Raw genomic sequence first — 55,726 nt, 5'->3', positions numbered from 1 at the left:
ACGGCTGGATCCAACCGTCAACGGGATCCGGCCACAGACCGTACACGATGGTGAGGAAGCTCAGGATGGCCGGCGCCGCCAGGAACGATGGCTGGATGGCTTTGAACGGAGTCCGGTCCACGCCCGGTTTGGTGGCGAACGCACCCCACATGAAGCGGGCGCTGTAAGCGAACGTGAGGATGGACCCCAGCACCAAGCCGACTAGCAGGACCAGCCCCCACGGTTGCGAATCAGGGCCAGTACCGGAGTGATCAGTGCCGTAGTGGACGAACGTTTCCAACACGGATTCCTTGGCCACGAAACCCGCCAGCGGAGGTATGCCGGCCATGGACGCGGCGGCGATGCCCGCCACAATGGCGAGCGCCCGCGAGGACTTGTACACACCCGAGAGTTTGCGGATATCGCGCGTGCCGGATTGGTGGTCGATGATGCCCACTACCAGGAACAACGCGGCCTTGAAGAGTCCGTGCGCCAGCAACAGCGCGAGGCCGGCCAGTGCGGCGTCGGGCCGGCCGAGGCCCACCACCATCGTGAGGAAGCCGAGCTGACTGACGGTTCCATAGGCGAGGATGAGTTTGATGTCGGTCTGCCGGAGCGCCCGATAGCCGCCCACCAGCATCGTCGCAAGGCCGAGCCCGAGCACCAGCGGCAACCAGTAGGGGCTCTCGCTGAATCCCGGAGCCAGGCGGGCCACGATGTAGATACCGGCCTTCACCATTGCCGCTGCGTGCAGGTAGGCGCTCACAGGGGTGGGTGCGGCCATGGCGCCCGGGAGCCAGAAGTGGAAGGGGACAAGCGCCGATTTGGTAATCGCGCCCACCAGGATGAGTACGACGGCGGCAGCAACAGCCCCCTGGGCCGGTCCCGTGACGAGGGTGGCCGCTTGAGTCATGATCGCCGAAATCCGGTATGTTCCGGCTGCCTGGCCCAGAATGATGAGGCCGACGAGCATGGCCAGGCCGCCAGCGGTGGTGACCATGAGGGCTTGCAAGGCCGAGCGTCGGGCGGCGAGGCGGGTGCGGGCGTAGCCGATCAGGAGGTAGGACAGGACAGTGGTGAGTTCCCAGAAGATGAACATCATCAGGAGGTCGTCCGCCGTCACCAGGCCGAACATTGCACCCGCGAAGGCAAGTAGTTGGGCTCCGAACCCGCCAAGGCCCGCATCCTTGTTCTTGAAGTACCGGGCGCAATAGACCAGGACCAACGCGCCGACACCCAGCACCAGCAATGACATTACCCACGCCAAAACGTCCATGCGGAAGGCGAATTCAAGCTTGAGGTTGGGAATCCACGGGAGGATTTCTTCGATGAAGCCGCCGCTGGGGTCCCCGCCTTTTCCGGGATAGACCCGGTCATACTGCAGGATCAGCCAGATGAAAGCGATGGTGGGAACCGCCGCGAGGACATAGAAGGCATTCCGCTGAAGTTTCCGGAAGATCCAGGGCGCCACAGTTGCCGCTGCAAAGGTCACGGCAAGAACTGTGATCACTGGAATCTCCGCAAAGTCAGGAATGAATTGTCAAAAGTTGGAGCAGGCGGTCAAACGTTGGGTTCGGTGCAGGTAGTTTATCAACCATGAACATGGCAACTGCGCCTGAGGCCCCGCACCCGGCATCCGAGCTTGCTTCAGGGCCCGCCCTGTCGAACAAGGGCCAGATTCTTGCCTGGGCATCCTGGGATTGGGGTTCCGCGGCCTTTAACGCCGTGATGACCACCTTCGTGTTTACCGTCTATCTGACATCCAAGGCCTTTGGCGGGGAAGACTCCGCATCGGCGGCGTTGGGTGCCGCGTTGGCGATTGCCGGCGTCGCGATTGCCCTGCTGGCACCGGTCACGGGTCAACGCTCCGATTCCGGTGGCCGCCGGAAACTGTGGCTCGGGGTCAACACCGCGCTCGTGGCCGTCCTCACAGGCTCGTGTTTCTTCGTTTTCCCCAAGCCCGAGTTCCTGCTTCTGGGCGTCTCGTTGATTGCGCTCGGCAATGTGTTTTTCGAGTTCGCCGGGGTCAATTACAACGCCATGCTGGCCCAGATCTCCACGCCCGCCAATATCGGCAAAGTGAGTGGCTTCGGCTGGGGAATGGGATACCTGGGCGGAATTGTCGCGCTGCTCGTGGTGCTGCAGCTTTTCGTCCAGCCGTCTTTTGAGTGGTTCGGAGCCTCCACCCAAGACAGCCTTAATATCAGGCTCGTGGCTGTCTTCTCCGCACTCTGGTTCTTCATCTTCGCGCTACCGGTCCTCTTCGCGGTGCCGGAGCTCTCCGTCAAGAAGGCGGAATCCCGGCTCGGGTTCCTGGCCTCCTACGGTTTGCTGGTCCGCCGGATCAAGGCCATCTATCGAACCAGCCCGCACACCATCTACTTCCTGCTCGCGAGCGCCATCTTCCGCGACGGCCTGGCGGCGGTTTTCACCTTTGGCGGGGTCATTGCTGCCGGGACTTTTGGATTCGAGCTCAAGCAAGTCATCTTCTTCGCGATTTTCGGCAATGTGGTGGCAGCCGTTGGAGCCATGATCGGCGGATTCCTGGACGACAGGATCGGGCCGAAGGCCGTCATCGTCATTTCCCTCATGGGACTCCTGGTCGCCGGGACAGTGATCCTGGTGCTTGGAAACGGCGACTACGTGTTCTTCGGGTCCCATTGGGCAGGCAGCACCACTTTCTGGGTATTCGGACTGTTCCTGTGCCTCTTCGTGGGACCGGCGCAAGCTTCCTCCCGCGCTTACCTCGCGAGGCTCGCGCCGGACGGCGAATCCGGCGAACTGTTCGGGCTCTACGCCACCACCGGCAGGGCGGTGAGCTTCCTGGCGCCGGCTCTGTTCACCCTATGCATCACCGTGGCCACGCCCCTGGTTGCCCCGGGCGCGGCTCAACGCTGGGGGATCCTGGGCATCATGGTGGTGCTCCTGGCCGGCCTGCTGGTGATCCTGCCGGTCAAGTCGCCCAACAAGACGGAAATCGCCATTGTTCCTCTGAGCTGACAGATGGGCGCCTTGATTCCACATAATCTGCCGAAAACCCTTGATCTTTGATTGTTAGTAGAGTTTACTAACTCACATGGAAGCCCTTCGAGACCGCCAGCGCACCGATCGAACAAGCGCAGCGACCCTGCCTTCCGACGGGCGCGCCCACAACCTCTCCTTGGTGCGCCAGACGCTCCACTCGGCAGGGGCGATGAGCCGCGCGGAACTCTCCCGGACCCTGGGCCTGACCCGTGTCACAGTATCCGACCTCGTCTCGGACCTCCTGGAACGCGGCCATGTGGTGGAGCTGGGGCACTCTGATGAAGTCCGCCCCGGCAAGCCGGCCATCCTGGTGGATATCAATCGCCAAGGCCTTCAGGTGATCGGCGTGGATTTGGCCGAAAACTCCGTGCTGCGCGCCGCTGTCCTGGACCTTGACGGCAACATCCTCGAACGTGTGGAACGCTCCCTCTCCGAGGAGACAGGCCTGGACGTCGTCAACCAGGTCCTCGAACTCGCTTCGGAGGCCGTCGGACGGGCCACCGCCACACTGCTGGGGATCGGCGTCGGGACCCCAGGCATCGTCAATGCGGACGGCGTGGTCACCACGGCCCCCAACTTCGGATGGAAGGACGTCGCCCTACGCGATCTCCTCCAGGAACGCACTGGCTTGCCGACCCTCGTCTCCAACGACGCCGACGCTGCAGTCCATGCGGACCACACCTTCGGCGGCGGCAGTGACGACGAAGTCCTCGTGAAAATCGGCCGCGGTGTCGGTTCAGGGCTCATAGTGGGCGGCAGGCGTGCCCGGGGCGCCCACTCCGCGGCGGGCGAAATCGGCCACGTCACGGTCGGCACCGACGGCGGGGCCATGTGCAAGTGCGGCAAAACAGGCTGCCTCGAAACCTGGATGTCCGTCCCCAGCCTCGAACGGGCCCTGGCCGAAGCAGCGGCGAGCTCCGAACCGGAGGCCGCGGCCGACGTCGTTCTCCGGGAAGCAGGCGAGCGGCTCGCCATCGCCCTCGCACCCGTGGTTGGCGCCCTCGATTTGGGCGAAGTGGTCCTCAGCGGACCACGGGAGCTTTTGGAAGGTTCCCTTCTCAACGCCGTCCAGCAGACCCTGCTTGAGCGGCTCTTGCACCAGGACCCTTCACCGGTGTCCGTCCGTCTCGCCGCAGATGCACAGGACATTGTCCTGCGCGGAGCCGCCGTGATGGTCCTCTGGAACCAGCTTGGTGTGGCTTAAGTGCCGCGCCTGCGCCTCTTCCAGCCCTGACTAGCCAGCCAAGCATCCCTTCGAAGGAGCCGGACATGGACACGATTCAGTCCCCCGTTACTCAGTCCTTTGCCACCGGGCCCGCCCGCGCCCACCTCCGCCGCCTCGCGGCAGGAACCCTCATGCCCGGATTCACCGGCATCGCCGTCCCTGTCTGGATCCTTGAAGCGTACGACGCCGGACTGGCGGCTGTGTGCCTCTATGGCACCAACGTGGCGTCCCCCGTCCAGTTGCGCGAGCTATGCGCCGGGCTGCGGGCACATTCCCCGAACACGCTCATCGCCGTCGATGAAGAGGGCGGCGACGTCACGAGGCTGCACTACCTCACGGGATCGACGCAGCCCGGAAACGCTGTGCTCGGCCGTTTGGACGACGTCGAACTGACCGCTGCCAGCGCCAGCGCGATCGGCCACGAACTCGCGGGCCTCGGCATCAACTTGAACCTCGCCCCCGATGCAGACGTCAATTCGGCCCCGGACAATCCCGTGATCGGCGTCCGCAGCTTCGGAGCCGAACCGGATCTGGTCGCCCGGCATACCGCTGCCTGGATCCGCGGCCTCGAAGACGCCGGTGTGGCCTCCTGCGCCAAACACTTCCCGGGCCACGGCGACACCACCACGGACTCCCACCTGGCGCTCCCCCGTGTCACGGCCGACGCCGCTACGTTGGATACCCGCGAGCTGGTACCGTTCCGTGCGCTCGTCGCGGCCCGCGGAGCCACGGTCATGACCAGCCACATCCTGGTCGAAGCCCTGGACCCGGACCACCCGGCGACCTTTTCGTCGCGTATCCTTCAGGACTTGCTGCGCCGTGACATGGGATTCGACGGCGTCATCATCACGGATGCCCTGGACATGACCGGCGCGTCCGCCGGGACCGGTGTTCCGGAAGCAGCCGTCCGGGCACTGATTGCCGGGGCGGACCTCCTGTGCCTTGGTTCGGAAACTGGACCGTCCCTCTTCGAGCAGACGATCACCGCAATCGCCGATGCCGTTGAAGAGGGGCGATTGCCCATGCAGCGCCTCGCGGACGCGGTTGCCCGAACGGCAGCACTGTCCTCGCGTTTCCCCGCTGCGGGCGCCGCGGAAATCCAGGAGGCTGCCATCAGGGGCCAGCTGGGACTTCCTGGCGAGCCGCAGCTTTCCGGCGTGCTTACCAATGCGAAGGGGCTCGACGGCGAGCGCATCGCCGAGGCCTTCGAAGTGTCCGAAGCTGCCGAAAGGTGGCTCGCCCGGCAAGAACCCGTGGCGATCGTGCAGGTTGAAACGGGGTCCAATTTCGCCGTCGGCCGCGTGCCGTGGGGCCCCGCCGCCGCGACTTCGGCAGTGGTCCGCGAAGGCGAGGTGCCCGACGGCGCGCGGGTCGCCGTCGTCGGGCGCGGCCTGGATGCCGAACACCCGCTGTGGACCGTCTTTGCCCGCTTGAGGGCGGAGGGGCACGCGGTGATCGCCGTCGAGTGCGGCTGGCCGCGCGGCGGGGCGGACATCGTCACCTATGGTGCGTCGCTTACGGTGTCCCAGGCCCTGACGGCGCTGCTGAACGGCACTGTCAAAGCCTGACCTTGGCTAGCTAGCGCCCAACCCATCCACAGAAAGTTGCCATGGAAGTCATCGTCACGACCACCCCGGAATCGGCTGCTTCGGCCGCCGCCCACGCCGTCCTCTGGGGACTCCCTGCGGGCAGGGGACCAGTACTGGGACTGGCTACCGGTTCGTCTCCGCTGGGACTGTACGCGGAGCTCGCAGCTGCGGCGGCCGCGGGCCTCGTGGATTTCTCGGCCGCGAAGGGATTCGCCTTGGACGAATACGTGGGCCTTCCGGCTGGACATGTCCAGTCCTACCGCCAGGTGCTGATCCGCGAGGTCTGCGATGTCATAGGACTCCCGCTGGCGGGGCTGAACGTTCCTGACGGCACCGGCGCCACGCAGGCCGAGCTCGAGGCCGGAGCTGCGGCGTATGATGCCGCGATAGCAGCTGCTGGAGGCGTCGACGTACAGATCCTGGGCATCGGCGCCAACGGCCATGTGGGCTTCAATGAGCCCGGTTCCTCCCTGTCCTCCCGGACGCGGCTGAAGCGGTTGACGGCCCGCACGAGGCGGGACAACGCCCGGTTCTTCGACCACGACGCCGACGTCCCGACTCACTGCATCACCCAGGGATTGGGGACTGTGCTGGATGCGCGCCGGCTGGTGCTCATCGCCACTGGTGCCGCGAAGGCCGCCGCGGTCGCTGCCGCCGTCGAGGGCCCGCTGACGGCGTCGTGCCCTGGTTCGATCCTGCAATGGCATGCCGACGCTGTGGTGGTTCTGGACGAGGCAGCCGCCGCCGGATTGGCGAACCGCGAGTACTACGACGACGCCGCGCGCGGCCTGGCTTTGACCCCTTAGAAAGGCGCGGACCGCTTTGTGCGGCGGCTGCGAGTGGCGTCATTCCGCCGCCCCTTCAAGAGGGCTAGGGTGGACTTATGAACGTGGATGAGACAGAACTTCCAGGCCTCGGGGTCCGCAAGGATTTCATCACGGCCTCGGGACGCCGGATCGGTGTTGTCGAGATGCGGGAGGGTGAGACCGAGCTTTTCGTCTCCACGTGGGACGATCCCGATACCTGCCAGGCATCCATTCCATTGACCGCAGACGAAGCCGCCGCCCTGGGCAACCTCCTGGGCGGGCAGCACATCGCCATGCGTTTGGCCGAAGCCCACAAGGAAATCCCCGGCATTGTCACGCGGCAGTTCTCCATTACCGCAGACTCCCCTTTCAACAACCAGCCCATGGGCAAAGCCCAGATCCGCACCCGCAGTGGTGTCTCGATCGTGGCGATCATGCGCGAAGGCGAAGTGGTTCCCTCACCGGCTCCCGACGTCGTCCTTCACACGGGTGATCTGCTGGTGGCTGTCGGTACGCAGGAAGGTCTTGACTCTGCGGCTGCCATTCTGCGCAACGGCTGACGTTCATGGACCCCCTGGCCCTGACCCTCATTGAGCTGGGCGCAGTCGTATTCTGTCTCGGCCTCTTGGCGCGCTTGGCTGGCAGGATCGGCATGTCCCCCATTCCGCTCTATCTGGTGGGGGGACTGGCGTTCGGGGCGGGTGGACTGATCAAACTGGATGGTATGCACGAGTTCGCCCATCTTTCCGGCGAAATCGGCGTCATTCTGCTCCTGTTGATGCTCGGCTTGGAATATACGGCGGCGGAACTCGTCACCGGCCTGAGGCGCTCATGGCAAGCCGGTGTGCTGGACCTGGTGTTGAACTTCCTTCCGGGTGCGGGCATCGCCGTGTGGCTTGGCTGGGGACTTGTGGGGGCGATCGTCATGGGTGGCGTCACCTATATTTCTTCCTCCGGCATCGCCGCGAAGGTGATCACGGACCTCGGCCGTATCGGTAACCGTGAGACGCCGGTGGTGCTGGCCATTCTGGTGTTCGAAGACCTCACCATGGCCATCTATCTTCCGATCCTGACGGCGATCCTCGCTGGCGTGGGCTTCCTGGGCGGGCTCCAGACGGTGGGTATTGCGTTGGCCGTGGTCACCCTGGTGCTGGTGGTGGCCCTCAAACACGGCCACCGGGTATCCCAGGCCGTGCACAGCGAAAACTCCGAAGTCTTCCTGCTCAATCTCCTCGGAGCCGCGCTCTTGGTGGCTGGCATCGCGTCCGCCCTCCAGGTCTCCGCGGCGGTGGGGGCGTTCATGCTGGGAATTGCCATTTCGGGGGCAACTGCCCACAACGCGACGCGGATCCTTGAACCTCTGCGGGATCTCTTCGCGGCGATCTTCTTCGTGGCCTTCGGACTCAACACCGACCCGTCAACCATTCCCCCAGTGCTGGGCTGGGCGCTGCTCCTTGCTCTCGCGACAGCCGTGACCAAGGTACTGACCGGATTCTGGGCGGCAAAGCGGGCGGGGATCGCCGTTCCCGGCCGTTTCCGCGCGGGAGCCGCCCTGATCGCCCGCGGTGAATTCTCCATTGTCATCGCAGGCCTGGCCGTGGCGTCGGGAGTCGTACCGCGCGAGCTTGCCGCCCTCGCCACCGCGTATGTGCTGCTCATGGCCATCATCGGACCGCTCGCAGCCCGCTTCGTGGAGCCGACGGTCAAGGCCTTCCGCAAGTCCCCCCGCAAACCGAAGGCATCCGAGCCGATTGCGTCTTTCGAGGCGTGAGCTCCGTTGGCCCCGCCGCCGACGCTCGCTCACTTTTAGGGCGTTTCCCGCCGACGCTCGCTCACATGATCTGAGCGAGCGTCTCGTCTATTGCCCACATATGTGAGCGAGCGTCCTGGAAAACCCAAGCAGGCAGGGGCTAAACAGACGTCCGGTGGAAGTTCAAGTGGCTGCGGCTCGCGGTGGGGCCGCGCTGGCCTTGGTAGCGGTTGCCGTAACCGCCGGAACCATACGGATGTTCGGCGGCAGAGGATAGACGGAAGAAGCACAGTTGGCCGATCTTCATGCCAGGCCACAGCTTGATGGGCAACGTGGCAACATTGGACAGTTCCAACGTCACATGGCCCGAGAACCCGGGGTCGATGAAGCCGGCCGTAGAGTGCGTCAGCAATCCGAGGCGGCCCAGCGAAGACTTTCCTTCAAGTCGTGCGGCGACGTCGTCGGGCAGGCTCACGGTCTCATACGTTGAACCGAGCACGAACTCGCCCGGGTGCAGAATGAAGGGCTCGTCGCCCTCGACCTCAACCAGGCGGGTCAGCTCAGGCTGCTCCTCGGAGGGGTCGATGTGCGCGTATTTGTGGTTGTCGAACAGCCGGAAGAAACGGTCAATCCTCACATCCACCGAAGACGGCTGAACCATCGCGGGGTCGTAGGGCTCCAGGACGATACGTCGGGAGTCGATTTCGGCACGTATGTCGCGGTCAGAGATCAGCACAGGATCAAAAGTACCGTATATGCGCCCCATACCCCGTGGTGCCGGAGTGGCGCATGGGACTATAGTGCACCACATAGACTGCCGTTACCGCTGTTGTGTATGGGAACGGTGGCACAATGCGAATCTGGGGAAACATTGAGACGAATTGCGGTGCCCGTTGCCGTACTGGCGGCCTGCCTTCTGACGGTAATGGCCCCTGCCTCCGGTCCGCTAACCGTCCCGGCTCTGCTCTCCGGAGCGGGCGCGCCTTCCACCTCAAGCACCACCGCAGGTACTGAAAGCACGACGACGGCGTCCGCACCGCCGTCGGGATCCGGCCTTCCGCAGGCCGCACCTGCGCCGGGGTCACCACCGGCCACCGCGCCCACCACCGCAGCCCGGGCCGCGGCGGCCCCCGTTGCAGCTGTCCCCGAGGGCGCGGGCACCGGGTCAACCGTCCAAGCGGCGAGCTCGCCCGCGCAGGCAAGCCCCGCCGTCGAGCCCGGCAACGGATCGTCGCCCCGGGCGGTGGACGGACCGCCCCCGGTGCCCTCTATCCCGCCGGCATCCGGCCCGGACCCGCTCCCCGGCGCAGGAGATGTCCCGCAGGCGGATCCGGCTCCGGACCAGTCGAAGTCCTCTCCCGCAGCTGTCCCGCTGGTTTCACCGCATGCATTGGTCAACGACGACAATTCCGCCCAGGTCTTGGCCGTGTTCAACGCCATCAATGCCTACAGGACTTCGCTTGGCTTGAATCCGGTGAAGTACAACCCCACGGTGTCCACGCTTTCGCAGGACTGGTCCAACAACATCGCCAGCCGCCAGGTGATCGAACACCGCCCTAACTTCTGGACCGATCCCAGGGCACTGAACCCCAACAACGGCGCGGGCGAGATCATCGCGGTCCGCTGGGATCGGAATGCCGCCCAGCTTGTCGAATGGTGGAAAAGCTCACCCGCCCACGATGCGCTGCTGCGTGATCCCCGTTTCAACGTAATTGGCGTCGGAATCACCTTCACGGACGGCAACTACCAGACCACCCCCAATAGCTACACGATGTGGGGCGTGGTCAATCTCTTTGGCTATACGACGCTCCCCGCCGGCACCGTCAACAGCCCTGGCGCGGGCACAGCCCCGCCCCAGCTTCCGCCCCCGAGCGTCTGCGACCCTATCGCGAAGCACCAACCGCCCACGCTTGACCTCAGTGCGGCAGCCATCCGCAGCGCCGGTGACCTCGTCGCCGTCGACCCCTCCGGCAACCTGAGGGACTACCCGGCCCTCGGCAACGGTACGTTCGGTGCGGCCCGGACGGTCGGGTCCGGTTTCACCGGGGCGAAGGAAGTCATGACCACGGATTGGGACCGTGACGGCGTGATCGACGTCCTCGTCCAAATGCTGGACGGCAGGCTCCTGCTCTACCCCGGCCTGGTGGGCGGGGGATTCAAGGCGCCGGTGACGTTGGGTGGATCGGGCTGGCAATCTCTGACGATGGCCGTGGGCACCTGGTGCGGGAACAACAGGCTCCCGCAGATCCTCGCCACCGATTCCACCGGCGCGCTCTACCTGTACCGGAACCTGGGGCTCACCGCCCTGGTCGGACGTACACAAGTGGGCTCGGGCGTCAGTGCAATCCGCCTGAGCATGGTGGACTATGACGCCGACGGCTTCCAGGACCTGCTGGCCGTGGAGGCAAACGGGAACCTGCGCCTCTACCGCGGTTCGGGGCTCACCACGCCGAAGTCAGAAGCACGGCTGGTGGTGGGAACCGGATGGACGGACTACTCCGGGTTGCGCTCACTCAAAGGTGCCACGGGCCTTAACTCCACTGGCGTCGCGGGCCTGCTGGGCAACGGAACGATCGAGTACTGGGACCTGACCGGCGGACGCCTCACGACGCCGAGCACTCCGCTAAGCGGTTTGGGCGGACTCAAGCTGGCGCAGTAGCGCTCATGCCTCGGAGGTCTGCTCCTCGATGACCGACTTGAGCTGCTCCAGCTGGACCACTTCACCTTCCATGGTCTTCTGGATCATGCTGTTCATGAGTTTCTGCAAGCCCTTGGGGTGGTACTCCAGGGCGAACCGCAGCCGGGTATTGGGGCCCTCGGTGCTGAGGTAATAGCCGCCGGTGGGCCGCGCAGGACCGGCGACGACGGCGAAACGCACTTCAGCGCCTGGCCTGGCTTCAGTGATTTGGAAGTCAGCCGCGATCGGCCGTCCGCCCGGCCCTGCCAAAGTCTGCTGGTAGACCGCGCCCTTTTCGCCGGCATGTCCGGAACGGAGGGAAATGCTCCTGATTCCGCTGCGCCACAAGGGATTGTTCAGGCCGTCCACCAGGAATTGGTAGACGGTCATGGCGTCGCGACCGATGAGTACTTCATGCTCTGCAAATGCCACGGAATCCTCTTTCGGCGTACGGCTCTTGGACATAGCCGGGTTCCCCATGACACAGCAGCTAACTGCTACAGAATAGTCAGGCGCGGCGCGGCACGACACACCCACGTCGAGCCTTAACCGAATCTTTACGAGCTCCGCAGGGAAATTGATAAGACCGTGATACCGGTGAGTCTGTGTCTGGAACACCGCGCCATCTGCGCTAAGCTGGGATCTGCTCCGGCTGATGTGCGGAGCAATGCGGGCGGGACTGGGCAATAATCCCCACCGCCCTAGAACCCGCGGCAGGCAAAGTGCCCCCGAAACGCGGTATCGCCCTTTTGGGAACGCTCGTCCACGAAATCAGATGCCAGCACTGGCGAAGCGCCCTCGAAGAGGGTCCCGTTCTGTGCCTAGACTTCAAATGGCAGAATCACATCGGCGGACTTCAGTGGAGGGCAGATGGCAACTGATCAGCAGGGCAACCGAGCGCCGCGCGGGCTCATTACCGATATTGAAGAGGGCTTGATTTCGAACCAGCCGGTTGCTGATCTGCTTCGCATGATCGTGATTCTTGGGGGCAAAGCTGGTTCAGCAGAGTTGCGGGCCTGGGCAACCAAAGAGCTTAGCGGCTACGGACCAGACGATGAACTTCCCTCTTACAGAGTCATTGCCGCACCGATTCTGCTGGACGGCACATCGCAGTTCGCACAAATATCCCGCCAGAGCATTTCGCCATCAGAACTGCCGGATTTTGCCCGAAGCAAGATTCAAGAAGAAGTCCATTTCACGCAAGGCGTGGGCGAACTGGACGCGATGGCGCGGCAGGAACACACACTCGATGTCAGGCTCGCGGTTCCCGGAAGTAGAGAGCTGGCGCTATACATGGAGTCACAGTCAACAGTTCCGCAACGAATCGACCGTATCTACTGGAGTGTCAGTACCGTCCGAATCGCTGGAATGGTTGACCAGATACGCACACGTTTGGCGGGCTGATCGGTGAACTTCGAGCTGCCACACCGGCAGGCACTGAAGTTCCCTCGCAGGAACAAGCACGCAACGCCCTCAACGTCGTGTTTCACGGCGCTGCACGCAATGTGAATATTCATGCCGTCGCGTCCTCAGGCAGCGGAGATGCCTCGTTGTCACTTGCTCCGAAGACCCCTGAAACGCCCTTTTGGTCAGTGGGGAAGCGCATCGGTGCCGTCAGCGTTGGCATCGCCACCATAGTCGCTACTGCCATTGCGATACTCCAGTTCCACTAGATCCGCGGGCTCGGCGCAGATTGCGCCCGTGCCTAAAAGGGGCAGGGCTTGATCCCGCTACACTTGTGGTAGCACTGGGGCGAACGATCTTGCTCATCCTGGCCAGCGAACGCACGCACGATTTTATAGTGACTTCATCGTTGGCGGACCCGTTGTCCGACCTCGTTCTCGACCTTCGGCAACAAACAATGTCGGTGATCTAGGGCAGAGTGTTCAAAGGCGGTCTCTTGACGCCGGAAACGAGATTCCGGCGCATCGCCCGAGGTTAGGGGAGCTTCACAAATGGCTATTCAGATTACCCATATTCGGCTGTCTGGAATCGCACCAACTCACCAGCACATCACCGACTACAAGTGGCGCAGCGATGACACCGGCGAGGTAAACAGCACTGCCAAGAAGGGCATGGTCGAGTGGCTCGATAAACCCGGCGCGGTGGCATACGTCTCCTCTGGCACCGCACGGGCAACGGTGGCTGTTATCCGCCAAGAAGGACACGACCCGTATCTGCGGACGTACGCCGACGGAGTTTGGAACGACAACTTGTTGTCGCTCCCGCACTTCTAAACCACCACGCACCACCTACAAAGAATGCCAGCTAACGGTGACGCCTTAGCTGGCATTCTTTGTATTCCCGGACAACCTCACTATTGCTCGGATCGTTCGCCGGCTTCCGTGTGTCGTCGGTGCGAATCTCGCCATCCCCGCCGTACCGGCATCCCCGCTTAGTGCGACCCAGCACCGTCAAGTAACTTGATCCGTGCTGAATCTTTGATGGTGGGGGTCCGTGCTTTCTGGCAGACTGCATACGTGACTGACGAGATTTGGCGACCCCTCGGGTTCGATCCTGAAGACAGGACGACTTACGACGCCCTCCATGATGGTGTTCCTGCGTGGATGGAGAAGTCCCTTGAGTCATGGCTGCTTGAAATCCTTGAATCCGTTCTGGATGACGAGAGCGGGGAGACCGGCGCGTTGCGGAGGTTCCAAAAGATCGAGCGTGAACTCCGCGTAAGCATCCGGCAGCCAAAGGGTCTGGAAGTGTCCGATCTGGCAAAGGCAGTACTCTCGCATTTCCGGTACAAGAGCCAATCCCTGGTTCTCACAGATTTTCTGTTGTCGAAGGCTGACATTGAGAAATTGGGTGGTGCCGCGGCCATTGCCGCCCTGCTGGAAGACTTGCACGATGATGTCGGACGATTGGAAGCGTTGCTAAGAAGCTCTGGGTCAAAGTGGGCGGTGGGCATACGCACGGCGGGCAGACTCGGTTTGGTACAACGCGTTCCGGAGGGCGTTCAGAGAAGCGTGGAACACACGATTGGAAACTCCGGTCACGCAGGCGTCAGGTTGGCGCGCGCTTGGGAGTCTGCATTCGGGGTCAGCCCCAACCCGTCTCTGGCATACTCACTCGCCGTCAAAGCCGTCGAAGACGCAGCAACCCCAGTTGTCAGCCCCAACGACACAACTGCCACACTGGGCAAGATCAACTCGCAGATGAGAAACACGGGAGACTGGGGTCTGCCCTTGGCGCGTGAAGATGAGCATGCCACCCCCAGCGATACTTTGCTTTCGATGATGAAGATGCTCTGGGCGGGACAGGCTGACCGACACGGCGGGCATCACGACCCCAGCTTGGTGATCACGCAGGAAGCAGCAGAGGTCGCTGTCATCACCGCAGCAACATTGGTCCAGTGGTTTACGTCCGGTGCAGTCGCAAGGCGCTAGCATCGGGGATATCTCGGTGTCACTCCACTGCCAAAGATGTCCCACGTGTTCCAATGAACCATGCAGCCGATATCTGTTCAATCATCCAATGTCGCCGCGGTGCAGTATTCGCCAGTTGCTTTGACACTAACAGTCTGGTTCCGTTCCGGTGGCGTATACGAATACCACGGAATAGCCGAACATCTCTTCAAATCTTTCCTGGCGGCGCAGCCCCATCCATGGTCAGCCTACGGCAGACAGATAAAAGCCCACGCCTTCAAGAGGCTTGCCTAGAAATCGAGACGACGTACTTCATGTGACGACATCTTCAATGATATTGATGCGTCCTTGTACCTATGCGACGGAAGGCGCGTCCACTCGTTTCGGAATCATCCTAGACATGGGGTTGCCGTTAGAGATTTTTCCGCGAACGTGAGCGACCCACTCATGTGGGTGCATCACTTCGATATCACCTTTTAGTGCAGCGTTCCTGAAGTCGACATCACGAGTCACGCAGAAGCGTTCGTAGGAGTAATTTTCGCTTCCTGCATCGCGGGCAATCGCATAGACACAACCATCTTCGTGGTCCAGCGGTGGTGTTTCGTACCCTATCGGGTCGCCGGACACGAAGTTATCATCCTCGCACCAAAAGGGATCGACTAATAGTTCCATGAAGTCGTCGGCGTCCTTGGCAGCCCAGCCAAAGCCGCAGTCTTCTACACGATCCGCCGCACCCGCATCTTGAATCAGCTTGAAGTAGGTTGTGTCGTCAAGATGCTGTCCGAACCAGATTTCGAGCTTCACACCGGGTTCGTATTTTCCGGACTTGCTGATCGCCAGCGCCCGCAAACTGTCTAGAGCAGCGTCCCGGCGATGGGGAAGTGGCTCGTTGGCGTGCTTCACCGCCAACTCCAGAAATGCGTCCCATGTGGCGGCCGGACCAAGAATGCGCGCAACGTCAAGGTAGATATTGACATCAAAAACTACGAGAGCACGTGGAGGGCGCGCCTGCCACAGGCTGCCCGTCACACCCTCGTCCGGGGGCGACGCGATGCCCGTACGAGAGCAAGCTGATCGGGAGTCAGTCCGCGTTGGCCGTAGCCGTAAACGGCGGTACTTGCGGGCGCCGACACCCCTTTCAGGTCTGGTCCCTCGTCCATCTCGGAAGTAAGAATGCCGCTGTATGCCATGCCAACTGCATCCTGCCCAGCAAGGGAACCGAATCTACGGTAATAACGCCCCATGGCTTCCTGCGTGATCGGCTCTTTGCTGGGTGCGTCCTCGGGAAGATCACCCCGAGCGTCCAGCCAAGGCGATTCCTCGTGGGTCCTTTTCGAGAGCTGAGATGAACTCAAGTGCCCGTACTCGGAACAAACCATGCTCACCAGTCGGCGCGACGTTGGTGAGATTTTTTCGGGATCACCGTTGTCCCAGTCCCCGACTTTGGTCGTACCTGCGTGGTGAAAATAAACCTCAGGGATCACAGGTCCGTACTTCCATGCCTGCACTTCTGAAGCAAACAACGGCTCATTGCTGATAGCTAGCTTCCATGCTTGTGCGTAATACAAGAGCTTTTCAAATTTCATGGCGTCCATCACGCCTAGCTCTTTTAGGATCGCAGCCGCCACGTTGTGGACATTCTCCATGGCGGTTTCCTCCCTGTGTAGATGCGATGCCGTGCGCAGCATTTCGCTCCCATCTCTGCATAGTAGTATAGCGGGCTGCATGCATCGCACCTTGTGACCCCGCACCGATCCCTGTTAGTTCTTACGGACCGATGCGAGATTGGACGATGGCTCGGTGTCCATCGACCCCGTCCGAGCGAGCGGCTTATCCCTCAGTAGTGCGCGGATCGCTCCCCGGCTTTCACGGTGCCTGCCGCGCGAATCTTGCCGTGGCCGCCGACCTCACCGCCGCCCACAACGGTCTTGGCGCGGTTAATCGCATCATTCTGCGTATCGGTGACCGTACTGGACGCTTCGCGCCCGAATCCACCACAGCCGTCCATCTTCACGCTTCACGACATGCCTGTTTGGGGTTGCTCATGATGACTTTCTGCATAGATGGATGATTACGCGCTCATCGTCGCAGGGACCTCCGACAATTAGGTTCACCAACCACACCGATTCATCGCGATCGGGCGCGCGCGACTGAAACGGCCACGAAGGTTGCATTTCTCTGATAGCGGAAAAGGGACAAATTGACAATCAAGAAGCCCTAGAACAGCCTGCCCTGGTGGTGGGCTGTTTGTGCTTAACGATCTGAAATGCCGCCGCAAGAGCGGTTCCGGGCTGCGATCGACGTGAGTCGACACGAGTAGCAACCGCCTGTGGCTGTTCAGAGAAGGCTTCCGACTAGGGTAATGTAAATCTCGTTGTTTTCGCAGGGATTATTGACCAGCTTGTTGGCTAGTCCCAATGCGGGCGTAGCTCAATGGTAGAGCGCTAGCTTCCCAAGCTCGATACGCGGGTTCGATTCCCGTCGCCCGCTCCATCTCCGCCCGGATACAAGGCGCCCCACCCCCTGGGTGTATCGTCGGGAGCTAGGAGCCATTTCGGCTCTGCTCTAGGGAGCGATCATGGCTGACAAATCACCTCGCCAAGCTGCATCGAAAAAATCCGGCAAATCCATCAAAGAAAAGCGCGCGGATAAGAGGGCCTCAGAGTCCTCCGCAACCACGGTGGCCAAGCCGGCAACCGGCAACAAAAAGTGAGCGGCCATATAGGCGCCATGACACTTGGCATCCTGTCGTCATCGCGGAAGCCGGACGAGCGTCGGCTACCCGTCCATCCTCTGCATTTGGAGCGCATTGCTCCGGAACTCCGGCAACACATCCGGCTGGAGCGCGGCTACGGCGAGCGCTTCGGCTTTTCGGACAGCCAACTTGAGCCTCTGGTCGGTGGGATGGCACGCCGCGAAGAACTGATCGCGGATTCGGATGTCATCCTCCTGCCCAAACCGCAGCCGGAAGACCTCGCCGACCTCCGCGACGGTCAGGTTCTCTGGGGCTGGCCGCACTGCGTCCAGGACAGGGCCATCACCCAGCTAGCCATCGACAAGAAGCTGACCCTGATCGCGTTCGAAGCGATGAACCACTGGGCCAGCGACGGCGGCTTCGGCCTTCACGTCTTCCATAAGAACAACGAGCTTGCAGGCTACTGTTCCGTCATCCACGCCCTTGCGCTGACGGGCTCGACGGGCGACTACGGGAGGCGGCTGAGCGCCGTCGTAATTGGTTTCGGAGCCACAGCGCGTGGTGCGGTCACCGCGCTGAACGCCCACGGCATACACGACGTCCAGGTGCTGACCAACCGCGGCGTTGCGGCGGTGGGTTCCCCCATCCACTCGGTGCGCATAGTGCAGTTCGACCACGACCAGAACGCCCCTTTCCTGAGCGAAGTCATCACCGATCGCGGCCGCCTGCCATTGGCGCCGTTCCTTGCCGCGAGCGACATCGTGGTCAACTGCACGCTGCAGGACCCGAACTCGCCGCTGACGTACCTGCGGACCGAGGACCTGGACGCGTTCCAGCCGGGCAGCTTGATTGTCGACGTCTCCTGCGACGAAGGCATGGGCTTCAGTTGGGCGCGGACCACGACGTTCGCCGAGCCCATGTTCACGGTGGGCGAGCACATCAACTACTACGCCGTGGACCACAGCCCGTCCTACCTGTGGAATTCGTCCAGCTGGGAGATCAGCGAAGCGCTCCTGCCGTTCCTCGAGACTGTCATTTCTGGCCCCGAGGCCTGGGACGCCAGCGAAACGATCTCGCGAGCCATCGAGATCCGGGACGGCATCATCCGCAACCCGGACGTGCTCCAGTTCCAAGGCCGCTCAGCGGACTATCCGCACCTTGCGGCGTAGTCGCCTCGAAGCCTAAGAACACGGCCAGCCGGGCGCCTTGTGGGCGCCCGGCTGGCCGTGTTCGGCACTACGCCGACTGCGGGACGATCCGCACCATCCGGCGTCGGTCCCGGACGTTCACTTTAAGCCGCAATTCAGACTTCCGGGCGAGCACGACGGCGACTGTCGCCGCTGCGAGCGCCGGCACCCCGCCCGACACCAACAGCGCTGCGTGCGGGTTCAGGTGCTCGGCAAGCCAGCCGATCATGGGTCCACCGATGGCTTGGCCGCCGATGAGCACCATGATGTAGAGGCTCATGACGCGGCCGCGGATGCTCATGTTGGCACTGACCTGGACCAGTTGGTTTGCGGCGGTCAGGAACATGAGGCACCAGAATCCGGAGAGGACCATGGCAGCGGAGAGCCACACCATGGATGGCGCCAACGCGGCCAGGCACAGCATCAAGCCGTACATCCCGGCGCACAGCACCACCGAGCGCAGGCGCAATTGGCGGCGGCGGGCCGAAGTGATTGCTCCGGCAAGCGCTCCAAGGGCAACCATGGCGTTGAGCAAGCCGTAGCCGCCGGCACCGGCATGGTAGATATGGTCCGCGAAGGCGGCGAGGAGCACAGGCAGGCTCATCGCGAAGACCGCTATGAAACCGGCCATGAGCCACGGCCAGTAAATGGTGGGCTTGCTGAGGGCGTAACGCAGTCCCTCTGCAAGCATTCCCTTGCGTTTTGGCACAGGCGTGCTGACATAAAGTTCATTCTTGCGCAGCATCAAGAGCATGGTGACAGTGGAGCAGCAGGCCACCGCGTTCGCCGCGAAGGCCCAGCCCGCTCCGACCGCGGTGAGCAGCACGCCGGCCAGGGCGGGGCCAATCAGACCGCCCAGCTGGAACGTGGTGGAGTTGACGCTGATGGCGTTGCGCAGGTATTTCGGTCCCACGAGTTCGTTGACGAAGACCTGCCGGGCGGGCTGGTCCAGGACGGTCACGAGGCCTAGGACAAACGCGATCACGTAAACGTGCCACACCTCGATGTGCTGGCTCAGCGCCAAGACGGCAAGGATGGCCGCCAGGGAGGCCGCGACGCTTTGGCACAGGATGAGGATGCGTCGCTTGGGGAAGCGGTCCGCCATCATGCCACCCCAGGGGCCCAGGAACAGCGACGGCGTGAACTGCAATGCCACGGTTATTCCGACGGCGGTGACGGAGCCGGAGAGCTGGAGTACCAACCAGTCCTGGGCAATCCTCTGCATCCAGAGTGCGATGACGGCCACGAAGTGGCCCATGGCGAAAATCCGGAAGTTGGGTACTTTGAGGGAAATGAAGGTGTGCCGCCAGGGCAGCCGTTCGCTGACGACGGCGATTGGCTGGGTGACCGTGTCAGGGTCGGCAGCGAGCGGAATTCGGCTGCTTGCGGCGAGGGAATCGATGGCGGGTTGGCTGACGTTTGCCGCTGAGGGCGGTGGGGGTGCCAAAAGTAGTCCTTGGATAGGCGTTTCGCTGGGATGCCTTTAACGCTAGGGTTGGCCGCGGTGATTATGGAAGTGAATTGGCTGTATAACTAGCATTGCGAAGTGCAATACACCGACGCGAGCGGCGGTGAACGTAGCTATTCAAGGAGTCCCGTGTTCGAACCCGTGCAGCTGCGGTCCTTCCTGGCCGTGGCCGAGACTTTGAGTTTCACGAAGGCGGCCGAGCGCCTCGGCCTGGCCCAGCCCACGGTCAGCCAACACGTAAGAAAGCTGGAGATGGCGGCCAAACGGGCGCTCGTAGCCCGCGACACCCGGGATGTCCGGCTCACGGACAATGGCGACGCCATGGCAGGCTTTGCCCGCAACATCCTCTCCGCGCACGATTCCGCCGCAAGGTACTTTTCCGGCTCCGCGATGCGCGGCCGCTTGCGATTCGGAACCGCCGACGATCTCGCCATTACGGGCTTGCCTAGGATCCTGCGCGAGTTCCGGCAGCTGTACCCCCAGATCAACCTTGAACTCACCGTCAGCCAGAGCGACCAACTCTACAAACGCGTCAACGCGGGCCAGTTGGATCTTGTCTTCGTGAAGTGGGTGGGCGAGGCGAAGGACGGCACTGTTGTCCGGCATGACAAGTTTGCGTGGGTGGGCGTCGAGCAGACGGTGCTGGACCCTGCCAGCCCTGTGCCGCTGATCTGCTATCCAGCCCCGAGCGTCAGCCGGAAACTGGCCATCGACGCTTTGGAGGCCATGGGCCGGACCTGGCGGGTCACCTGCTCTACCAAGCAGATTGCCGGCGTCTTAGCGGCGGTGCGGGCAGGCATCGGCGTCGCCGTGATGCCGTCGTCGCTGGTTCCCGAGGACCTCACGGTGATCACCAAGCGCTTCGACCTCCCGCCCGTGGGCGACGTCGACTTCACCTTGATCCGCAACCCGTTGGCGAACGCCGAGGTAGTGGACGCACTGACGCAGGCAATCATCGGCAGAACACTCAATAAGCAGGCGTAGCTAGCGCCTGCGCGGCCAGGAGGACGGTCCGGACGATCGCCTCGCGGCGGCGCTCCGCCCTGCTTGACCCCTTGCTGCCGGCCATGAGGCCATCCAGCTCAGGCAGTACGGGCCAAGCGTCACACAGCGCGATGATGGTGAGCATCAAATCGGCCGCGTCTTCCCTGGACGTCCCCGGCATGGCTCGGATAACGCTGTCAACCTTGTTGCTGCAATTCGCGGCCCTGTCCGGGCGGTTCACCACGTATTCGCCCCGCTCCAGACCTTCCCAAAACAGCAGCCTCGGAAGGGTGGCGTCCTGGTGGTGATGGTCGAACAGGCGTCCGGCGTAGTCGGCCAAAGCTTCGGGACCAGCGCCCTCGATGCGCACTTCGTCCACCACCTTGCTGAGCTGGGACGCGATCACGGCGTCGAAAAGAAGGTCCTTCTTGCCGAAGTACTGATAGATCCGCTCCTTGTTGACTCCGGCCGCGGCGGCGATGCGGTCCACCCTGGCCCCGGCGAGTCCGAATTGGCAAAACTCGGCAGTCGCCGCCTCAAGGAGGAGTCGCTTGGTCCGCTCGGTATCCCATGCCATTTCCTGATCTTAACAGATTCCAACCAAGTAGTTGCAGTTTTTGTCAGCGCGGTCTAGTCTGAACTCACGCAGAAAGCAACCAATTAGTTGGAGAATGTCATGAGCACCCGAATCCCCCTTGCCGCACCTGCGGACAACGCCGCGGTTGCGCCGGTTTCCGTGCCTTCCGCGCACTCTGTGCACGCCCCCTCCCTGCACGTACCCTCTGTACACATCCGTGCAGTGATCACGTGGCTGGCCATCTTCCCCCTCGTGGCAATCGGCATGACGATCCTCGCCCCACTCACGGAGTCATGGCACCCCGCACTGCGCGCCCTCGTCCTGACTCTCGTAGTGGTTCCTACTGCCGTCTACCTGGTTGTCCCCAAACTGCTCGCTGGCTACGGCTCCTTGAAGAGGCGGCAGGCAGGGAAGGCCAGCGCCAAGGCATAGCCTGTGTCATGCATCACCCGGCGATCGAGCGGCCACGCGCTAAACTTGTCACGTTATGAACCGCACAATGTTTAAGTCCAAGATCCACCGCGCCACGGTGACCCATGCCGATCTGCACTATGTAGGTTCAGTGACGGTCGACCTGGATCTGCTGGATGCCGCGGATATTCTCCCCGGCGAGCTCGTCTCCATCGTTGACGTGACTAATGGCGCACGCCTTGAGACTTACACCATTGCCGGCGAGCGAGGCTCCGGAGTCATTGGCATCAACGGTGCCGCCGCGCACCTCGTGCACGTGGGCGACGTCGTCATCCTCATCACCTATGCGGAGATGACCACCGAAGAGGCCAAGGCCTACCAGCCCAAGGTTGTCCATGTGGACAGGGCCAACAAGATCGTCCAGCTCGGCAGCGATCCCGCCGAAGGCATCACTCCGGGCATCATGCGGCCGCCGCATGCCCTCAACAACGCCCAGCTGAACTAGACTCCCCGTCCTTCCGGGCACCCCTTCTCCGCGGTCCACATGGCGGAACATGCCGCCGTCGAGCCTTACAGCCGAATAAAGCTGATTTAGGCTGGGACTGTGAACCCACGCCGCCCCGCGCCCGTCCCCCTCCGGATGCCGTAGTGCTGGGCGTCCTTTCCGGGTTCTTCGTGGTGTGGGCCATCATTCTGGTGGGCATGTTCGTCGGCAAGCGCGGGATCCTGGGGGACAATGCGCGTTCGGTCCTGAGCGGCCTGACCTTCTTCGTCGCAAGCCCGGCGCTCCTCTTTGAAACCCTTGGCAAGGCCCATCTTCGCGACATCTTTGCCGCTCCGCTCCTGGTCACGGCGGTGGGCGCCGTCGTGACAGGCAGCTTGTTCTTCATCGTCGTGAAGTTCTGGCTCAAACGTTCCCTGCCCGAATCGCTCATGTCCTCCATGAGCGCTTCCTTGGCCAACTCCGCGAACCTCGGCATCCCCATCGCGGTGTTCGTCCTGGGCGATGCAAGCTATGTGGCACCGCTGCTGATCTTCCAGCTCGCGTTCTTCACGCCCATGTACCTGATGGCCCTCGATGCCAGCACCAGCGCCCACCGCACCACTCCCCTGCGGTTCGTCCTGATGATCGTGCGGAACCCGATGATCGTGGGGTCGGCCCTCGGTTTGGTGGTGGCTGGAACGGGCTGGCAAGTGCCTTCGCTCATCATGGATCCGATCCATTTGATCGGCGGAGCCGCCATTCCCGCAATGCTCATGGCGTTCGGGATGAGCCTGAACGGCTCCAGGCCCCTGCAAAAGGACACAGGCCGCAGGACGGACGCGCTCCTGGCCAGTGGCTTCAAGCTCTTTGTCCACCCCACGATGGCGTACCTGTTCGCCCGCTTCGCGCTGGGCCTGGAAGCGCATGCCTTGTTCGCCGTGGTGGTCACGGCGGCCCTGCCCACTGCCCAGAACGTGTTCGTGGCCGCGAGCCGCTACAACACGGGAATCACCGTGGCCAAGGATACGGTCCTGATCACCACGGTGGTGGCCGTCCCGGCAATGATCGCAGTGGCCCTGCTGCTTACCTAGATAATTCCTACTCTTCGTCCACCGAGTCCAGGTAGCTGTCCAGGAGCTGCGCGCAGCGAATGAAGCCCAAATGCGAATACGCCTGCGGGTGGTTTCCCAAGTGGGTCTCCGTGCCGGGGTCGAATTCCTCCGGAAGCAGTCCGGTCGGACCGAAGAGCGCCACGAGCTGGTTGAACAACTCCAGCGCGTCGTCCAGCCGGCCCACGGCCAGATACGCCTCAATCAGCCAGGTGGTGCAGATGTGGAACCCGCCTTCCAAACCCGGCAAGCCGTCGTCGTACCTGTACCGGAACACGGTGGGACCCACCCGAAGTTCCCGCTCGACGGCGGTGACGGTGTCCAGGAAGCGCTGGTCGCGGACATCCAGCAGGCCCGAGAGTCCGATGTGCAACACGGCAGCGTCCAAGTCCGGGCTGTCGTAGGCCACGGTGTAGGAGCTCGCGGAATCATCCCAGCCCTCGCGGAGGACCTCGGCGCGGATGGTGTTGGCCGTTTCCTCCCACTCGGCCCCGATGGGGCGCCGGAACCGGACCGCCGTGTGCATCGCCCGGTCCAGCGTCACCCAGCACATCACCTTGGTATAGATGTGGTGCCGAGGCGCGCGCCGGGCTTCCCAGATGCCATGGTCGGGTTCGTGCCAGCGGGCCAGTACGGCCGAGGCCATCTGCTCCATGAGTTTCCAGTGCTCGTCCGGCAAGGTGCCGCGGCGCTTACTCAGGGTCTGGATGAGTTCGGCGATCGGCCCGAAGACGTCCAGCTGCACCTGGTGGTCGGCGGCGTTCCCGATCCGCACGGGCCGCGAGCCGGCGTAACCGGGCAGGCTCTCGATAATGGCCTCCGTGGACAACGGGGAGCCGGTCACCGAGTACAGGGGGTGCAGCCATTCCGGACCGGGCGCGTTCTCGAGGATGCGGCCCAGCCAACGCAGGAACCCGTCTGCCTCTTCGGTGGAACCCAGATCCACGAGCGCGTTGACCGTCATGGAACCGTCGCGGAGCCAGCAGTAGCGGTAGTCCCAGTTGCGGGTGCCGCCGATCCCTTCCGGCAGCGACGTGGTTGGTGCCGCGAGGACAGCCCCGGTCGGCTCGTGCACGAGCGCCTTGAGGACCAGTGCCGAGCGGCGCACCAACGACGGTTTCATGTCGGGCAGTTCCAGCCCACGGACCCATTGCCGCGATTGGTGCGCGACGGCGGCCCGCCGGGCGAGTTCTCCGGCGGGGTCCGGCGTCGTCGGCTCAGTGTCTCCGCACCTCAGGTTCATGACTACGGGACCGTACGCGAGGCTGACTTCCGCGGTGGCGGTGCCGTGCTTGCCGTCGCTCGTGACCGTGAAAGACACTCCGGGAGCGAAGAGGATGATGGGATCCGAGGTGCCCACCACGTGCAACTCTTCGCCCCGGATTTCCATGTTGAACGGGGCGTTGGCGTAGTCCGGCCGCGGTGCGAAAACAATCCGTGCGCTGCCGGTTCCGGACAGGACACGGACCAGGCTGGTGATGCCGTCCGGTGCGGGCTCAAGGTAGTCAGTGACTGTGACGTCGGCCCAGCGCGTCTCCACGATCATGGTGTTGTCCACATAGCGCTGGCCCAGCACCTTCGACGTCTTGACCGGTTCCACGCTGAAATGGCCGGCGGGGTCTCCACCAAGGATGTGGGCAAACAACGAGCCTGAATCCGGGAGGGGATGGCTCATCCAGCAGATCTTGGCTTCCGGGGTGAGCAGCGCCGTCGAGGTCCCGTTGCCGATCATCGAATGCCGTTCCAGCCCCACCGCGTCCTCGCCGAACAGCCACGCACGGCGCAGTTCGAACAAAATGGCGAGCACTTTGGCGAAGGATTCCGGATCCGGCAAGCGGTAGCGCGCCTTGGTTTCTCCATCTCCAACGTGCAAGCCAAGATCCGGGCCCCGCAAGGTGGCGATCGCGAGCTCATCGCTCTCCGCGTCGCCGGCAAACAGGGCCGCGCTGGCCCCCAACTGTGTACGCAGATGCTCCAGCGCGGCGTCTTTGGAGGGCTCCACTATGGACAGGTCCAGCACGGATCCGTCCACAATGAAAAACAAGCCCAATTCACGGGCGATCTGATGCGCCTCTCGAGTCACCCGGGCAACGACGGCAGGCGTGGCCGGCCTCGTATGAATGGCTACGGCCACGGGCTTACGCTCGATGCTTACGCCCTTTTCGAAACCGATGGATTCGTTGAGGGCCGTGGCCGCTTGCTGAAGGACGGCCTCTGTAGCCATCGAGATGCTGTACGCGTAGGTCATGTCGAACTCAGCACCGTGCGAACCGACCAGGTGGACTTCCGCAGGAAGCCGTGACACCGCGGCAAGGTCCCGCAACGACCTGCCGGAGATGACGGCCGTGTGCGTACTCGGCAGCGCCGCCAGCGCCCGGAGCGCGACGGCGGCACTCCCCAAAGGGAGCGTCTCAGTGGATACCCCTTCCGCGGCGCAGAGGGTTCCACCGTAGTTGCAGGCCACCAGGAGACCCGGAGTCCGGGCCAGCATCCTCAGTTCCGCGAGCAGCTCCGGAGTGATTCCGTCGTGGGCGGCCTCGGACTGGACTGCCGTCCGCAGGAGGCCCAACGGAAGCGATTTTGTCAGCAGCGCCGAATCGGCCACGGACAAATTGAGCGGAGTAGCCATGGGGACGATCCTTCCGGGGTGGATTCGTCCAGTTTCCGCCCGAGGAGTTTCGCCTCCATGACCCGCGTATTGCCGGGGTGTAACGAGTTTTCCGGTTGGGGTGCGAGGCCCTGCACTCTAGGCGTCCAAGACCAGCTTGGGGCACTTGGAGCGGCTGACGCAGATGAACATGGTGTCGTTCCTTGCGCGCTCCTTTTGCGACAGGATGGTGTCCCGGTGTTCGACTTCACCCTCCAGGACCTTGGTTTCGCAGGTACCGCAGAACCCTTCCTCGCAGGAGGACATGAAAGAGGGGTTCACCTCGAGTACCACGTCAAGGATGGACTTTTCTGGTGGAACGGTGAGCGTGCAGCCGGACTGCCGCAGCTCAATTTCAAATGGTGCGTCCGGTGCTGATTCCGCCGCGTCGTCGGTGCGGGCCGATGACGCGGCGGCGGCAAACCGTTCCGCATGGTAGGCGTCCGCACCGAGCGTGTCTGCGGTGATGTCCTGAAGGTCGGCCAGGAGTGGTTCCGGTCCGCACGCGTAGACAGCTGTTCCGGCGGGAGCGTTCTGAATTTCAGCGAGCAGGTTGGCCCGGCCGCGCTCGTCCCTGGGGTATAGCGCGAGGGAATCTCCCATGATCTCCTGGAGTTCGTCGATGAACGCCATGGATTGCCGGCTGGATCCGCAGTAGACGAGGCGGGTGCGTTTACCGGCGGCCATAAGTTCCCGTGCCATGGCCATGATGGGCGTGATGCCGATTCCTCCGGCGACCAGAAGGTAGTGTTTTGCGCCGTCCTCCACTTTGAAATGGTTTCGCGGTCCGCGCGCAGTCAGCCTTGTACCGAGCCGGGTCTCGGAGTGGAGTTCCTCTGACCCGCCGCGGCCGCCGGTCTCACGAAGGATGGCGAGACGGTACTTGAGCAGATTGCGGGGGTCGGAGCAAAGGCTGTAGTGGCGCACCAAGCCCGACGGGAGAACGATCTCCAGGTGGGCGCCGGGCTGCCATTCAGGGAGCGCGCTGCCATCGGGAAGCGCGAGTTCGAGGGACATGACGTTGCTGGATTCCTGGCGCAGGCCACGCACAACGAGTTCGAGGGTGTCTTGGGACATGGTCAAGCTCCGGTGGGGTGTTGGAAGAGTTTGCCGGGAATGGCTTCCCTGGTTCCGCCTTTGAGGACCTCGATGAAGTCGCGTGCGAGGTCGGCCTTCCTGACGGTGACGAGCATGTCGAGTTCACGGCGGAGCACTCTCATGGAGGTCGAACCGGGTTCGGAGTCCCATCCGCCGAGGCCAACCATGACGCCCGCGAGGAGAGTCCCCTGGTTCCGTCCCGCAGTGGCCATGGCCTCGACGAAATCATCAGGAATCTCCTCGAGGCGCGATCCGAGGAACACCATCATGTCGGTGCTGGCGGCGAGGTCGCTGACGGTTTCGGTGGTGGGCTGGGTGTCCGGTTCATCGATCCCGTGCAGGAGTACCCCGTCGGGGTGGCTTGCAGGGGCCGCGACCAGGACTTCCCGCAGGCCCGCGTCAGACATTGTCGAGACCAGCGCTGCGCCTGAGGGCCCGAGGGGGACAAGAAGGATGCGGGCCTTGTAGTAGGCGCGCGACGTTAAATGTGTCATGGGCTTTCCTTAGCTTGGGTTGTCGGTGTTCAGAGCGAAGGTCGCACGACGACGTGCGGACTGCTGGGCCCCGTCCGGTCCAGGAGGGTGCGGAAGAGTTCGTCGACACCGTCGAGTCCGACGTCGATACTGGGCACGTGCTGCAAGCCCGTGTCTTCAGTGGCCAGAAGTTCGATGCTCCTTGTGAGTGCCTGTGGTGACCGGCCGCGTACGCCGACGACACCGGACGCGCCGCGCACCAGGGTCTTCAGGTTCACTTCTGCGACGGGGGTATCGCCGAGTCCGGCAAGGACCAGACGTCCCAGCTTCCGGAGGTGTTCTGTGGTTTGGAGTGCTGGTCCACCAAGACCGACAGTATCGACGATGACGTCGAAGCCGCTGGCCTTGCCGTGCCGGCCCAAGGCCGCGGAAGTTGATGAGGCGTCGTCGTTGACGACGATGAAGGCGCCCATGGCCTCGGCAATCTCCAGGCGGTCGCGGCTGGTGCGAGAGTTGCGTCCGAGCACGACGATCTCCCGGGCGCCTCCTGCCCTGGCGGCCGCCACGGCAGCGATGCCGTGGTAACCCGGTCCGATGATGGCCACGCGCGAGCCACTCGTGGCGCCACCGATGTTGATGACCCAATCGACCGCGTTGGCGAAGGGTTGGGTCCAGGCTGCGAGGTTCGAATCCAGGTCCCGGGGCAGCTTGTGCAGCACAGTCTGTGTCGACAGCTCCATGTATTCCGCGTTGCCGCCGTGAAGACCCGAACCTTCGTGGAGTCCCAGCATTCCTACGCGGCGCTGTCCGCCCCACAGATCCGCGTCCGGGCAGAAACGGTAGACGTCGGGCTGTAGGCATGCAGCGCAGGTCGGCCGCCCGCAGGGCAGGTACTCCTCCAGTGCAACCCTGTCGCCGACCTCGACGTCCCACGACCACTGCATGACAGGGGTGAGAGAGACGATTTCGCCAACGACGTGATGGCCCATGACCGTGTGATGGCGGAGGCCCTGTTGGTATAGGTCCAGATCGGTCCCGCACAGCGCGGAGGACTCTACCTTGAGCCAACCTGCGGCACTTGTCGCCAGTCTCGGGTCAATCGCTTGGACCGTGGTGGTTGAATCAGGCAATGAGACAGCGGCCCTGACAGCATTGGGAAGATGCGTTGTCAGCGTCGCGGCCGTATCGGGAGAGGCGACCATGGAACCGTGGTCTTTCATGCGGAACTCCTAGCGGGTTCGGGTCTAGATGGAAACGAAGTCGGTACCGGCGACCACCTGGATGGCCTGCTGGGCACCCTCGTGGAACGGGACTTCTTTGGGGAGCAGCATTGACGTCGAACGCACGCGCTGGTCCGCGGTGTCGATGCCCGGGAGGGCCTCGACCTCCATGGAGTCCAGTGCTGCAAGCAGGCGGCGCCGTGCCAGGATGATGGCGGCGTCGGAGGTGCCCAGCCGCTCCTTGGTGCGGTCCGCGATGTCGCCCATGCTTTCCTGCAGGGAGAAATCCTGCGCGGCGATGCCCTCGATTCCGGAGAAGGTCTTGTTCTGTTTCTGGGCCTCGCGGTCCATGAGGTAGTCGTTGTCCTTGTTGGCGAGGGTCCGGTAGGTTCCCGGAATGTATTTGGCGTGGATGCCGTCGCCGTTGCGCATCTGCTCCAGTTCGTCTTCCCGAAGGTCGCGCGTCGGATGGTAGTTCCAGGACCAGGCCCAGCATGTGGTGTCGTCGATCGGGACCCAGGCGTGGCCGCCCATGGGATTGTGGGTGCCGAAGGGGGGAATGATCGTGTAGAAGGGCATGATCCACTGGGTGATGCGCCAGTAGAACTCTTCCTTGTTCGCGTTGCGCCGGGCTCCGATCAACAAGCCGCCGTCGCTTTCGGCGACCTCGAATTTCGGGCGCGTGTCAGCCTTGATGTACTCATTGCCGGCCGTTCCGGAGTGCATGGGGTCATCGTCCAGGTTGAAGCGGTGGGCGAAGGAAACGTGGCTGGAGTCGATGCCGCCCTCCATGGCTTGGAGGTAGTTGGTTTCCTGAAGACGCTTGGAAATGAAGCGCTGGCCGTTGCCGAGCAGGGCCCATTCGAGCTCCGGAAGGTCCGGCATTTGCTCCCCGGGACCCATGTACGCCCAGAGCACGCCTCCCCGTTCTACGAGCGGATATGACTTCTGCTTGATCCGGCATTTGAACTTGGAGTCTTCCGGTTCGGACGGCATGTCCGTCAGGTTGCCCTCCACGTCGTACTTCCACCCGTGGTAGGCACACCGGAGGCCGTTTTCCTCGTTGCGTCCGAAGTACAGGGAAGCAGTCCGGTGTGCGCAGAACTCGTCCAACAAGCCCAGCCGGCCGGAAGTGTCGCGGAAAGCTATGAGCTTCTCGCCCAGGAGCTGGACGCGCACCGGTGGGCAGTCCGCCTCGGGGAGTTCCTCCGCGAGGAGCGCAGGGAACCAATACCGCCGGAACAGGCGCCCCATGGGCGTTTCCGGGCCGGTCTGGGTCAGCAAGACATTTTGTTCTGAGGTGAGCACTGTAGGCCTTCCGATGTAAGCCGAAAAAATTATCAATCTGTCCGAAGTGCGCGCATATGCGCGTTATTCGGTCAAAGCAGTGTTGCATGGGTCCCACTGGCCCGTCAAGCAAACGCCTGGGGCGGCACTACAAACGGGCAGACGGGGGATGGTCTAGATTCGAGAGTGTGAATGCATCGATGCCGGTCACCGCAGAGCTCGCGGCCACAGACCCCGACTATGTGGACTCCTTGGAACGGGGCCTGTCAGTACTCAGGGCCTTAAGTGCGCGGGAAGAGGCGCTCTCCGTCACGGACGTGGCTGCGCTTGTGGGTATTACGCGCACCGCGGCGCGTAGGTTCGCCCTGACATTGGAGTACCTGGGTTACGCAAGCCAGTCAGCGGAGGGGTACACACTGACCCCCGGGGTGCTTGAAATCGGCGACGCTTACCTTCGCAGCAATCCGTTGCCGGACGCGGCGCATCCCCATCTGGAAGAACTCGTCCGGGAGGTCGGGGAAACGGCTTCCCTGACCGTCCTGCACAAGCAGCGCGTCTATTACGCCGCCCGCGTGGCCGCCGACAGGATCGTCACCGCAAACATCACCGTCGGCACCAGCGTCGCCGCACACAGAACGGCCACCGGCCGCGTTCTGCTGGGCGACCTCGCTCCGCGCGAACTGGAGGACTACCTTTCGTCCGTTGAACCCAGCCCTGGCTTCGATCCGGAATATGTGCGGAAACGGATCGAGGAAGCCCGCAGGCGTGGGTGGACGGTGGCCGATCAGGAACTGACGCCGGGAATCAGGTCAGTGGCCGTTCCCCTGCACGATCCAGAGGGCCGGATCGTCGCTGCCCTTAACATTGCCGCCCACGCCACACGGGTGGACACCGAGGTACTGGAAAACGACTTCGTTCCGCTACTCCAGTCCGCCTCGCGACGGACCGCGGCTGCCGTCTGGCCGACTTCCGGAGCAGCTCCCGCAAGATCCGTGGCCGCGCCTGCCACCGCAACTCGCCCCAAGGTGCGGCCATCGGATGTCATTCAATCGGTAGAACGGGGGTTGTGCATCCTCACCGCCTTCGATGAGGGCCACCCAACCATGAACCTGGCGCAGATCTCCGCGCAGTGCCGGCTCCCGCGCTCGGCGGCGCGTCGCTTCGTCCTGACCCTGGCATCCCTTGGCTACCTTGAACAGCAGGGGCGCAGCTACGCTCCGACCCCCCTGGTCCTGGAGTTGGGGTACTCCCTGCTGTCACGGCTTTCGCTCGCAGATGTGGCCAAACCTCGCCTCGAAGCACTGGCGCGGAGACTCGGGGCGTCGGTTTCCATCGGCGTTCTGGATGGCATGGACCTGCGCTACGTGGCCAGGGCTAGCGCACCGAGCCCCTTGATCGTGAACATTCGCCCAGGCACCCGGGTTCCAGCAGAGCGCACGGCCATGGGCCAGGTCCTCCTATCCCTCCTACCCTCCGCCGCGCTTGAAGACGCCAAGCGTTCCGCGGGCAGAGACAGCGCCGCCGACGGCCTGACAGACCTCGAGGTCACACTGGCAGCCGTTCGAGAGCAGGGCTGGAGCTACGTTGACCAATTGCTCGAGGCCGGCATCCGCGCCGTTGCGGTTCCCCTTCGGAACCGCCGAGGTGAGGTTGTAGCGGCCATGAGCGCCTCAGTACACGAGGCCACCACCCCCGACCGGGACATGACCGAGAATTTCCTGCCGGCCCTACGCGCCGCCGCCGAGGAGTTCACCATGGATTTGAGGGATGGCCTAAACGTCTAAAATCGTCCGATTTGCGCGCAGTGTGACACGATGCGGATAAAAAAGATTGCTATCCGGGTTAGAGGGTGGTTATATTCATCACACGCAAATTCTTGTTTTCGCGATGTCCCCCGGCAACGACGCCCCTCCAGAATGGGATGCACCATGATTACCCTCGACCCTGCCCAAGTCTCCACGAATGTTGATCCGTCCAAGCGCCCTTATCGCTGGCTGGTCCTCGTGCTTTGTTGGCTGGCCTTTACAGTCACCTCCGTTGACCGTTCCACGTGGGGTCCGGCGTCGATCTCCATTGGCGACGACCTCGGCGTGCCTCTGGCAAGCCTGGGACTCTTCGCTACCTTCTACTACATCGGCTACGTCGCCTCGAACGCCGGCAGTGGGTTCCTCGCCGATAAGGTTGGCGGACGCATCCTCATTTCGGTTTCCCTAGTGGGTGCCGGGGCGTCCATGATGCTCTTCGGCTCGACGACATCCGCCTGGATCGGGATGGCCGTCCAGGCGGTGATTGGCCTCTTCGCCGGGGCTGAATATGCCGCCGGCATCAAGTTGATCTCCAGCTGGTTCCGTCCCGAGGAACTCGGCAAGGCAATGGGGATTTACACCTCGGCTACTTCGCTGGGCGTCGTTGTGGCGAATACGGCCGTCCCCTACCTCATCGAGCACTACTCCTGGCATGCCTCATATTTGCTTTTCGGGGCAGTTTCCATCGCGGCCGGCGTCGCCTGCTACATCATGCTCCGGCCCGGCCCGGTCGTGTCAAAAAAGGCCAACCGCGCGGAGGGCCGGTCCGTCCTTATTGAACTGGGGCGCAACAAGAACCTGCTTCTCTTGGCGCTGGCAGGATTCGGCGGTTTCTGGGGGACCTATGGGTTCATCACGTGGTCCAACGCGCTCATGATCAAGGGACACGGCATCGACCCGACTGTCGCCGGCGGCATCGTGGCGATGTATGCAGCCCTCGGCGTCCTTGGCAAGCCTCTCATCGGCTGGATCGCTGATAAGTTCAACGGCGCCCGCAGGGTTCCCTCGATGGTGGTGCTCGGCTGCTTCGCCGTCATGCTTGTTGTCTTTGGCTTGTTGGATAACGCCGTCGCATTCTTCATCGCCGCCCCGCTACTCGGACTCGGGGCCTACTGCTACCTCCCGCTCATGGTGGCCCTCGTGCCCCGCCTCGTGAGCAGCCGCGTTCTCGGCGGTGCTGCCGGAATAACAAACGCCATGTGGCAAATCGGAAGTGTCCTGGTCCCTTTGGCAGTGGGCGCCATCTTCACCGCAACCAACAATTCCTTCATGGCCGCCCTGATCACGCTCGCCGCCGGCCCCTTCCTCGGCATGGTCATCATGTACTTCGTGAACGAGCGCCCTGACGACGTCGAAATCGCACTGGCCGACCGCGGAGAGGCTTAGCTGCCGCAGATCCTTCGGCCCAACGATGGCCCCTGCCCCTGAGGGGGCGGGGGCCATCGTGCATGGAGACACCAACGGAACAAAGGGACTAACCATTGCACCTTTAGCCGTTTCAAGGCATACTCAAAGAACCATTAGTCCGATGAAAAGGAGTGCCTGTGTCGACGAAGACCACCACCAAGACCAGCCATTACCACGTGCAAAAAGCGCGACGCGAGAAGTACATCGAGGATTGGCGGGCCAACCACCGCGCCGTCATCCGCATCGAAGAGGTTGAAGCGCGCCTCAAACTGACCCAGCGCGGCTCCAAGATCGGTGTCTACATGGGCGAGGACGGCGACAACCCGACCCGCACCATCGACGCCCTACTGCACGAGATCGACTCCGGCGTCATCACAACGATTCACCGCCACTCTTGGGACGCCATGATCTGGGGTGTTGGCGGTGAAGGCTGGATAGAGATCGACGGCGAACGCGTCAAGATCACGCCCGGCGACTCCGTGCACATCCCCGCGTGGGCGTGGCACCGTTCGGGCAACGACGGCGCCGAAGCAGTCCGCTACGTGACCTTCAGCTCGGAGCCGCTCATGGCCACCATGGGTTTCTCCATCCTTGAGGACCGCGGCCACGAAGAGTTCTCCACCTTGCCCGGCCGGCCGGCCTACACCTCGGCTGAGGGCATCGAGGGTGACGACGCCTACGCGCGTCGCCTGCGCCGTCTCGGCAACGAACAGGCCAAGCGCCGCAGCGGTCGCCTGCGCACCGACTGGGAAGAGCTGGAAATGCTCAACACCCCCCGCGGCTCCCGCACCACCTTCCTGCTCGACCGTGCCATCGGCTACGAGGCCTCTGGCATCACCATGGCCATGTTCGAACTCGGCCAGGGCCGCCAACAGTCCATGCACCGCCACCCGGGTGAGGCTTGGCTGTACGTCGTCGACGGCGACGGCCACTCCTACCTCGGTTCCGAAACCGAAGGCGGCGAGAACCACCCTTGGAAGAAGGGCGACCTCGTCTCGGTTGACCACTTCCTGTGGCACCAGCACTTCAACGACTCCAAGGACAACACCGCCCGGATGGTTCGCGTCCACATGTTCGACTCCTTCCTGGACACCATGAAGGCCATGATGGACCCGATGGTGCTCTTCGAAGAGCCACCGACAGAGATCCGTGACAAACAGGCCGGCGACGTCAACACCATCGTCTGGCCTCCGATGATCCGTCCGAGCTGGCCGTAAGACACGATGAGCGTAGATCACCTGCACACCGAGGGACACTCCCACCAGCACCATGATGGGAGTGCCCCTCACCGTACCCTTCCGCCGGGAGTGACAGGCCTGCATACGCTGCCTGCCGACCACCACGATGGGCCTTGGGACTCCATGATCGTGCCTCCGGGCACCAAAGAGCGCCTGCTCAGCACCGCGGTGTTGGTCCTGCGCCAGGGGCGGCTCCTGACTAACCTGTCAGGAGCCCCCCACGGGCTCATCGTTCTTGCCGGTCCTCCCGGGACCGGCAAGACCACGCTCGCGCAGGGCCTCGCCCAAGCGGCGGCCCTCGCGGTTTCCAAGCGAGGTGCGACGACTCTCGTGGAGGTCGACCCGCACGCATTCCCCAGCGACATGCTCGGCGAAAGCCAGCGCGCCGTCTCGAAGCTGTTTCACGACACCTTGCCGGAAATCGCGGCTCGGCGCCCGCACACTGTGGTTCTCATCGACGAAGTTGAAGCTCTGGCAGTTCGCCGCAGCTCGGCGTCGTTCGAGACGAACCCGGTGGACGTGCACCGCGCCACGGATGCAGTCCTCGCCGGACTGGACGCGCTCCGCGCGAAGTGCCCGCACGTTGTTCTGATCGTCACCACGAACTTCCTGCAGGCCGTGGACGAAGCTGTGCTGTCGCGTGCCGACCTCGTGCTCACCACTGAGCTGCCGAACGCGGAGACGATCGAAGGCATTGTGCGCGGCTCGCTCGAAGAGCTCGCCGGCCAATGGCAGGAAGTCCGCCCGTTGGCCGAGGACGAGGCGCTGCATGCGGAGATGGCTTCCCTCCTGGTTGGCCTCGACGGACGCCGCGTCCGTAAGACCATGTTGTCGGCGCTGGCCAGCCGGACCGAGGTGGCCATGGAACCTGGATTGGTCACGGCAGATGATCTGCGCCGTGCTGCCCAGATTGCCAGCGACACCGGGGCGCTTTTCTAAGCACCCCTTCGACGGCCCATCAACGACGGTGCCCCGGCAGGAAATTCCTGCCGGGGTACCGTTGTTTGTACTGGGCCTGGCTAGCCCCGAACCTTCTCCACGAAGGAAGTGTCCGGTTAACGGCCGAAGCGGGAGGCAGGGATAGCCCTGCCTCCCGCCGGCCGTTCAGGCCTTGGGACTACTTGCCCCAGACCTTGTTGACGAAGGACGTGTCAATCACCTTGGCGAGGTCCACCTTCTTGATGTCGGGGTTCTTCTTGGACAGCTCGTCCTGGGCGGACTTGAGCTGCTCGATGGTCGGTGCCGGGTTCTGAGGCAGCACGTCCTTGGCATAGAAGTCGTAGGTCTCCTTCAGTGCCTCGGCGTTGTCCTCCTTGAGGTGGGCTTTCAGCAGCTGGGTGGAGTACACCTCGTCGGAACGCTCACGTTCGAAGGCCTTCTTAAGCGCCGTCAGGAACTTCGTAACGGTGTCGGCGTGATCCTTGGCAAACGCGTCGGTGGTGGCAATGCCGACGTTGATGTTCGGAACTTTGCGCTCAGCAAGGTTCAGGATGCTGTTGAATCCGGCTGCCTTGAAAGCAGCGGAGGCCGGCGGGTGGGACACAGCGGCGTCAATGGTGCCGGCCAACAGAGCGTTGTTGACGTTGGTCACGGAGCCAAGCGAGATCAGGTTGACGTCATGCGCCGACATGCCGGCTTCCTTGAGCGCAGCAAGCGTAGCGATGTAAACCGAACCGCTGGAGGAAGTGACGCCGATCTTCTTGCCCTTGAGCGCCTTCATGTCCTTTTCCTTGGACCACAACTCGTAAGGGAACACCGGGGTCAGGGTGGCGATGGACTTGACCTCCGCGCCCTGGGCAACGCCGGAGACGATCTGGGAACCTCCGATGGAAGCCAGCTGAGTCTGCCCCGAGACGAGGGCCGGGAAACCTTGGTCGCTGGCGAGGCTGGCGAGTTTGACGTTCAGGCCCTGCTCCTTGAAATAGCCGGCCTCGTCCGCGATCCACAGGGGCAGTTCGTCGGCTACTTCTTCGCTGTAGCTCACAGTGATGGTGCCACCGGCGTCGGTAGCACCGCTACCGCCACAGGCGGTAGCGGAAAGGGTCAAAGCCGCGACGGCGACGGCGCCGGGAACCTTGGAGTTGAACCATGACTTCATTGTCGGTGCTTTCTTTTCGGGGAGGGAGGAAGGACACATCCGCGCCAGGAGGACCCTGCCGGAGATAAAACTCAGTGCGACTGCGGGCGCCATGCCGCGAAGTGCTGCTCAACGCGACGGAGGAGAACCGTCACTGCGACGCCGGCAAAGGCGAACAGGAACAGACCCGCGAAAACCTTTGGGGTCTGAAACTGCTGCCCGGCGGTGCTCATCATCATGCCGACACCGTGCTCGGCACCGGCCAGCTCGGCAACAAACACACCGATGAGGGCTTGGCCAACGGCCAGGCGCATGCCACTGGCGATGAATGGAACAGTGCCCGGCAATGCCACAGTGCGGAAGAGCTGGAAATCATTCGCTCCGAAGCACTTCGCAACCCGAACCGCGCCTTGGTCCAGTGCGTGAACGCCCTGGGCGGTATTGATGAGGATCGGGAACACCGCCATCAGGAAGACAATGGCGAACTTGGAGGTGGAACCGATGCCGAGCCAAATGATGAGCAGCGGCGTCAGGGCAATACGGGGCGTGGCATACAGGAAGTTAATGAAGGGATCCAGAGCCCAGCCAACGCGCCGGTACCAGCCGATCAGCAGGCCAAGCGGTAGGCCAATCAGCACTGCGAGCGCAAGGCCAACAAGAAGCTCCTGGGCGCTCGTCCAGAGGTCAATCCAAATATCGCCGCTACTGAACAGGTCGGCGAATGCTTGGATGACGTCCGCCGGACCCGGCAGCAGCAATTTCTTGTGTTGAATACCTGCGGCGACAGCCCACAGAATGATGGCGACGACGACGGCGCCGATGCCCCAGAGTTTCTGTTCATTCAGCCAGCTGGGTAGAGCCCGCTCTGGCGTGCTCTTGCGGTCAGCCTTCGATTCAACAGTCGATCCCGAAGTGGTGGTGATAGACATCAGTGTTCCTCCTGCGCGGATGATCCGGCGGCAGACTTTGAGCTGTACAAGACGTCGGCGATCTCATCGCACTTCTCGAGGAATTCCCGCGAGCGGCGCAGTTCCTGAGTGCGCGGGCGCTCCCATGGAACCTCTATCTCCTTGACGATCTTGCCGGGGCGGGGACCGAAAACGCAGACTCGGTCGGCCAGAAAGGCGGCCTCGGCGATGTCGTGCGTAACAAACAGTGCAGTAACATCGCGAGCGGCGCACACCCGGAGCAGTTCAACCTGCAAAACCTCGCGAGTCTGAGCGTCGATGGCGGCAAAAGGCTCGTCCAGGAGCAGTAGCTCCGGCTCGACGGCGAGCGCGCGAGCCAGGTTGACACGCGACTGCATGCCACCGGAAAGGTTCACGGGATACTGGTGCGCGACGTCGCCGAGCCCGACAAGGTCGAGGAGTTCGTGGGCGCGATCGCGCTGTTCGCTTTTCGGCATGTTGGTGGACAGCTCCAGGCCATAGGTCACGTTGGACAGAACCGTGCGCCACGGCAGAAGGTTCGGCTGCTGGAAGACCATCGCACGGTCCGGGCCGGGCCCGGGGATGTTCCGGCCGTCAAGCTGAAGCGTGCCGCCGCTGATGGGAACGAATCCCGCCACGGCGTTCAGAAAAGTGGTCTTGCCACAACCCGATGGTCCCACGAGACAAATGAATTCGCCGCGTTTCAGCTCCATGCTGCAGTCCTCGACCGCAGTTACGGTACGTCGGGAGCGGCTATTGGAAGAGTATTTGATGAGGACATCGCTCGCTGCGAGGTGTCCAGATTCTTTTTCGGTCCGACTATCCAGCCCTGCGGGGTCCGAAGCCCCGGACAGCGTCGTCCGACTAGGTGTAGCAGTCATGGATTCACCATAGGTTCAATTGTTAGTCCAAAGCAAGGTTTTTCGTGAATTCGGACACGCGACCCCAGCCCTCGCCAAGCGGCACTTCGGCGCGCTAAGGTTTAATGGACTAACCAATGGAGGATCACATGACCATCTCCGCTCCCGGAACCCTCATCATCGGCGCCAGCCAGTCCGGCCTGCAGATTGCAACATCGCTGCGCGAATTCGGCGACACCGAACCCATCGTTCTGGTCGGCAACGAAGACGTCGCCCCCTACCAGCGCCCGCCACTATCCAAGGCCTACCTCGCTGGCAAGGCATCAGTTGAGTCTCTCGGCTTCCGCTCACTCGACTGGTACGCCGAGAGGCAGATCGAACTACGCCTCTCCACCCACATCGAAAACATCGTGCTTGACGCTCCGGGCTCAGGCAGCGGCATCGCCATCACCAGCACGGGAGAAAAGCTCCCCTTCGCGCGCCTCGCACTCACCGTGGGCGGCACGCCGCGCCGGCTCCCGATTCCCGGCGCCGATCTCGACGGTGTCTGTGTGCTGCGGGACATCGCTCACGCCGATGATCTGCGCACCCGCCTGCAGGCGGCGACGAACGTCGTCGTCATCGGCGGTGGCTTCATCGGCCTGGAAGCAGCCGCGGCGGCGACCGCGGCCGGCAAAGACGTGACCGTCGTCGACGTCGCTGATCGCCTTCTCGGACGTGCCGTGGCTCCCGAAGTCTCCGCGTTCTACCTGGCGGCGCACCAGCGACGCGGCACCAAAGCGCTCCTCTCCACGGGCATCGAGGCCATTGAGGGCAGCGAACAGAACTCGGTGACCGGCATCCGCCTCGACGACGGCACGGTGCTGCCCGCCGACGTCGTGCTGGTGGGAATCGGGCTCGTGGCACACACCGATCTGGCTGAGAAGCTCGGTCTCGAGATCGATCGCGGAATCGTCGTGGATACGCTCGCACGCACGAGCAACCCGAACATCGTGGCGGCTGGCGACTGCGCCACCCTTCCACACCCGCTCACCGGCGAAGGCCGCCATCGCATCGAATCCGTCCAGAACGCGATTGCACAGGCGCAGATTGCCGCAGCAACGCTCGTGGGACGTCCGCAGAGCCCGGCCGCCGTGCCGTGGTTCTGGTCAGACCAGGCGGACCTCAAACTCCAGATTGCCGGCCTCTCCACCGGATACGACGAAGTAGTGGTTCGTGGTGAACCGGACACGGAGCAGTTCTCGGTTCTCTACTATGCTGCCGGACGCCTGATCGCGATCGACTCCATCAATGCCCCGCGTGACTACATGGCGGTCCGCAAGCTCCTCGGAGCCGGCGGCACCATTCCCGCTGAGCTCGCCGAAGACACGAACGTGTCGCTCAAGGACATCGTGGCAGCCCCGGCAGTCTGAGCGGCATTCACCAAACGACGGCGCCCCTCACCTCCGCCGAGGTGAGGGGCGCCGTCGTTTGGCCAGGATGCTCGGCTCAGGAAACCGCAGGAACGCGCGCGGCCAGTCCCGGATAGACCTCAAGGGCGTTTTCCAGGAGGATCCGGCGTTCATTCTCCCCGGACAGGCCGGCACTCTTGACGTAGACCAGGGTGTTGTCCCATTCCACGCCGGTCTCCGGGTCCGCTCCGCGCACGGCACCGAGCATCTCCGAGGCGAAGAGGATGTTGCGGGACGGGACAACGCGGGTCAGCAGGTCGATGCCCGGCTGGTGGTACACCGCGGTGTCGAAGAAGACGTTCTTCAGCAGCTCGGAGGGGTCCCGCCAACCGTTACGCATGGACAGGCCACGGTAGCGGCCCCAGTGGTACGGGATCGCGCCGCCGCCGTGCGGGATCACGAATCGCAGCCCCGGGAAGCGCTGGAGGAGGTCCGACTGCAGCAGCTGCATGAACACGCTGGTGTCGGCGTTCAAATAGTGCGCACCCAGGGTATGGAAGTTCGGATTGCACGCCGTGGACACGTGGACCATGACGGGGATGTTGAGTTCCTGGATGACCTCGTAGAGGTCAAACCAGGACTCGTCCGTCAGTGGCTTTCCCGCCCAGGAACCTGAGGGATCCGGGTTGAGGTTCGCGCCAACGAACCCAAGCTCGGTGACCGTGCGCCGCAGCTCGGCAATGACGCCAGCGCGGTTGCCTTCCGGCGTCTGTGGCAGTTGGGCCACCGGCGCGAAGTGCTCCGGGTACAGCTGGCTCACACGATGTACCAGGTCATTCGAGGCCCGTGCCCAAGCGTCCGCGATGCCAGCGTCCGGGACGTGGTGTTCCATGCCCGAAGCCCGGGGGGAGAAGACCATGAGGTCCCCGCCACGCTCCTTCAGCACACGCAGCTGGTTTGGCTCCACGCTTTCGCGAAGCTCGTCGTCGCTGATCGCCGCGAGCGTGGCGTTCTCATCGGAGAGCTGGGCCTTACGGAAGGCGAACAGCTGCACAGGCTCCGTGGTGTAGTGGCCGTGGATGTCGATGATCACTTAAGGGCCTCCTGAATCCAGTCCTCGTAAGAGACGTAACGAATGCCGGCCTTTTCAATCAGCGGACGCAGGTCGTTGACATCCAAGGCAATCTCGCCGGCCTGGTACCGCGCACGCGCCGTCGCTTCCTTCTCCTCGCGCGCCTTCGAGGCGGCGAGCACCTCGGCTGCTCTAAGGCGAGGCACGACGACGACGCCGTCGTCGTCGGCAATCACCACGTCACCGGGATTCACGATCCTGCCGGCGATCGAGATAGGGACGTTGACGTCGCCAAGTGTTCCCTTGCCGGTGCCCTCGGCCGAGACCACCTTGGACCATACCGGGAAGCCCATCCCCTGAAGATCGGCCACATCCCGCACCCCCGCTTCGATGACGAGTCCGCGCACGCCGCGTGCTTTGAGCGAGGTGGCAAGGAGGTCGCCGAAATAGCCCATATCGCACGGCGCCGTGGGCGCAACAACCAGCACATCGCCGTTGGCGCACTGCTCCACCGCAACTCCGATGGTGGTGTTGTCGCCCGGGGCGACCGTGACGGTGACGGCGTTGCCGGCGATCCGGGCTCCCGTCTGCACCGGGTTGATGTGCGAGGCGAGCAGGCCCTCGCGACCCTGGGCCTCATGAACGGTGGCGACGCCGTAGCTAGCGAAGGCGTCCACGATGTCCCGTTCGGCGCGCGGCGGGTTAGTCACGACAAGGCCGGCCATCAGCGCACCGCTCCGCCGGACTGACCAATCATTTCGGGCATCATCGAGACGTGGATGGCATCCTCGTCGGTTTCGCCGGCGAGCACGCGGATGGCGTGGTCCACCTGGTCGATGCCATAGCGGTGCGTGGCGAGCTTCTCCAATGGGTAGCGGTGGGAGGCAAGCTGAGCCACCGCAAGTTCGCAAGCGTTGAACGAGTGGCCACGGGCCGATTTAATGGTGATGGCCTTCTCGGTAACCTGTTTGACCGGGAAATCCGGGAACGCCGCCAGCTCGCCCTGGATGAGCAGGGTGCCCTCGCGGCGCTTGAGGACGTCGACGCCGAGCAACACCGGAGCGGTACCGGCGCGGGAGGTGCAGTCGAGCACAAAGTCCAGGCCCCTGCCGTTGGTCAGATCCATGATCTTCTCGCGCGGGTCCTCGGTGAGAACGTCGATCACCTCGTCGGCGCCTAGTTCCTTAGCCAGCTCGAAACGGGCTTTGTCACGCGTAGTGCCTGAGACGATCACCTGGGCAGCGCCGGCGGTCTTGGCGGCAACAAGCTGGGCAAGGCCCTGCTGGCCAGGGCCCTGGATTAAAACAGTGTCGTTGTAGCCGACGCCGGCGGTCAGGAGCGCCCATTCGATGCCGTTGGATAGCGGCATGACCAGGCCGGCCTCTTCCGCGGTGATCGTGTCCGGGATCTTGTGGAGCACGGCGTTCCACGGCAGATACATGTATTCCGAGAATCCGCCCCAGAGAGTTCCATGGAAGTCAGCGGAGGTGTATCCGAAACGGCGCGCGTCCGGGTTGGTGCGCCAGTCGGTGGCCTGACAGTGGCGGTATTCGCCAATGCGGCACCACTCGCAGCTGAAGCAGGCAACATAATGCTCCACGAAGACACGGTCACCCTCTTTGAGTCCTTGGCGCTTCTTGAACTTTTCGCCGGCCTCCACGATCACGCCAACGTTTTCATGGCCCATGATCACAGGGCCCTGCGTGGCCGGGGTAGTGGGCGGTTTGGAATAAAGCTTCACATCCGTGCCGCAGATTCCTGCGACCTCGATCTTCAACAGGGCCGATTCATCGTCGATATTCGGCCGGTCAAATTCGCGCATTTCGGTGGTTCCCGGAGCAACCCGGACCGCCGCAAGCACCTTCTCAGACATCTACTGGCTCCCTCAAGCACGGCCTAACGGCCTTGGCAAAATGGTTAGTCCAATTTACCATGGAAACATCGACCGTCACTAGACCTCACCCGGAGGCAACATGCCCGTCCAGCTTTCCGCTCTTAGCCGATCCCAAGGGAACAACACGCGTGTCAAAGACGGCACGATTGCCCCCGCCGGCTATTCGCTCGATTTCGAGGAGGTCCCCGTCCTCGTCAAGGGATTCCGTCGCATGGTCCGCGAGCTTGCCTTCGACGTCAGCGAAATGGCGCTCACCACCTACCTCACCGCCAGGGAACACGGCGTAAAGTTCACCGCCGTGCCGATCTTCCTGGTCCGCGGTTTCCACCACAACGCGATCGTGGTCCGCCACGATTCGGGCATCACCGATCCCGGACAGCTCGTGGGCAAGCGCATCGGCGTGAACCGAGGCTACACCGTGACCACCGGCGTCTGGGCCCGCTCAATACTGGCAAATCAGTACGGCCTTGACCTCGACTCCGTCACTTGGGTCCTCTCCGGCGACGAGCACGTCGAAGCGTACACGCCGCCGTCGAACGTCATTTCCGCCCCGCCTGGCAAAACCCTCGAACAGATGGTGCTCGAGGGCGAGCTAGAGGCCGCGATCGGGGTCAAGGACGACTCCCCCGCCCTTGTCCCGCTCATCTCCAACCCGAACGACGTCGCCCTCACCGCCTTGCGCGAAACGGGTCTGTACCCAATCAACCACCTTGTGGTCATCAAGGACGAGGTCCTCGAGGCTCACCCCGACGCCGCGGCAGCCGTCTTCGAGGCGTTCGCCGAGTCCAAGCGCCGATACGTGGCGGACCTCAAGGCTGGTGCGATCGCCGAGCCCGACTCCGCGGACCGCCTGCACCTGAACGTGCTCGAGGCCACGGGCTGGGACGATCCACTCCCCTACGGCATCGAACCGAACCGCGCCGTGCTTGAGGACCTCATCGAACAGGCAGGCCAGCAGCACATCTTGGCCAAGACCGTGAAGCTGGAGGAGCTCTTCGCGGAGTCCGTCCGCGGGCTCGTCGGATAGGGACGCGTATCGCCGTCAGGAAACTGGAATCTGCGCCTGAATGGCAGCGGCCTGAATAGTCAGCGGGATGGCGGTTCCGAACTCGCTGCGCGCGGTCTCCTCCAAAGGCCTACCCATGCACAGGTGCATCAGCGCACGAAGGGCGTTGCCATGCGCAACGACCACCATGCTCCGGCCCGCGGCAAGCTCCGGAGCCAGGACATCGCGCCAGTACGGCGTCATGCGTTCTGCCACGTCCGCGAGGCTCTCTGCGACAACGCCCGCCGCTTCGGGAATCCCCATGTAACGCGGATCGGCGCGTTGGGCGGCTAGTGCGGCGTCATCTGCCCCCGGCGGACAGCCGTCGACGCCGCGGCGCCACCACTGTACCTTCTCTGCACCAAAGCGCAGCCTCGCCTGATTCTTGACCAGGCCTTGAAGCGCGCCATAGTGCCGCTCGTTCAGCCGCCAGTGCGCACTCGGGGACAGTTCCCAGCCGGCTTCCTCGATCAGCAGGCGGGCCGTTTCCGCGGCCCGCCCAAGGACTGAGGTGTGCACCGCGTCGGGACGCAGCCCCGCAAGGCTTTTCGCGGCGTCGCGCGCCTCGGTGCGGCCGCGCTCGGTAAGGGGGGCGTCGAGCCAACCCGCGAACACATCGTTGGCATTCGCGACGCTCTCACCGTGGCGCAGCAGCACCAGGGGACCCACTAGTGCTGCTCGAGGAACGCCCGGATCCGGGCAGGTGACGTTTCCGGGGTCTGTTCGACGACGGGAACATCCCAGTATTCATGAACCGGGAGGCATTCTTCGAGGTAGCGCGCCGCAGACGGCGCGTGGGAGCTGTCCTGACCCGGCACGATCAGCCCGGGCACCTGGAGGGTCATGAGATCCTCGGCCTCCACACCCGGCACCGTATCCCGGTCGAAGAGACCGCGCACGGTTCCGTCCACGATGAGCTCGTACTTCTTCGCGTCCAGGGCTGCGTAAGCCGCGGCGAACTGCTCGTCGCTGCGCAGCGGTGCCGCCCAGGGCCCGACGCGCGGATCCTTACTGAATCCGGCGGTGATCGAACGGGCGAGCTCGACGACGGCCTCCATCCCGTGCTCCATCGCGAAGGCGAGGTGCTGGGTGAAGCGGCGGTGCTGTCCCATCCGGTACTGCGGCCCTCCGGCAGGCGAGAACAGCACCATGCTGCGCACGCGTTCCGGGTGCTGGACCGCCAGCGCGGCCGCCGTCGAGCATCCAACGCAGCCGCCCATGGTGTGGACGGCGTCGTAGCCGAGGTGATCGATGAGCCCCAACGCCTGGGTCACATAGCGGTCCCAAGTGAGGCGCTCCACACGGCCACCCGACTGTCCGGACTCCCGACGGTCAAAGACCACGCAGGTGTAGCTGTCCTTGAGCGCATCGACAAAGCCGAGGTCGCGGTAGCGGCCAAAAGTGGTCCAGTTTTCCAAAGTGGAGTCGAATCCGCCCGGGCTGAACATCAACAGTGGCGGGCCGTCGCCCACCGCTTCGTAGCGGGTCGGGATTCCATCAATTTCGACGACGGGCATGACTACCTCCTGTTATCCCTGGCCGCGGAGGTGCTGTGCCCCGCGGATATCGGCGATGCACTCGGTAAGGGCGTCATAGGCGACGCGCCCCACATTGGCGTAGGTGGCGGGTTCCTTGTCGATCCACTTGGCGTTGTAGCCGATGGCGGCGGTGGACATCCGGATCCGGCCGTCAAGCCATGGACCGCCGCCGAAACCGCCGAGCACCGGGATGGACACTGCGTCTACCACGGCCGGCCCCACCACGGGACCCGAGTTCGTGAAGTTGAGCGCGACGGCGCCCGCGGACTCAAGCCGCTTGGCCTCGGCAATGAACTGCCCGACCATCTCGTCCGGGACCAGGGCGCCTTCGGCCCGGGAATACGCGACGCCGTACTTGAGTGCCGTCTGCGGCGTGATACCGAACTGCGCAAAGACGGGCACGCCGGCACGCGTGACGGCCTCGACCGCCTCGGGGAAGCCGGCGGCGCCGTCGAGCTTGACGAGATCGACGCCGGCCTCTTTCGCGAGGCGGATGGCTGCACTGACAGCCTCTTTAGCACCCTCCTGAAGGGGGCCGAAGGGGAAGTCGCAGCTCAGGAGCGCATTGTCGACGCCACGGCGCACCGCTTTGGCGGCCACGAGGATCTCCTCCATGGTGATCTCCAGCGGATGGGACTGGCCCCACAGGTTGACGCCCACGGAGTCTCCCACGGAGATGACGTCCGCGCCAGCGCGGTCTGCAATGCGTGCCATCTGGTAGTCCCATGCGACGATGCAGGCACTCTTCTGGCCAGCCGCCTTCATGGCTTGGAGTTGGGGAATGGTCATGGTGCTCATGCGCGGGTGGCCCTCAACAGTTCAATCAGGTCGTCCTCTTCCGCCGGGACCAGCAATATCCGGGCGTGGGGACGCAGGTGGAAGAGGGCGTCACTGGTGAGCGCACCCGGCGTGATGACCAGTCCTGCCGTCATGACGCCGCGTTCACGGGCGAGGTCACCGATGGCGGCGACCGCCGTCGCGTTCTCGCCGGAAGTGGCCACCATGACAACCGTGTTGGTGTCGGTCATGACCTCATCGAGGGGCACATCCGAGGCGCCTACCTCTGCCAGCACCACGCCAGGGTCGGCCATGGAGAAGAAGCGAGCCTGGCCCCAGTCAAGCAACGCCGCGGAGCGAACGATCCGCTCCGCTTCGTCATCGAGGGCGATGACGCGGGTGTTCCGGGCTGCCGACAAGGGGTAGCCGATCCGGTAGGCCGCTTCCTTGGCGGTCGCAGCCTCAGCGCAGGAGCTCGGGCCAACCGGCACCGAGCGAGGACCACTCGCGTGGTCGTGATCGTGGGCAGACATGGCTCAGACCGAAGTGTGCGGCTTGGCGGGTTCGGCGACCATGGCTTCGCCGATGCCCTCGACGAAGGACTGATCGGCCGGGAGCACGATCGCGACCGAGCGAACCTTCTGGTCCTTGGCCCGGTTGCCCGTAGGTTCGACGCCGTCCTGCAGCGCCTTGACGGCCTTGTAGAGTTTCTGGCGGGCCTTGATGATGCCGGCGTCGGTGGCTACGAGGCGTTCCTTGGTCCGGTCGACGAGCGGGCCCATCGACTCTTGCAGCGAAGAGTCCTGAAGCGCGATGCCCTCGATGCCCGAGTAGTTTTCGCCGCGTCTCTGGGACTCGCGGTCCATTAGATAGTCGTTGTCCTTGTTCGCCAGCGGGCGGTAGGACGCGTCGTTCGCACTGTGTACACCCTTGCCGGCGCGCATCGCGGCGACCTCGGCTTCGGTGAGCTGGCGGGTGGGGTGGTAGTCGAAGCTGTAGGCCCAGCAGTTCTCGTCGTCGATCGGCACCCAGAAGTGACCATGAACGGGGTGGTCACCACGCGGCGGAACCATGGTGAAGTTCGGCACCACCCAAGGCGTCACGCGCCAGTAGTACTTACCTTCTTCCGCGTTGCGACGGGCGGCGATCAACAGCCCGCCTTCGTAGTCGACCACCTCGAAGAAGGGCTTGAGGTCGCCCTTGTTGTACTCGTTGCCCTTGGATCCCTTGAAGAGCGGGTCGCTCTCCAAGTTGCCGCCATGCAGGAAGGTGACGTGGCTCGAGTCGATGCCGCCCTCTAGCGCTTGGAGCCAGTTGCACTCCTGCAAGCGCTTGGAGGTGAAGACCTGGCCGTCCGGGACGGTGTAGGCTTCCCACTCGGGCAGCGGCGGCTGAGCGGCAGGGTCGCCAAGGTATGCGAAGAGGACGTCGCCTCGCTTGACCATCGGGTAGGACTTCAGCTTGACGTTGGCGCAGAAGTTGCTCGACGCCGGCTCGCTCGGGACCTCGACGGCCTGGCCCGTGGCATCGTACTTCCAGCCGTGGTAGGGGCAGCGCAGGCCGCCTTGTTCGTTGCGACCGAACCACAGTGAAACACCGCGGTGCGCGCAGAACTCGTCCATCAAACCGTAGCGGCCTTCGGAGTCGCGGAAAGCGATGAGACGCTCGGAGAGTATTTTCACGCGTACCGGCGGGCAGTCGTTCTCAGGGAGTTCCTCGGCGAGCAGCACGGGCTGCCAGTAGCGGCGGAAGAGGTCACCCGTGGGAGTTCCCGGACCCGCCTGGGCCAACAATTCATTGATGTCCGTACGCAACATTGCGAAGGATCCTTTCGTCCTGACTGGAGTACATAAAGTTGTCCGGGCTCTAGATGCCGCGCCCGGATGGGGAGATTTAGGGCTGAGTGGGCGGCAGGTCGACAACCAGGCCGTTGTGCTCGTCGTCGAGCACAATTTGGCATCCGAGGCGGCTGCAATCGCGTGGCTCAGAGACGCCCATGTCGATCAGGTCCGCTTCCATTTCGCCCGGGGTGCCGACGGCTTCCCGGAATTCTTCGCGGACCCATACGTGGCAAGTGGCACAGGAGTTGTTCCCACCGCACTCGCCGATGATGCCGGATACTCCATTGCGGAGAGCTGCGGACATGACCGAATCGCCGGCCTCGGCGTCAACGACAGTGGTTTCGCCGACGGGACTGACATACGAAATCTGAACCATTTGGACCTCCTCCTCATAATGGTCTAACCATTATGCCCTTGAAAAAATCGAGGTGTCAACGGCTTTCGGTAAGCTGAGTTGCCGAGGCGTCGCTCTTGGGCGAAGAGGAGATCGGCACGGTGGACCATCGCCGCTCGATCCCGGTGAATTTCCACACGGCAAGCGCCGTGAACCAGACCGCCAAGAAGAGCCCGACAATCGCAAACCCTGCGTAGTCCAGGTTGATGCCCGCGATGAACGCAATCGGGCCGCTTTCGATCCTCAGCTGTTCCGCGATAACGCTCAGCAGTTCAATCCCACCGATCACCATGGCCACAAGGACGGAGATCAGCGTCACCGTGAGGTTGTAGTAGACCTTGCGCACGGGCTTGGCAAAGGCCCAGCCATAGGCCGTATTCATGAATACGCCGTCCACCGTGTCCGCCAGGCACATGCCTGCCGCGAAAAGCACCGGGAGCACCATGATGGCATACCACGGAATGTGCACAGCGGCCGCTCCGCCAGCGAGAACCAGCAGCCCCACTTCGCTGGCAGTGTCGAAGCCCAGCCCAAACAGCACGCCAACGGGGTAGATGTGCCACGGCTTGCGGACCCCGCGGGTGAGGCGCCCCAGGAAGCGATTGAAGAAGCCGCGCGAATCAAGGTGCCTCTCCAGTTCAGTCTCGTCGAAAATGCCCCGCCGCATATCGCGGAATACCCTGCCAATCCCCGCAAGAGAAGTCATATTGAGGAAGCCAAGCGTCAGAAGGAAGATCGCCGAAACGAGCGGGCCAATGACGCCGGTCCACTGATGGAACGCCGAAGAATCGTCCCCCACTTGGACAATCAAAGCCTGGGCTCCGAGCGAAATGAGAATGGAAAGCGTAAAGACGATCGTCGAGTGGCCGAGCGAGAACCAGAATCCGAGCGAGAGGGGCTGCGGCGGCAGAACGCCGCCCACAGTCCCGGCCCGAACACGGTCGTCGATGAGCTTCCGGGTGGCATTGTCGACGGCGGCAATGTGATCGGCGTCGAAGGCATGACGCAGGCCAAAGGTGTAGGCCAGCAACCCCACGCCCACCGTGAAGATCGGATAGTCACCGCCGAGGCTAAATCGTTCCGGCGCAACAAACCCGAAGAGCACGCCAAATCCCACCACATGAAGCAAAGCAATGAAGAGACCCATGCCCTTCAGGCTTCGCCAATCCCGCACGCTCAGGTTGTCCGCGAACTCTGCAAGCCATTCTTGAGCAGGTATCTGAAAACTCACGGCATCCTCCGGCTTAGCAATAGTCTCGAAGGTCTTATGGTATAACCATTTTGAGATTTGAGCGTTGCCGTCATTATTCTTATCTGCTGAAACAGTCGGGAGCGATCCATGGTTGGCAAGAGTTCCCACACCACTGAAGCGGACATGTTTGGGCCCGTCAGTGTCTCCCGAATTTCGGAGGTGATTGTTGATCAGCTGAAGCTCCTTATTCGCAGCGGTCAATTGTCTTTAGGCGACCGGCTGCCGAGCGAGCGGGACTTGTGTCAGCGGTACGGCGTGAGCCGGGCGACGGTGCGCGAAGCGCTGCGTGTTCTTGAAGCCAACGGGCTTGTAGTGATCAAAGTCGGGGTGCACGGCGGAACTTTTATAACGTCTCCGTCCACTGAGAGGCTGGGAGAAGGGCTCGCTGATCTTCTCTATCTCGCGACGGCTACTGCCGCTGACGTCACTGAGGCGCGCAAGATCATTGAGCTAGGAATTCTCCCCTTGGCGGTGCAGCGTGCCACCGAGGAAGACATCGCAGAATTGCAGGTGATGCTTGACCACGCGGAGGAGGCTTTGGTGGATGGGACGTATTCCATGGAGTTGTCCTCGGCGTTCCATGTTCGAATCGCGGGGTGCACCCATAACCCGTCGATTGAGATGCTCGTGCACAGCTTTCAGGGCCCCATGCTGATGTCCCTGGCTCAGGCTCGTCATGTTGCCCCTTATATGGGGCCTCGAGGGGTAAAAGAGCACCGGGCCCTGGTGGATGCGATTGCGGCGCGTGATATCGATGCTGCCGAGGCCGTGATGAGTGAGCATTTGGGTCGAACGGCTGAGCGAACGTCGGCTGCGCCCGGGTGAAAGAACAGTAGAGGAGCTCAGCTAGGCAAGAGTCTGTTTGTTATTCCATTGCGGTATCATGCCATTAGGCTTCCTTGCCTCGCAGTTATCGCGGGGAGGCCGACACTTTAGTTCCGATCGCATCGCCATACCGTCTGATTGACGGCCGACCAGGGGGCACCATGGCCACCAACACCCCGGAAATGTTCCTCCCCGTCAATGTTGACCGGGCTTCCCAGGTCATTGTCGACCAGATCAAAACGCTCATTCGCGAGGGCAAGTTGAAGCCGGGCGATCGGCTGCCGAGCGAACGCGAGTTGTGCCAGCGGTTCAACGTCAGCCGAGTGACTGTCCGCGAGGCGTTCCGGGTGCTCGAGACCAACGGGCTGCTCACCATCCGCGTCGGCTCCCGTGGTGGCGCCTTCCTCACCAGCCCTTCGGCCGAGCGACTCGGCGAGGGTCTAGCCGACCTCATTTCACTGGCGCCTCTCACGGCACACAACGTTACCGAAGCGCGCATCATCATCGAGCTTGGCACCCTGCCCCTGGCCGTCGAACGGGCCACGGAGGAGGACATCGCCGCGCTCTTCGCGATGGTCGAGGAGGCCGAGCAGGCCGTTGAGGCGGGCAAGTACAACGCGGAGCTCTCCGCCAGGTTCCACACGCGGATCGCTCAGTGCACCCACAACCCCGCGATTGAAATGCTCATGCAGAGTTTCAACGGTCCCCTGCGGATGTCGCTTGAGGAGTCGCACATTTCCGCGCCTATGGGCAAGCAGGGTGTTGCAGAGCACCGCAAGCTTGCCGAGGCCATCGAAGCCCGCAACGTTGAAGCCGCACGAACGGTCATGACTGAACATCTCGGCCGGACTGCCGAGCGCGTTCGCATTCAGACTTCCTAGGGCGGGACCGGGCCGGGCCGGATAGTTCCGGCTAAGACGCGATTCCGAGGCCCACAGCCTCCGCCACCAGCTCCACGGAACGCAGTCGCTGCTCCGTGCCCGTGCTTTGGTGGGCGACGATCAGTTCGTCGGCGTCGGCGTGGCGGGCAAACTCGTCAAGGTAATCGCGGACTACTTCCGGCGTACCCACTGCCGAGTACTTCACCATCTGCGCGATGTGCTGGCCCTGCGGCGAATCGAGGATGAGGTCCGCTTCGGCGTCGGTGAATTCGCGTCCGCCGCCCAGGAAACGGGAGACGCGGTCCCGCTTGACCTCAAGGAAAAGCCGCTGGGCCTCGGCCGCCGAATCCGCGGCCACGACGTTGACGCCCGCGATCACGTACGGTTCCTGCAGCTGCTCGGACGGCTTGAATTCGCGGCGGTAAACGGCGACGGCGTCCTGAAGCGCATTGGGTGCGAAGTGCGAGGCGAAGGCGTAGGGCAGGCCGAGCTGCGCCGCCAAATGCGCCCCGAAAAGGGAGGACCCAAGGATGTAGAGCGGCACGTTGGTGCCCTTGCCTGGCGTCGCTTCGACCCCTTGGATCCGCGTGGGTCCCGTGAGGTAGCCCTGCAGTTCCAGCACGTCCTGAGGGAAGGTGTCCGCGGCCATGGGATCGCGGCGGAGGGCACGCATCGTGTTCTGGTCGCTGCCGGGCGCCCGTCCGAGGCCGAGGTCGATACGGCCCGGGTGCAGCGTCTCGAGGGTGCCGAACTGCTCCGCGATGGTGAGCGGCGAGTGGTTGGGCAGCATGACACCGCCGGCACCGAGCCGGATGGTGCTCGTGTTGGCCGCGATGTGGGCAATCAGCACGCTCGTGGCCGAGGAAGCGATCGAGCCCATGTTGTGGTGCTCGGCGTACCAAATCCGGCGGTAGCCGAGCCGTTCGGCCAGTTGCGCCATGGCGACGCTCCCGGCGAAACTCTCCGCCGCCGTCTGGCCTTTGCCAATGATTGCCAGGTCGAGGATGGAGAGGGGAACAGTCACGTGATGCCGGCCTTTCGAAGGTGGATTCGCTCAAAGGGCCGGTTTCCCGGCCACTCTTGCGACAACGACAGCGGCGCCCGGGTTATTTCTCTCGCTTGCGTGGGTTCCGTCTCAGCTCGTGAAGATGCCTTTGCCTGTCTCCAGGTCGATGGGTAGGGACGAGTGTTCGTGGGCGATCTTCCAGGCGTCGCCCTTCTTCTCAAGGCAAATGGTGAAGCGGTTGGTCATCGCCCGGAGCCGTTCGCCTGCCGCCGAGATTCCGGTGAAGGTCACGGCCGCATGCCCGAAAGCTACGTCCTCCCCTGCGACGGACCGCACATCGTTGAATTCGACCTGCACGCGCTCGTCGCCGAGCGAAGAAAACCATTCACCAGCCATTGACCGCCAAGCCTCGTTTCCCGTGTATTGCCATTGTCTCCAGGAATCGTAGATGTGGACGTTGTCGTCGTAGAGCGCCGCGAAAGCATCCACGTCTTTCGCATGGACAGCAGCCGCGTAGGAATCCAGCGCCTGTGTAACCGGGGTTTGCTCGTTGCTCACGAAAAATCTCCTCACGTGTCGGCGGTTGTGTGTGGGAAGCCTACACCGTGGCTGTTATGTGACCCTTCGGGACCTCGAATGAAGCCCGGTTAACCCCTGTATCCCAGCGTTTCAGAGCGCTTTGACCGGTTCCGGACGCTGCCGGATAGTTGCAGCAACGCACACCATCCATCACTTTCGAAGGGGATTCCATGGCCATTTCACGCCTCAAAACAGGCACCGCGCTGGCACTCGCCGTAACCACGACTCTCGGCCTCGCCGCGTGCTCGGACCCGGGCGCCTCAGCCGCCGGACCGTCGTCGTCCGCTCCCACCGCCAGCGTGGCCGGCAAAACCTTCAACCTCAGCCCCGAGCAGAACCGCCTCCCTGTCACCAAGGACGACGCCGCGGCGGCGCTCGTCCCGGAGGCCATCAAGGCTGACGGCAAACTCACCGTGGTGACCACAGGCGGCACCGCTCCGTTGAGCCTCTTCGCGACGGACAACAAAACCCTCATCGGCAACGAAGTCGATATCGCCTACGCAGTCGGAGAAACCTTGGGCCTAAAGGTTGAAGTCCTTCCCGTGGCTTGGGCCGATTGGCCCTTGGGTGTTGAATCGGGCAAGTACGAGGCCGTCCTCTCTAACGTCACGGTCACGGAGGCGCGTAAGGAGAAGTTCGACTTCGCGACCTATCGCACGGACCTCCTGGGCTTCTACGCCAAGAGCGACTCCACGATCGGTGAGATCAAGGAAGCCAAGGACGTGGCGGGCAAGCGCATCATCGTGGGCTCGGGCACCAACCAAGAGGCGATCCTGTTGCGCTGGGACGCCGAGAACAAGAAGAACGGGCTGAAGCCGGTTGAGTTCCAGTACTACGACGACGACTCCGCTTCCACGCTTGCCGTGCAATCCGGCCGCGCGGACCTGACGTTCGGCCCGAACGCTGGAGCGGCGTACAAGGCCGCAAAGGACGGCAAGACCAAGCAGGTGGGAACAGTCAACGGCGGCTGGCCTCTTAAGGCGGACATTGCCTTCACCACCAAGAAGGGCAACGGTCTTGCCGTTGCAGCCCAGGCAGCCCTTAACAAACTGATCCAAAACGGCACGTATGGAAAGATCTTGGACCGCTGGGGGTTGTCTTCGGAGGGTATTGCGAAGTCGGAACTGAACCCGCCGGGCCTTCCGAAGAGCTAGCGCCGGCTCCGGGGTGTAACTTTCCACGTATCCGGAACCGCGATCCGGACAAGCGAAAGGGAATTCCATGGGCCAGCGCCTTGCCATCCTCGACGACTACCAAGCGGTCGCCTACGACTATGCGCCGTGGGCCGAGCTCGCCGACGACGGCGTCGATGTCACCGTCTTCACGGAGCCATTGGCTGACGCGGTGGACGCCCTCGGCGATTTCGACATCATCATGGCCATGCGGGAACGGACCGCTTTCGACGCCGGACTCCTCCGGCAACTGCCGAAGCTGAAGCTCTTGGTCACCACCGGGATGGCCAACGCAGCCATCGACTTGCGCGCTGCCGAGGAGCAGGGCATCACTGTCTGTGGGACGGGCGGCTCACCCGCCGCGGCGCCCGAGCTGACGTGGGCCCTGCTCCTGGCTTTTGCACGAAACGTGCCGTTCGAGGACCATCGGCTGCGTGGCGGCCACTGGCAATCCACCGTTGGTTTCGAACTGTCAGGAAAGACGCTTGGTGTGCTCGGACTGGGAAGGATCGGGAGCAAGATCGCCGGCTACGCCAAGGCCTTCGGCATGGAGGTGATTGCATGGAGTCCGAACCTCACGGAAGAGACCGCCGCCGCGGCCGGTGCCCGGAAAGTAAACAAGGAAGCACTCTTCCGGGAAGCCGACGTCGTTTCCGTGCACGTGCGGTTATCGGAACGGTCCCGGGGGCTCGTCGGGGAGGACGAACTGCGGCTCCTCGGCCCGGAAGGCGTCCTGGTGAACACTTCGCGTGGACCGATTGTGGACGAGTCCGCCCTCCTCCGCGGCCTCAACGAAGGGTGGCTCGGCGGAGCGGCCCTGGACGTGTACGACGTCGAGCCCTTGCCGGCTGGCCACCCCCTGCTCACGGCGCCACGAACCGTGCTTACGCCGCACTTGGGTTATGTCACCTCGCAAAGCTACGCCCATTTCTATGGCGGGGCCTTCGAGGATGTCCGGGCGTGGGTGCGGGGCAATCCGGTGCGGGTGCTCACTGTTTAGGGCATCGATTGGGGTTGAATGGTCGGGTGCCTGCAAAATTCTCGCTGCGTCCCGCCCTGCCCTCCGACGCCGGTTGGATCGCGGAACTGCGCGCCGTCGTCATGCGTCCTGATTTGGAGCGGCTTGGGCGTTGGGACCCGGTCCGGGTTCGGGAGCGTTTCTTGAATGCGTTCCAGTCGGAATACACCTTCGTCGTTGCCGTCGAAGGGCAAGCTGCCGGTGTCATCGCCGTCCGCCCGGAGCCCGATGCGCTGTGGATCGAACACTTCTACATCGCCCCGGAATTCCAGGGGCGCGGGCTTGGGTCCGGGGTGCTTCGTCAGATCATGGGCGAGTCCAAGGACCACCGGCCGTTCCGGCTCAACGTGCTCCAGGGCAGCCCGGCTCGACGCCTCTATGAACGCCACGGCTTTGTCCTGGAGACCGAGGATCCGGTGGACGTTTTCATGGTCGCGGGATGACTGGTGGGTCCGCCATCAAATCCTTTGGAGGACGCCCTCCCCATGCTTAGGATTCAACCTAATAGCCGTCATTCGGCTGCTCACAGCAGGACAACTTGGGGGAATAGTGCTGATGCGTCATGCCATGCGGCTAGCGATCGTCGTCCTTACCGCTGTTATTTGGGGGACGTCATCCCTGGCATCGGCAAGCATCGCAAGGGCCGACACATACGCGAGCG

General features: G+C 63.2%; 57 protein-coding genes and 1 tRNA gene (1 of these 58 running past the window's edge). 29 read left to right on the top strand and 29 right to left on the bottom strand.

Annotated elements, in window-relative coordinates; translation table 11 throughout:
- Positions 1-1,489, bottom strand: the beginning of a protein-coding gene (locus tag ACFVTG_RS09740) for a Na+/H+ antiporter subunit A (protein ID WP_390279946.1). Its footprint begins 1,613 nt before the window's first position; only the first 1,489 of its 3,102 coding nucleotides appear in the window; it begins with the start codon at positions 1,487-1,489; its stop codon lies beyond the left edge, outside the window.
- An 86-nt stretch (positions 1,490-1,575) separates the two neighbouring features.
- Here ACFVTG_RS09740 and ACFVTG_RS09735 point away from each other — a divergent pair, with 86 nt between their 5' ends.
- The 6 genes from ACFVTG_RS09735 (at position 1,576) to ACFVTG_RS09710 (ending at position 8,394) form a co-directional block, all read left to right on the top strand.
- On the top strand, positions 1,576-2,979 hold the full coding sequence (locus ACFVTG_RS09735; protein WP_284755233.1) for an MFS transporter: 1,404 nt from the start codon (positions 1,576-1,578) through the stop codon (positions 2,977-2,979).
- A 76-nt stretch (positions 2,980-3,055) separates the two neighbouring features.
- Positions 3,056-4,207, top strand: coding sequence for an ROK family protein (locus ACFVTG_RS09730; protein WP_390279944.1), 1,152 nt, complete (start codon positions 3,056-3,058; stop codon positions 4,205-4,207).
- A gap of 65 nt (positions 4,208-4,272) precedes the next feature.
- Positions 4,273-5,796, top strand: coding sequence for a glycoside hydrolase family 3 protein (locus ACFVTG_RS09725; RefSeq protein ID WP_390279942.1), 1,524 nt, complete (start codon positions 4,273-4,275; stop codon positions 5,794-5,796).
- 41 nt (positions 5,797-5,837) lie between these two features.
- On the top strand, positions 5,838-6,623 hold the full coding sequence (locus tag ACFVTG_RS09720) for a glucosamine-6-phosphate deaminase (protein ID WP_390279940.1): 786 nt from the start codon (positions 5,838-5,840) through the stop codon (positions 6,621-6,623).
- A gap of 77 nt (positions 6,624-6,700) precedes the next feature.
- On the top strand, positions 6,701-7,183 hold the full coding sequence (locus ACFVTG_RS09715; RefSeq protein ID WP_059389838.1) for a cation:proton antiporter regulatory subunit: 483 nt from the start codon (positions 6,701-6,703) through the stop codon (positions 7,181-7,183).
- Positions 7,184-7,188: 5 nt separating this feature from the next.
- On the top strand, positions 7,189-8,394 hold the full coding sequence (locus tag ACFVTG_RS09710) for a cation:proton antiporter (RefSeq protein WP_284755237.1): 1,206 nt from the start codon (positions 7,189-7,191) through the stop codon (positions 8,392-8,394).
- Positions 8,395-8,533: 139 nt separating this feature from the next.
- On the opposite strand, the gene dcd is transcribed toward ACFVTG_RS09710, so the two are convergent.
- A complete protein-coding gene (gene dcd, locus ACFVTG_RS09705; RefSeq protein ID WP_078107361.1) occupies positions 8,534-9,109 on the bottom strand; it encodes a dCTP deaminase in 576 nt (191 codons plus the stop codon).
- Between the two features lie 150 nt (positions 9,110-9,259).
- Between dcd and ACFVTG_RS09700 the strand changes: the two genes are divergently transcribed.
- Positions 9,260-11,032: a CAP domain-containing protein gene (locus ACFVTG_RS09700; protein WP_390279938.1), complete on the top strand. Its 1,773-nt coding sequence runs from the start codon at positions 9,260-9,262 to the stop codon at positions 11,030-11,032.
- Positions 11,033-11,035: 3 nt separating this feature from the next.
- On the opposite strand, the gene ACFVTG_RS09695 is transcribed toward ACFVTG_RS09700, so the two are convergent.
- Complete coding sequence (locus tag ACFVTG_RS09695; protein WP_390279936.1) at positions 11,036-11,482, bottom strand: SRPBCC family protein; 447 nt, start codon at positions 11,480-11,482, stop codon at positions 11,036-11,038.
- 438 nt (positions 11,483-11,920) lie between these two features.
- Between ACFVTG_RS09695 and ACFVTG_RS09690 the strand changes: the two genes are divergently transcribed.
- On the top strand, positions 11,921-12,454 hold the full coding sequence (locus tag ACFVTG_RS09690; protein ID WP_390279934.1) for a hypothetical protein: 534 nt from the start codon (positions 11,921-11,923) through the stop codon (positions 12,452-12,454).
- A gap of 109 nt (positions 12,455-12,563) precedes the next feature.
- Here ACFVTG_RS09690 and ACFVTG_RS09685 read toward each other — a convergent pair whose 3' ends face one another.
- Positions 12,564-12,701 (bottom strand): hypothetical protein, encoded by a 138-nt coding sequence (locus tag ACFVTG_RS09685; RefSeq protein WP_390279932.1) that lies wholly within the window; start codon positions 12,699-12,701, stop codon positions 12,564-12,566.
- A gap of 304 nt (positions 12,702-13,005) precedes the next feature.
- Here ACFVTG_RS09685 and ACFVTG_RS09680 point away from each other — a divergent pair, with 304 nt between their 5' ends.
- The 3 genes from ACFVTG_RS09680 (at position 13,006) to ACFVTG_RS09670 (ending at position 14,718) form a co-directional block, all read left to right on the top strand.
- Complete coding sequence (locus ACFVTG_RS09680) at positions 13,006-13,287, top strand: DUF3892 domain-containing protein (RefSeq protein ID WP_390279930.1); 282 nt, start codon at positions 13,006-13,008, stop codon at positions 13,285-13,287.
- Between the two features lie 243 nt (positions 13,288-13,530).
- Positions 13,531-14,445, top strand: coding sequence for a hypothetical protein (locus ACFVTG_RS09675; RefSeq protein WP_390279929.1), 915 nt, complete (start codon positions 13,531-13,533; stop codon positions 14,443-14,445).
- Between the two features lie 60 nt (positions 14,446-14,505).
- A complete protein-coding gene (locus tag ACFVTG_RS09670; RefSeq protein WP_390279927.1) occupies positions 14,506-14,718 on the top strand; it encodes a KTSC domain-containing protein in 213 nt (70 codons plus the stop codon).
- A gap of 60 nt (positions 14,719-14,778) precedes the next feature.
- Here ACFVTG_RS09670 and ACFVTG_RS09665 read toward each other — a convergent pair whose 3' ends face one another.
- The 3 genes from ACFVTG_RS09665 to ACFVTG_RS09655 all read right to left on the bottom strand — a co-directional run bounded on the left by ACFVTG_RS09665 (position 14,779) and on the right by ACFVTG_RS09655 (position 16,438).
- Complete coding sequence (locus ACFVTG_RS09665) at positions 14,779-15,453, bottom strand: hypothetical protein (RefSeq protein ID WP_390279925.1); 675 nt, start codon at positions 15,451-15,453, stop codon at positions 14,779-14,781.
- Positions 15,450-16,070: a Panacea domain-containing protein gene (locus ACFVTG_RS09660; RefSeq protein ID WP_390279923.1), complete on the bottom strand. Its 621-nt coding sequence runs from the start codon at positions 16,068-16,070 to the stop codon at positions 15,450-15,452. Before ACFVTG_RS09660 ends, ACFVTG_RS09665 begins: the two co-directional genes overlap by 4 nt.
- Before the next feature lie 191 nt (positions 16,071-16,261).
- On the bottom strand, positions 16,262-16,438 hold the full coding sequence (locus tag ACFVTG_RS09655; protein WP_390279921.1) for a hypothetical protein: 177 nt from the start codon (positions 16,436-16,438) through the stop codon (positions 16,262-16,264).
- A gap of 405 nt (positions 16,439-16,843) precedes the next feature.
- Between ACFVTG_RS09655 and ACFVTG_RS09650 the strand changes: the two genes are divergently transcribed.
- The 3 genes from ACFVTG_RS09650 (at position 16,844) to ACFVTG_RS09640 (ending at position 18,288) form a co-directional block, all read left to right on the top strand.
- Positions 16,844-16,917 (top strand) — tRNA-Gly (locus tag ACFVTG_RS09650).
- A gap of 85 nt (positions 16,918-17,002) precedes the next feature.
- Positions 17,003-17,137, top strand: coding sequence for a hypothetical protein (locus ACFVTG_RS09645; RefSeq protein WP_264637052.1), 135 nt, complete (start codon positions 17,003-17,005; stop codon positions 17,135-17,137).
- A 17-nt stretch (positions 17,138-17,154) separates the two neighbouring features.
- Positions 17,155-18,288 (top strand): N(5)-(carboxyethyl)ornithine synthase, encoded by a 1,134-nt coding sequence (locus ACFVTG_RS09640; protein ID WP_390279919.1) that lies wholly within the window; start codon positions 17,155-17,157, stop codon positions 18,286-18,288.
- Between the two features lie 67 nt (positions 18,289-18,355).
- Here the strand turns inward: ACFVTG_RS09640 and ACFVTG_RS09635 are convergent, their stop codons facing one another.
- Positions 18,356-19,753, bottom strand: coding sequence for an MFS transporter (locus tag ACFVTG_RS09635; RefSeq protein WP_390279917.1), 1,398 nt, complete (start codon positions 19,751-19,753; stop codon positions 18,356-18,358).
- A gap of 150 nt (positions 19,754-19,903) precedes the next feature.
- On the opposite strand from ACFVTG_RS09635, the gene ACFVTG_RS09630 reads away from it, so the two are divergent.
- Entirely contained in the window at positions 19,904-20,758 is an 855-nt protein-coding gene (locus ACFVTG_RS09630) for a LysR substrate-binding domain-containing protein (protein ID WP_059389831.1), read from the top strand.
- On the opposite strand, the gene ACFVTG_RS09625 is transcribed toward ACFVTG_RS09630, so the two are convergent.
- Positions 20,742-21,335 (bottom strand): TetR family transcriptional regulator, encoded by a 594-nt coding sequence (locus tag ACFVTG_RS09625; protein ID WP_284755245.1) that lies wholly within the window; start codon positions 21,333-21,335, stop codon positions 20,742-20,744. The genes ACFVTG_RS09630 and ACFVTG_RS09625 overlap by 17 nt on opposite strands.
- A 99-nt stretch (positions 21,336-21,434) precedes the next feature.
- On the opposite strand from ACFVTG_RS09625, the gene ACFVTG_RS09620 reads away from it, so the two are divergent.
- From ACFVTG_RS09620 to ACFVTG_RS09610, 3 genes are all read left to right on the top strand, one after another.
- Positions 21,435-21,767 carry a hypothetical protein gene (locus ACFVTG_RS09620; RefSeq protein WP_284755246.1) on the top strand — a complete coding sequence of 111 codons (333 nt, stop codon included), beginning with the start codon at positions 21,435-21,437 and terminating at the stop codon, positions 21,765-21,767.
- A 55-nt stretch (positions 21,768-21,822) separates the two neighbouring features.
- On the top strand, positions 21,823-22,251 hold the full coding sequence (gene panD / locus ACFVTG_RS09615) for an aspartate 1-decarboxylase (RefSeq protein WP_172465683.1): 429 nt from the start codon (positions 21,823-21,825) through the stop codon (positions 22,249-22,251).
- A 143-nt stretch (positions 22,252-22,394) separates the two neighbouring features.
- A complete protein-coding gene (locus ACFVTG_RS09610) occupies positions 22,395-23,321 on the top strand; it encodes an AEC family transporter (protein ID WP_390279914.1) in 927 nt (308 codons plus the stop codon).
- A 7-nt stretch (positions 23,322-23,328) separates the two neighbouring features.
- On the opposite strand, the gene ACFVTG_RS09605 is transcribed toward ACFVTG_RS09610, so the two are convergent.
- The 5 genes from ACFVTG_RS09605 to ACFVTG_RS09585 all read right to left on the bottom strand — a co-directional run bounded on the left by ACFVTG_RS09605 (position 23,329) and on the right by ACFVTG_RS09585 (position 30,085).
- Entirely contained in the window at positions 23,329-25,968 is a 2,640-nt protein-coding gene (locus ACFVTG_RS09605; protein ID WP_390279912.1) for a trehalase-like domain-containing protein, read from the bottom strand.
- 117 nt (positions 25,969-26,085) lie between these two features.
- On the bottom strand, positions 26,086-27,063 hold the full coding sequence (locus ACFVTG_RS09600; protein WP_390279909.1) for a PDR/VanB family oxidoreductase: 978 nt from the start codon (positions 27,061-27,063) through the stop codon (positions 26,086-26,088).
- A gap of 2 nt (positions 27,064-27,065) precedes the next feature.
- Positions 27,066-27,578 carry a hypothetical protein gene (locus tag ACFVTG_RS09595; RefSeq protein WP_390279907.1) on the bottom strand — a complete coding sequence of 171 codons (513 nt, stop codon included), beginning with the start codon at positions 27,576-27,578 and terminating at the stop codon, positions 27,066-27,068.
- 29 nt (positions 27,579-27,607) lie between these two features.
- Positions 27,608-28,777: a zinc-binding dehydrogenase gene (locus tag ACFVTG_RS09590; protein WP_390279905.1), complete on the bottom strand. Its 1,170-nt coding sequence runs from the start codon at positions 28,775-28,777 to the stop codon at positions 27,608-27,610.
- 24 nt (positions 28,778-28,801) lie between these two features.
- Positions 28,802-30,085: a Rieske 2Fe-2S domain-containing protein gene (locus ACFVTG_RS09585; protein ID WP_390279903.1), complete on the bottom strand. Its 1,284-nt coding sequence runs from the start codon at positions 30,083-30,085 to the stop codon at positions 28,802-28,804.
- 167 nt (positions 30,086-30,252) lie between these two features.
- On the opposite strand from ACFVTG_RS09585, the gene ACFVTG_RS09580 reads away from it, so the two are divergent.
- From ACFVTG_RS09580 to ACFVTG_RS09565, 4 genes are all read left to right on the top strand, one after another.
- A complete protein-coding gene (locus ACFVTG_RS09580; protein WP_390279901.1) occupies positions 30,253-31,848 on the top strand; it encodes an IclR family transcriptional regulator C-terminal domain-containing protein in 1,596 nt (531 codons plus the stop codon).
- A gap of 144 nt (positions 31,849-31,992) precedes the next feature.
- Positions 31,993-33,255, top strand: coding sequence for an MFS transporter (locus ACFVTG_RS09575; protein WP_390279899.1), 1,263 nt, complete (start codon positions 31,993-31,995; stop codon positions 33,253-33,255).
- A gap of 158 nt (positions 33,256-33,413) precedes the next feature.
- Entirely contained in the window at positions 33,414-34,493 is a 1,080-nt protein-coding gene (locus ACFVTG_RS09570) for a cupin domain-containing protein (RefSeq protein WP_390279897.1), read from the top strand.
- Between the two features lie 90 nt (positions 34,494-34,583).
- A complete protein-coding gene (locus ACFVTG_RS09565) occupies positions 34,584-35,453 on the top strand; it encodes an AAA family ATPase (RefSeq protein ID WP_390279894.1) in 870 nt (289 codons plus the stop codon).
- Positions 35,454-35,631: 178 nt separating this feature from the next.
- Here the strand turns inward: ACFVTG_RS09565 and ACFVTG_RS09560 are convergent, their stop codons facing one another.
- The 3 genes from ACFVTG_RS09560 to ACFVTG_RS09550 form a co-directional block, all read right to left on the bottom strand.
- A complete protein-coding gene (locus ACFVTG_RS09560) occupies positions 35,632-36,612 on the bottom strand; it encodes an ABC transporter substrate-binding protein (RefSeq protein WP_390279892.1) in 981 nt (326 codons plus the stop codon).
- A 71-nt stretch (positions 36,613-36,683) separates the two neighbouring features.
- Positions 36,684-37,520: an ABC transporter permease gene (locus ACFVTG_RS09555; RefSeq protein WP_390279890.1), complete on the bottom strand. Its 837-nt coding sequence runs from the start codon at positions 37,518-37,520 to the stop codon at positions 36,684-36,686.
- Positions 37,520-38,233 carry an ABC transporter ATP-binding protein gene (locus tag ACFVTG_RS09550; protein WP_390279888.1) on the bottom strand — a complete coding sequence of 238 codons (714 nt, stop codon included), beginning with the start codon at positions 38,231-38,233 and terminating at the stop codon, positions 37,520-37,522. Before ACFVTG_RS09550 ends, ACFVTG_RS09555 begins: the two co-directional genes overlap by 1 nt.
- A 296-nt stretch (positions 38,234-38,529) precedes the next feature.
- On the opposite strand from ACFVTG_RS09550, the gene ACFVTG_RS09545 reads away from it, so the two are divergent.
- Positions 38,530-39,792, top strand: a complete 1,263-nt coding sequence (locus ACFVTG_RS09545) for an NAD(P)/FAD-dependent oxidoreductase (protein ID WP_390279886.1) — start codon at positions 38,530-38,532, stop codon at positions 39,790-39,792.
- A gap of 76 nt (positions 39,793-39,868) precedes the next feature.
- Here the strand turns inward: ACFVTG_RS09545 and ACFVTG_RS09540 are convergent, their stop codons facing one another.
- The 3 genes from ACFVTG_RS09540 to ACFVTG_RS09530 are packed head-to-tail and all read right to left on the bottom strand — an operon-like array spanning position 39,869 to position 42,716.
- Entirely contained in the window at positions 39,869-40,864 is a 996-nt protein-coding gene (locus ACFVTG_RS09540; protein WP_390279883.1) for an amidohydrolase family protein, read from the bottom strand.
- Positions 40,861-41,568, bottom strand: a complete 708-nt coding sequence (locus tag ACFVTG_RS09535) for a 4-carboxy-4-hydroxy-2-oxoadipate aldolase/oxaloacetate decarboxylase (RefSeq protein WP_390279880.1) — start codon at positions 41,566-41,568, stop codon at positions 40,861-40,863. Before ACFVTG_RS09535 ends, ACFVTG_RS09540 begins: the two co-directional genes overlap by 4 nt.
- Positions 41,568-42,716, bottom strand: a complete 1,149-nt coding sequence (locus ACFVTG_RS09530) for a zinc-binding dehydrogenase (protein ID WP_390279878.1) — start codon at positions 42,714-42,716, stop codon at positions 41,568-41,570. The genes ACFVTG_RS09535 and ACFVTG_RS09530 overlap by 1 nt, the downstream gene beginning before the upstream one ends.
- Before the next feature lie 100 nt (positions 42,717-42,816).
- On the opposite strand from ACFVTG_RS09530, the gene ACFVTG_RS09525 reads away from it, so the two are divergent.
- The gene (locus ACFVTG_RS09525; RefSeq protein ID WP_390279875.1) at positions 42,817-43,764 is read left to right on the top strand and encodes a hypothetical protein; all 948 of its coding nucleotides are present in this window, start codon (positions 42,817-42,819) and stop codon (positions 43,762-43,764) included.
- A 15-nt stretch (positions 43,765-43,779) separates the two neighbouring features.
- Here ACFVTG_RS09525 and ACFVTG_RS09520 read toward each other — a convergent pair whose 3' ends face one another.
- The 7 genes from ACFVTG_RS09520 to ACFVTG_RS09490 form a co-directional block, all read right to left on the bottom strand.
- Positions 43,780-44,451, bottom strand: a complete 672-nt coding sequence (locus tag ACFVTG_RS09520; protein WP_390279873.1) for a 2,3-bisphosphoglycerate-dependent phosphoglycerate mutase — start codon at positions 44,449-44,451, stop codon at positions 43,780-43,782.
- Complete coding sequence (locus ACFVTG_RS09515; RefSeq protein WP_390279871.1) at positions 44,451-45,299, bottom strand: alpha/beta fold hydrolase; 849 nt, start codon at positions 45,297-45,299, stop codon at positions 44,451-44,453. The genes ACFVTG_RS09520 and ACFVTG_RS09515 overlap by 1 nt, the downstream gene beginning before the upstream one ends.
- Before the next feature lie 12 nt (positions 45,300-45,311).
- On the bottom strand, positions 45,312-46,118 hold the full coding sequence (locus tag ACFVTG_RS09510; RefSeq protein WP_390279869.1) for a 3-methyl-2-oxobutanoate hydroxymethyltransferase: 807 nt from the start codon (positions 46,116-46,118) through the stop codon (positions 45,312-45,314).
- Positions 46,115-46,630, bottom strand: coding sequence for a hypothetical protein (locus ACFVTG_RS09505; protein WP_390279867.1), 516 nt, complete (start codon positions 46,628-46,630; stop codon positions 46,115-46,117). The genes ACFVTG_RS09510 and ACFVTG_RS09505 overlap by 4 nt, the downstream gene beginning before the upstream one ends.
- Positions 46,631-46,633: 3 nt before the next feature.
- Entirely contained in the window at positions 46,634-47,914 is a 1,281-nt protein-coding gene (locus tag ACFVTG_RS09500; RefSeq protein ID WP_390279864.1) for a Rieske 2Fe-2S domain-containing protein, read from the bottom strand.
- A 76-nt stretch (positions 47,915-47,990) separates the two neighbouring features.
- The gene (locus ACFVTG_RS09495; RefSeq protein WP_390279861.1) at positions 47,991-48,314 is read right to left on the bottom strand and encodes a 2Fe-2S iron-sulfur cluster-binding protein; all 324 of its coding nucleotides are present in this window, start codon (positions 48,312-48,314) and stop codon (positions 47,991-47,993) included.
- 55 nt (positions 48,315-48,369) lie between these two features.
- The gene (locus ACFVTG_RS09490) at positions 48,370-49,563 is read right to left on the bottom strand and encodes a HoxN/HupN/NixA family nickel/cobalt transporter (protein ID WP_390279859.1); all 1,194 of its coding nucleotides are present in this window, start codon (positions 49,561-49,563) and stop codon (positions 48,370-48,372) included.
- A gap of 108 nt (positions 49,564-49,671) precedes the next feature.
- Between ACFVTG_RS09490 and ACFVTG_RS09485 the strand changes: the two genes are divergently transcribed.
- Together ACFVTG_RS09485 and ACFVTG_RS09480 are read left to right on the top strand one after the other, a co-directional pair.
- Positions 49,672-50,409 (top strand): FadR/GntR family transcriptional regulator, encoded by a 738-nt coding sequence (locus ACFVTG_RS09485; protein WP_390279857.1) that lies wholly within the window; start codon positions 49,672-49,674, stop codon positions 50,407-50,409.
- A gap of 161 nt (positions 50,410-50,570) precedes the next feature.
- The gene (locus ACFVTG_RS09480) at positions 50,571-51,290 is read left to right on the top strand and encodes a FadR/GntR family transcriptional regulator (RefSeq protein WP_390279855.1); all 720 of its coding nucleotides are present in this window, start codon (positions 50,571-50,573) and stop codon (positions 51,288-51,290) included.
- Between the two features lie 31 nt (positions 51,291-51,321).
- Here the strand turns inward: ACFVTG_RS09480 and ACFVTG_RS09475 are convergent, their stop codons facing one another.
- Both ACFVTG_RS09475 and ACFVTG_RS09470 read right to left on the bottom strand, forming a co-directional pair.
- Entirely contained in the window at positions 51,322-52,314 is a 993-nt protein-coding gene (locus ACFVTG_RS09475; RefSeq protein ID WP_390279853.1) for an LLM class flavin-dependent oxidoreductase, read from the bottom strand.
- 111 nt (positions 52,315-52,425) lie between these two features.
- Positions 52,426-52,854 (bottom strand): YybH family protein, encoded by a 429-nt coding sequence (locus tag ACFVTG_RS09470; RefSeq protein WP_390279851.1) that lies wholly within the window; start codon positions 52,852-52,854, stop codon positions 52,426-52,428.
- A gap of 191 nt (positions 52,855-53,045) precedes the next feature.
- Here ACFVTG_RS09470 and ACFVTG_RS09465 point away from each other — a divergent pair, with 191 nt between their 5' ends.
- The 3 genes from ACFVTG_RS09465 (at position 53,046) to ACFVTG_RS09455 (ending at position 55,508) form a co-directional block, all read left to right on the top strand.
- Positions 53,046-54,029 (top strand): ABC transporter substrate-binding protein, encoded by a 984-nt coding sequence (locus ACFVTG_RS09465; protein WP_390279849.1) that lies wholly within the window; start codon positions 53,046-53,048, stop codon positions 54,027-54,029.
- A 67-nt stretch (positions 54,030-54,096) separates the two neighbouring features.
- Positions 54,097-55,047, top strand: a complete 951-nt coding sequence (locus ACFVTG_RS09460) for a D-2-hydroxyacid dehydrogenase family protein (RefSeq protein WP_390279847.1) — start codon at positions 54,097-54,099, stop codon at positions 55,045-55,047.
- A 26-nt stretch (positions 55,048-55,073) separates the two neighbouring features.
- The gene (locus tag ACFVTG_RS09455) at positions 55,074-55,508 is read left to right on the top strand and encodes a GNAT family N-acetyltransferase (protein ID WP_390279845.1); all 435 of its coding nucleotides are present in this window, start codon (positions 55,074-55,076) and stop codon (positions 55,506-55,508) included.
- Positions 55,509-55,726: the final 218 nt, after the last annotated feature.

Source organism: Arthrobacter sp. NPDC058127, from assembly GCF_042884555.1.
GTDB lineage: Bacteria > Actinomycetota > Actinomycetes > Actinomycetales > Micrococcaceae > Arthrobacter.
The sequence above is the reverse complement of the archived record's forward strand: the minus strand, read 5'-3'. Positions and strand labels throughout refer to the sequence as shown.

What these genes read in the sequence shown, in the direction of transcription:
- ACFVTG_RS09735 (WP_284755233.1), top strand. Translation starts at nt 1,576, where the DNA reads ATGAACATGGCAACTGCGCCTGAGGCCCCGCACCCGGCATCCGAGCTT.
- ACFVTG_RS09730 (WP_390279944.1), top strand. Translation starts at nt 3,056, where the DNA reads ATGGAAGCCCTTCGAGACCGCCAGCGCACCGATCGAACAAGCGCAGCG.
- ACFVTG_RS09725 (WP_390279942.1), top strand. Translation starts at nt 4,273, where the DNA reads ATGGACACGATTCAGTCCCCCGTTACTCAGTCCTTTGCCACCGGGCCC.
- ACFVTG_RS09720 (WP_390279940.1), top strand. Translation starts at nt 5,838, where the DNA reads ATGGAAGTCATCGTCACGACCACCCCGGAATCGGCTGCTTCGGCCGCC.
- ACFVTG_RS09715 (WP_059389838.1), top strand. Translation starts at nt 6,701, where the DNA reads ATGAACGTGGATGAGACAGAACTTCCAGGCCTCGGGGTCCGCAAGGAT.
- ACFVTG_RS09710 (WP_284755237.1), top strand. Translation starts at nt 7,189, where the DNA reads ATGGACCCCCTGGCCCTGACCCTCATTGAGCTGGGCGCAGTCGTATTC.
- ACFVTG_RS09690 (WP_390279934.1), top strand. Translation starts at nt 11,921, where the DNA reads ATGGCAACTGATCAGCAGGGCAACCGAGCGCCGCGCGGGCTCATTACC.
- ACFVTG_RS09685 (WP_390279932.1), bottom strand. Translation starts at nt 12,701, where the DNA reads ATGGCAGTAGCGACTATGGTGGCGATGCCAACGCTGACGGCACCGATG.
- ACFVTG_RS09680 (WP_390279930.1), top strand. Translation starts at nt 13,006, where the DNA reads ATGGCTATTCAGATTACCCATATTCGGCTGTCTGGAATCGCACCAACT.
- ACFVTG_RS09670 (WP_390279927.1), top strand. Translation starts at nt 14,506, where the DNA reads ATGCAGCCGATATCTGTTCAATCATCCAATGTCGCCGCGGTGCAGTAT.
- ACFVTG_RS09660 (WP_390279923.1), bottom strand. Translation starts at nt 16,070, where the DNA reads ATGGAGAATGTCCACAACGTGGCGGCTGCGATCCTAAAAGAGCTAGGC.
- ACFVTG_RS09645 (WP_264637052.1), top strand. Translation starts at nt 17,003, where the DNA reads ATGGCTGACAAATCACCTCGCCAAGCTGCATCGAAAAAATCCGGCAAA.
- ACFVTG_RS09640 (WP_390279919.1), top strand. Translation starts at nt 17,155, where the DNA reads ATGACACTTGGCATCCTGTCGTCATCGCGGAAGCCGGACGAGCGTCGG.
- ACFVTG_RS09625 (WP_284755245.1), bottom strand. Translation starts at nt 21,335, where the DNA reads ATGGCATGGGATACCGAGCGGACCAAGCGACTCCTCCTTGAGGCGGCG.
- ACFVTG_RS09620 (WP_284755246.1), top strand. Translation starts at nt 21,435, where the DNA reads ATGAGCACCCGAATCCCCCTTGCCGCACCTGCGGACAACGCCGCGGTT.
- panD (WP_172465683.1), top strand. Translation starts at nt 21,823, where the DNA reads ATGAACCGCACAATGTTTAAGTCCAAGATCCACCGCGCCACGGTGACC.
- ACFVTG_RS09605 (WP_390279912.1), bottom strand. Translation starts at nt 25,968, where the DNA reads ATGGCTACTCCGCTCAATTTGTCCGTGGCCGATTCGGCGCTGCTGACA.
- ACFVTG_RS09600 (WP_390279909.1), bottom strand. Translation starts at nt 27,063, where the DNA reads ATGTCCCAAGACACCCTCGAACTCGTTGTGCGTGGCCTGCGCCAGGAA.
- ACFVTG_RS09595 (WP_390279907.1), bottom strand. Translation starts at nt 27,578, where the DNA reads ATGACACATTTAACGTCGCGCGCCTACTACAAGGCCCGCATCCTTCTT.
- ACFVTG_RS09590 (WP_390279905.1), bottom strand. Translation starts at nt 28,777, where the DNA reads ATGAAAGACCACGGTTCCATGGTCGCCTCTCCCGATACGGCCGCGACG.
- ACFVTG_RS09575 (WP_390279899.1), top strand. Translation starts at nt 31,993, where the DNA reads ATGATTACCCTCGACCCTGCCCAAGTCTCCACGAATGTTGATCCGTCC.
- ACFVTG_RS09560 (WP_390279892.1), bottom strand. Translation starts at nt 36,612, where the DNA reads ATGAAGTCATGGTTCAACTCCAAGGTTCCCGGCGCCGTCGCCGTCGCG.
- ACFVTG_RS09555 (WP_390279890.1), bottom strand. Translation starts at nt 37,520, where the DNA reads ATGTCTATCACCACCACTTCGGGATCGACTGTTGAATCGAAGGCTGAC.
- ACFVTG_RS09550 (WP_390279888.1), bottom strand. Translation starts at nt 38,233, where the DNA reads ATGGAGCTGAAACGCGGCGAATTCATTTGTCTCGTGGGACCATCGGGT.
- ACFVTG_RS09545 (WP_390279886.1), top strand. Translation starts at nt 38,530, where the DNA reads ATGACCATCTCCGCTCCCGGAACCCTCATCATCGGCGCCAGCCAGTCC.
- ACFVTG_RS09535 (WP_390279880.1), bottom strand. Translation starts at nt 41,568, where the DNA reads ATGGCCGGCCTTGTCGTGACTAACCCGCCGCGCGCCGAACGGGACATC.
- ACFVTG_RS09530 (WP_390279878.1), bottom strand. Translation starts at nt 42,716, where the DNA reads ATGTCTGAGAAGGTGCTTGCGGCGGTCCGGGTTGCTCCGGGAACCACC.
- ACFVTG_RS09525 (WP_390279875.1), top strand. Translation starts at nt 42,817, where the DNA reads ATGCCCGTCCAGCTTTCCGCTCTTAGCCGATCCCAAGGGAACAACACG.
- ACFVTG_RS09515 (WP_390279871.1), bottom strand. Translation starts at nt 45,299, where the DNA reads ATGCCCGTCGTCGAAATTGATGGAATCCCGACCCGCTACGAAGCGGTG.
- ACFVTG_RS09510 (WP_390279869.1), bottom strand. Translation starts at nt 46,118, where the DNA reads ATGAGCACCATGACCATTCCCCAACTCCAAGCCATGAAGGCGGCTGGC.
- ACFVTG_RS09505 (WP_390279867.1), bottom strand. Translation starts at nt 46,630, where the DNA reads ATGTCTGCCCACGATCACGACCACGCGAGTGGTCCTCGCTCGGTGCCG.
- ACFVTG_RS09500 (WP_390279864.1), bottom strand. Translation starts at nt 47,914, where the DNA reads ATGTTGCGTACGGACATCAATGAATTGTTGGCCCAGGCGGGTCCGGGA.
- ACFVTG_RS09495 (WP_390279861.1), bottom strand. Translation starts at nt 48,314, where the DNA reads ATGGTTCAGATTTCGTATGTCAGTCCCGTCGGCGAAACCACTGTCGTT.
- ACFVTG_RS09485 (WP_390279857.1), top strand. Translation starts at nt 49,672, where the DNA reads ATGGTTGGCAAGAGTTCCCACACCACTGAAGCGGACATGTTTGGGCCC.
- ACFVTG_RS09480 (WP_390279855.1), top strand. Translation starts at nt 50,571, where the DNA reads ATGGCCACCAACACCCCGGAAATGTTCCTCCCCGTCAATGTTGACCGG.
- ACFVTG_RS09465 (WP_390279849.1), top strand. Translation starts at nt 53,046, where the DNA reads ATGGCCATTTCACGCCTCAAAACAGGCACCGCGCTGGCACTCGCCGTA.
- ACFVTG_RS09460 (WP_390279847.1), top strand. Translation starts at nt 54,097, where the DNA reads ATGGGCCAGCGCCTTGCCATCCTCGACGACTACCAAGCGGTCGCCTAC.